Raw genomic sequence first — 57671 nt, forward strand, 5'->3', positions numbered from 1 at the left:
TACTTCAGATGAAGAGCTATCGGTTCTTAATTATTTGGGAGTCAGGTGGCCACGGTATGTCGGTTGTGTCGTACCATGTCGGTTTCCTCTCCGACCTACTCGCTCGCTTCGCTTACTCCTTGAGGTCGGAGGCTCCACCTTGTGTAATGCTGACACGGCAGCCATCGCTGTCGATCAGCAGTCCGCCCCGGACGACCCATCCCCGAGTCCAACGCTTCGTGAGCTTACCGTCGGTGGCACCGACACCCCCGCAACGATCACGGCAGGGGATGACGAGCCAATCACAGCTGTGGTCGAAAACCCTGCCGAGACAGAAGCGACGGTGACTACCGAACTGACGCTTGGCGAGACAACGGCGAGCACGGAGACGACCGTTGGGGCTGAGTCAACAGAGACGGTTCGGTTTGAGAACGTGACGGCTGATCTCGCCGCTGGCAACTACACCGTGGCCGTCCAAACCCAACAGGACACCGCCACACTACGTGGGGATATTACCGTTCGCGACGCAGCCACGGAGCCGTCACAAGAGATCAAACACGCGGACGGGGTTGCGTCTGCGGTCACAGGTGGTGACGGCGACCAGGCGGCCGCCGAACAGCTGGTTGTCGCCGCCGCAACCAATGACTCGCTGACACTCGGTGGATCGACGGGGCGGACGATTGAGATTCGCCATCCCGCAACTGACCGGCGGCTGGAGGTGATTCCGGAAACTGACTCGTCGATCACCGCAGAGTGGTTCGTGCTCGACGTGTACAACGCCGACGGCAGCCTCCGTGACGACCCAACAATCAGTGATGCGGAGAACGGACGAACGATACCCGCACGGGTCAGCGGCGATAAGAACATTTTCACCGACATCGACGGGCCGTTTACGGGCTACTCGCTCGCGCTGCGTGAAGACGGGGAGGACGTCAACACAACTCCCCCACGACAGATCGGGATTGGTTACCCGAACGCCGTCGAACAGAATGCCACGGACGGAACGGCCACCATCACACTCCCCCGAGACGATGCCGTCAGCGAGGAGTGGACCGCCGAGTTCGAGCTCGAACCCACCGCAGACGGGGGACCGATAGTGTCGCGCGACATCGAGCACACAGAGCAGGATGACGTGTTTAGCGTCACAATAAACGGCTCCGACATTGAGCAGGGCAGCTACGATAGCCAGGTCACGCTCAAAAACACCACTGACGAGGCAGTCGGCGCCGACCGTGTTATCTCTATCAGGAGTCCGGATGCGATCGTACTTGGTGATCCGGCCGATATCGAACCGACGGTGGATGTCACTGCGGAGGGGCCAGGCAACGGCGACTCGCCACTCCGGATTAACGCCTCTGTCGAAGATCGCGTCCCGGAAACCGCGACAGTTGCGGTCAGAAATTCGGAGGGAGCGGTCGTCTTCACAGAGAATGTCACAGACGCGTTCCAAGACCCACGGGCCGTGAGCCGGGCGGTCGACTGGGAGCCGGTCAACCAGACCGGCGCACTGCTCTCCGATGGCGAGTACACGGCGGAGGTGACAGCGGAAGATGAATTCGGAAATGAGGTTGCCGCACAAGAAACCATCACGGTCGACTCGACTCCGCCGTCGATCGACGCCGTTGGCGTCGTCTCTGATGCCGTGACAAACACGAACAAGGAGATTGTCCTCGGCGCAAACGTCACGAGCGCGCCCAGTAATCTTTCAACCGTTGAGCTTGGAGTTGATGCGACAGCCGTGGCGTACACACGGACGACGACGCTCAACAGCTCCGAGATTGACAAGAGATTCGATGGTGACCGGATTGAGATGACGGTTGATCCGGCAACACTCGCGGCTGCTGTTGGTGAGGGCAACTTCACTGTCACCGCGCGGGCGACTGACACAGCAGGGAACACCGACGTCGTGACGAACGACACCGTCACGGTTGATACGTCAGTAGATGATGCGCAAGCGCGTGTGACTGACTCTGGCACAGACCGAGCTATCCTGCGGGTCACAGCCGGTGAGAGTGTCACGGTTACCAACATTGATGTCGTCGCAGAGGCTGCCGACGGCACGACGGAAGACCGGACGCCAGCAGCCGAAGATGTACTGAACACAGCGGGCCAGACATTTGAGATTCCGTTTGATGACTCCAGAATAAGCAATCAAGATACCACGTTCACCGCCACCGCAGAACTCGAAGACGCAGCGGGTAATACCGAGACAGTGATGGTGAACATATCGGTCACCGGATATGAACTGACCGACGGTGAAGCAGTGGTCGATCCCAACGGTACTGACGCAGCATTCTCCGTGTCGGCGGCGTCCACGGCTGCCAATGGAAGTCGGCGTGCGACAGTCGGCCAGACAGCGTTGCCACCTGCTGGAACAGGCTTGGCCGCCGACCAGATCGCGCCAACGTTCATCGACGTGACCGATATTGGGCTCACCGAGGAAGAGCTCCAGAACGCAACCGTGCGAATCCCAGTCGAGCGGATCGACATGGCTGGCGTCGCCCCGGAGGAGTTGGTGTACTTCTACTCACCCGATGGCAGCGACGAGTACCAAGTCCTCGAGCCGGAGCTAGAGAATGGTGACCTTGTCGTTGAGGTTGACGGCTTCAGCCAGCTCGCACCCGGGCGTGTTGATGATCAGCCACCGACGGTGTCGATCGCCACAGCCGAGACACCACAGGCCACTGAGACGCTGAAAGTAACCTACGACGACGAGCTCTCAGCGATCGATGTCTCCTCCGTCGACATCAGCGTGAACGGGAACACGGTGACGGCCGCGGACGGACTCCAAGTGACCGCGTCGAACGCGACCTACACGCTGCCAGATGCCACTGAGTACACGGTGAGCGTCGACGTGGCCGACGAGGCTGGGAACACGGCCCAGAAAACGAGAACGCTCCAAGACGGCCAGACGCGGCCAACTGTGACCGAGGTGAGCGGGCTTGACGGCACGACAGTCGCGAATGACACGGACACCGTCGAGCTTCAGTACGAGTCTGCGTCGGACTCGCTGGATAGGGAAGACACAACGCTTCGGATCATAGCTGACGGTTCCATGTCGACCCCCTCGCCCGTCATCGATGAGGACCAGATCAGCTATGAGCTTGAGGTTTCCGAGGGCACGAACTACACCGCCGAGCTCACCGTTGCGAACGAAGCCGGAGAAACCAGCACAACAACCGAATTCAGCGTCGCTCGTGGCGCCGCCGGAGGCAGTGGTGACGAGCAAGCAGGTGGCGGCGGCGCTGGCGGCATGCCCAGCGAGGAGGAGAGTACAACCCAGACGGAACTGTTCGAGTTCGAGGGTGAAACGACGGTTCGGCTGTCTGCGATTCCCCGGTCGGGGTCGGCCGATATCGATACATCGGGAGCCGTGACCGGTGGCCCGTTTGATCTCACGCGTGTCCAGATGCAGTTCCGGTTTGATGTCCCGGACTTCCGGATCGAGATCACGGACCCACGAACTGAGGCAGGCCCGGCGCCGACACTCCCAGACGCAGCCGGCACGCCGGTTGGATTCATTGAGGTGGACGCGATCGGTGCTGACCAGGCAACCGTTGACCGGACGACGGCCACGCTCGAAGTTGACGAGGGCGCCATCCCTGATGGGGTATCGACCGCAGATCTCACCGCGTACCAGTACGTTGACGGGGAATGGCGGGCACTCGCCACGGATACGAGTGGGGAAACGCTCACCGCAACCCTCGCAACTCATGAGGCAGAACACATCGCGCTCGCGGTCGAGTCGGACACCGGTGCTGACCCGGACGCCAGCGATGACGCAGACACGACGAATGAGACTGAGTCGACCGAGGACGCTGAGAGCGATGAGAACGAGTCGACAGGCCCACCGTCCGATCAGCCAGCCGATGACCAATCAACCGACGAGATACCTGGCTTTGGGGCGCTCACAGCCATCACTGCGATGGTGACACTCCTGCTATACAGTCGGGTCCGCCGACAGCTGTAGGGGAGACGCTCTACTCCCTTTTGGGAAACTAGTACACAAACACATGCTAAACGAAGGGGGGTGCTGAGAGCGAATCGTCCGCGGTACGCGATTGAGATGCTGGCTTACGGGGTGGTCCGCAGTCCAAGGAGAATCCGGCCGTAGCAAATCCAACAACACTCAACGAGCCGGCGGTAGTAGCACCCCGACCGCTCAGCAGGATAGTGACGTTTGGTCATATCCTGAATCAAGCCGATTCAGGCATTGTTATTTGCTAGTTATCACAGAGGAACAAGGAGGAATCCCACGGCTTCAGCCGTGGGAGGAATCCGACACTCCCCGCAACATACCACGAGCGATAGCGACCAGACTCCCCACCACTAGCCGTGAATTTTATAAACAAACAGATTAAAATGTGAGATACAGATGGAGGATGTGATTCGCACCGTCAAAATCAAACTCGACGTGCCCGTCGAGCGGTGCGACGACCTCCATCAGACGAAAGACCAGTTTCTCCACTGTGCGAACACGACCGCAGCGTGGGCGTGGAGACAGCCAGACGAGCACTGCGTCACCTCGAAACAACAAGCCGAGAATGCTTTCTATGAGCGACTCCGGGACAAAACAGAACTGACAGCGAACCTCGTTCAGAAGGGGATTCGACGCGCTATTGAGGCCACCAAAAGCGGCGTTGCTCGACTCAAAAAAGGCGAAACCACCAGTCAACCACACTTCGACGCGTGGAGCGTCGTCTACGACAAGCGCAGCGCGACGTTCCACCGCGACCACGTGTCCCTTTCAACCGTAAACGGGCGTGTTGAGTGCCCGTACATAATCCCTGACGATCCCGAAGAAACACCGATCGGTGAGTACCTGCTGAACGAGGACTACGAGTTCCGGATGTCGACACTTCAGTACGACCGCTTGAGCGAGGCGTTCTACCTCCACGCGCGAATGCGCCGTACCGAAGCCGACGAACACGAGCAGTCCACGGCTGTGTCTTCTGACGCCGAGCACAGAACAGTCCTTGGCGTTGACCTGAACGTGGACGGCTCGCTTGCCGTGACTTCGACAGGCGCGTTCATCGGGAACGCCGACGAGATGAACCATCGACGCCGCGAGTTCGAGAAGACCCGTGGATCGATGCAACAGGCGGGCACACGGTCGGCACACCTGTCGATCCAGTCGATGGACGATCGCGAACACCGCTGGATACAGAACGAACTTCACCGCGCTTCCAACCAAATTCTCGACGAAGCTCGCGACCACGGGTGTACGCACGTCGCATTCGAGGATCTAACGGACATTCGCGAGCGAATGGCTGGCGTCAAGCGATTCCACGCATGGGCGTTTCGGCGCTTGTACGAGTACGTCGAGTACAAAGCCGAGATGCTCGATGTCAAGATCGAGCAGGTGAGTCCTGCCTACACCTCCCAGCGGTGTTCGAAGTGTGGCTTCACACACGAGACAAATCGGCGCTCGAAACACCAGTTCGCGTGTCAGAAGTGCGACTACGAGCTGAACGCGGACTACAACGCGAGCAAGAACATCGCTCGGAAACTGTTGAAACGACTCCATTCGGGGCAGAAGTCTTCGGATGGAGGCGCACCCTGTCAGTGTGCGCTGACGTCAGGGACGCTGAACCTGAACGGCGAGTTTATCGCCTCCGTGAATTCGACGGCAGAAGGGGAGTCCACTGACAAGCCCACGACTTCAGTCGTGGGTCACTGACTGCCCGCGCGAACAGCAAGCGAGCTCGGTCGCGTCTGAGTCAGTACGCGCAGCGTTTTCGACTGCCAAACTTCGCGCACTCGTCGAGGCGGTCCCGCCAGAGACACTCATTCGCGCCGACTATGCGGACACATTCCCGCTCCAACTCTCCTGGGATCTCACCGGTAGAGATGAAATTGAACAGGGAACACTCACCCAAGTCACAGCGCGACTCGCCCCCTACGAAGTTCCCGAGACACCGACTGGGGAGTGAGCATCGGTTCAAGGCGACGCCGCTCAAAAATAGCTCAGTTCGCCTCGTGGGAGGGGCGTCCCGCAGTGGAGCCAAGCCGTACTGGCGCCCGCGGACTGAACGCACCACGCACGAGCCCGTACACCGCGCCACAAACGACACCGTGACCGACCACCGCAGCCAGACTCCCGAAATGGAGGAGGGGGACGTCGCTCCCTGTGAGGACGGCAAGCGGCAGAGGGACGGCGATCAGCCAGACACCAACACCAAAGACGAAACCGACACCCGCAGTTGAGACGGGGTCACTCCGTGGTGGTTCAGACAGGCTTAGCTCGAGTCCCGCACAGAGCACACCGAGCGTCCCGCCAGCAAGCAGGGTCAACAGACCGCCCACAAGCACGCTGGAACTCCCGACAAGACTGGCTGCGAGAGGAAATCCATCCTGGACACTGACGGCGATCCAGAGGACAAGTGTCGCAAGGAGGCTGGCAAGCCCGGTTGCGAGCAGGATAACAAATGCGTGTTCAAGCGGTCGGCGAGCAACAGGGCCGACGCGCCGAATACGACCTGCAGCCCAGAACCCGGCAATGGCGATCAAAAAGACGGTGATGGAGCCGAACACGCTCGCCTCGTACTGAGCTCTGACAGCCGGCCGATCAAGGGTGTGGTGAAAGCCAAACAGGTCGACCCACGGGGAGTTATGGAACGCAGACAACGTCTCGACGAAGACAGGTGCGATATTGTGGAAGTCAGGGATGAGTCCCCAGACACCGCCAAGTGGGATCAACCAAATTGCGTGCTCACGGTCGAGATCGTACCGGAGGACAACTGGCACCGCTGCGGTGAGCACGCACGCGGCGCCAAGTAAGAAGTGCGCGATTGCGGGGGCCATAGGAACGATTTGAGAGAGAAGAGAGAAAATCCGCGGGTGACAGCGGTCGCAGACAGGGATTCACAAGTTTACCTGCCTATTGCTGGAGCCCGATTGCTGGGAGTTCACATCAAAGCCCTATCCTCAAAAACGGCGCAGAGCGCCGAGGGAGTAGGGTGGGGTATGGTAGTTCACTCGTTGACCCCCTTGTTCTCCTGTGAGAAACCATTATGTAGACGCTGTACTACTGTGTATACATGCCGTCGATTAGTGCTCGAGTACCCGGTGATGATGAAGACGAACTTGAGGCGGTGAGTGAATTATTAGATGAAGATAAGAGTACAGTCATACGAAAAGCACTCGCAGAGGGACTTTCGTCCATCCGTCGACGGGTCGCGATTGAACGGTACCAAAGTGGTGAGCTCTCGGTCAACGAGGCGGCTCGACTTGCGGATGTAAGTCTCGCAGAGTGGCTTGAGATCGCTCGTGAACACAATCTCACAACCCAACTATCGCCAGAAGATATCGAATCAGACGCCGCTGCTGCGCGTGAACTGTGACACGGGTGTTCCTCGATGCGACGACGCTTATCGCACTCGGAACCATCGGAGAACTCGAACAGCTAACGAGTTTCAGCGGTGAGCTTGTTATACTCCCGATAGTTCAAAATGAGGTCACGATAGAACCAGCGCAGACTAACCTAAGTCGATTTATTGATCAGTACGAGATTGCGACGACCGATCCAGCTCTTCAGGGCCGAGTCCAACAAGCGAAAAACATCCTCGGTGAAAAAGAACAGAACGGCGATGTTGCGCTGATCGCTGCGGTGTTGGCCTACACTGCCGAGGATCGACCAGTCGGTGTCGTCTCAGATGATCAGCGTGTTCGGACCACGGCTCGCGGTCTCGGGGCGATAGTCACTGGGACGGTTGGTGTCATTGTCCGGGCTGTGGAGGAAGGACTCGATCGGGAGACAGCGTACGATCTGATAACACAGATTGACTCACATGGGCTTCACATGACCGGGAGTCTTCGAGAGAAGGCCTACTCACTGATTGACGAGGCCGCTGAGTCGACGTCAGCAGGCAACGGCTAAGCTGGAGTGCCAAGCAAACAGACACGCGGGGGGCGGACCCGCAGTGGCTGTTGATCGCCTCCGCAGGATGGAAACGGAAACGATCACTTGAGGGACATGACTAGACCATCTAGAATCTATTGGACCCGGTCAGGAGAAGCGTTGTGACAGCCGACTGTGTCTAGAGGGATCTGTAGGGCTAAAAGGGAAAGAGGGCTCAAGACGGAGGTTCACGATGGAGCACACGTCATCGTGACGATGCCGCAGACGAGTTCCACACGTCGAAGTGGTTCAGGGCGCACCACTCCACGATGTGAGTGTGAGTTACTGAACGCACACTCATTGTTCGGAGTAAGCCGCACCCTCAATCACGTGTTTTTCCGCGTCTACCGCTCGCACCTCGATGCCACGCCACTCGCCATCAACACCCACCAGCGCCTCCGCGTATCCTAACTCTTCGTTGCCTGGGACCGCCTCCTGAACGAACCGCTTTTGCGCGTCGTTCAGACCGAACTCCGCCGCCCAGTGGTCATCCATCCCATCCAAACGATGGAACTGCTTGATCGCACACTGATCGAGGATCATCTCGGCTTCGGCCCGCTCGAAGAACTCATCGACCGTCTGGGTGACAAGCTGAATCGAGAGATCGTGGTGGCGGTGGTGCCGAAAGATAGTCTCTAAGAACGCGAGATTCGCCGCGTCACGCAACACGTAGCGAGCCTCATCAATCACGAAGACCACCTCCTTGTCCGTCTGTTTGGCCCGCTCGTACACGAGTGAGATGAGCAACTGCATCACGAGCGTCGTCCGGCCGCCGACGCGCCCCTCCTGTTGGGCCAAATCGAGATAGATGAGATCCTCAGCCGCAAAATCAACCTCGCTCTGCCGACCGAGATGCGCGAACTGCCCGTCTGGGGCGAACGGCCGCAACTGATCAATCAGCCACGTGGCGTCCGCCTCAAGCTTTGCGGCTTCCGCGTCAGTCCGCAGTGTGAACGCGTCGGGATCCGCCACCAACTCTTCGAGCACATCGATCACGTCCCGCAGCGTGGGGCTTGCCCGGTCGTGGGTGGTCACGTCCTCGGTGATCCCGGCATTCCGATAGGCCGTCTCGATAGCCAACTCGAGCGTGGTCCGCCGATCACCCAAGGAGACCCCGCGCTGCGCGAAGAAGTTGGCAAGAAAGCTACTGACGCGCTCCTGCTTTTCGGTGAGCGGGCTCGCGTCAGCGCCCACCTGCTCGCGTGCCTGCTCGGTGGGTGGCGTGATCTCAAGCGGGTTAATGCCGAGCGTCCCACCCACGGTGATCCACTGGGCATCGAGTGCTTCAGCCACACCAGCCCAATCGTTGAGTGGCTCTAAGATCACGCCGATCCGGTCCTCGTGATGGGCGACCGACCGAATGAACCGCTGTTTGGCGCTGAAACTCTTCCCCGAGCCCGGATCGCCCACGGTGAAGGTGGCGTAGCCGTTCTCCCGCGCAAACGGGTCGACGACAACCGGCGTGTCCGTATGCCGGTGGACGCCGAGTTCAACACCGTCTGACTCCAACAGTGTCGGCCGATGCGGTGACGCCAACAGCGCACCCACCGCGCCGCTCAACCCGATCGTCTGCCGATCAAGCGGTGCCGTGCCGAACGGCGCTGCGCTCCGGAGCGCACGCTCTTGGGCACAGATCGCGGTCTTCGGCGCGAGCTTGGCTGGCTGTTCGCGCAACACGCGTTTCACCCGGCGGGTGGCCGTCCGCAGCTCTTCACGGTCGTCGGCCCGCACGGTGACGAACACGCCCTGTGAAAACACCCGGGTGCCGGCCTCGACCGCACGATACGTCGCGGCGGCCTCATCTGCCCGATCGTGGAGGTACGTACTCCGCACGCTCGACTCCAGATCGGCGTCCACTTTCAGGTCGTCTGCGGCGGTTTGGAGCTGATCGAGCGCCCGCTCTTGGTCACGCGGGGTGACGTGTGCGGTGAGATGAAATCGGACGTCGGTCAACGTGAAGAGTTCGCTGAGATAGCCGTCACTCGGCTGGTCGGGCCAGTCGGCAATGTACAGGGTCGTCGTCCACTCGTCACCCACGCGCGCACACCGGCTCTCCCATGCGACGGCGGCCGGCGCGACCGCATCTTGGTGTCGCTCCTGTGGCGCCCGCACGTCCGGATCCGGCGCTGGTGGGTCTGTCGGCGGCTCGATGAACGCCGACAGATCCACCTCGGGATCCCGCTGGGGACGCCGTGCCTGAAGCCACACTCCAACGAGGAGCCCGATAACGAGCGTGCCGCCCCCGACGGTCACCCCGATAACGAGTGTCGACGGGGCCACCGACTCGACGCCGGAAAGCACAGCCACGAGCTCACGCATCGTTCTCCTCCCGGCGTTGGTGATCGACGCCAGCTTGCGCGGCAACTGACGGGTCTGCGACGTCGGTACCGTTCCAGAATTGTGTGGCGAGCCCCAGCAGCTCCGCCGTTGAGAGCCGCCGTGCCGTACAGTCGCTCAGCTTTCCCACGAACTCGGTCTCGACGGTTCGCACCCGATCACGCAACTTCTCGAGTTGCGCGCCCCGCAGCTCGGCGTCCGTGAGCCGATCCCGTCGGGTGACGAACGGCATCGCCAACACGCCGACCACCGGAAGTGTCGAGAGCCGCTCCGCGGGCGTCCGCTCGTCCGGGTTGCGTTCATACACCTCGAACGGCGCCACCTCGACACCGAGGAAGTAGCGCACACGGTGGGTGTTAGCCAGATCAGCCGGACGTTGATCACGGTAGGCGGCGATGAGCCCGCGCAGCGACTCGTTTGCGGTCACCTCGGGATCCGCAAGCCGGGCGTCCAGCTGGTCGACGAGTGTCGCGGCGGGATACGGATCGGTCGTCGTGTACAACGTCAGCGTGAACGTGAGCTCCTGATCGGCGAACGCCTCCCCGACTGCTTGGCGGGCCGCCCAGTCGTCGGCCATCGCGAAGTCCATATTGCCGGGCGTGAGCTCGACGTACGCCTCCATCGTCCCGTCCGTCCGCTCGATGGCGCCGTGGCCGGGCCACGCTCGTTTGAGCGCGGTCAGCTCCTGTGTCGCTTCGTCAACGACGAACGGCCGGGACACGCCGTCAGTATCGTTGGGTGTCTCCGCTGCCACTGCTGCGTGGAGTGTTGTCCGCGGCCGGCGCAGGTAGAAGTGGGCGACGTCTGCCAGCCACGTACTCGCGGGGAGTTGGCGCGGTGCGGCGTACACGACAGCGACGCCGGCCGCGAGCCCGGCACAGACGAGCGGGAGGACGAGCGCCTCGACGCCGAGCGCGGCACCACCGACCAATCCGGCAATCGGGAAGCTCACCAACACGTACAGATCCCGCTCGTCGATACCGATGATCGGAAGCTTGCGGTCGGCGCCAAGTGAGTCCATCACACGGCGGTTCGCGGCGGAGTCTGATTCGTTCATGGGCGGGGTTCGTTCTCGGTGCGCCGGTACGAGGGCGCACCCGTCTCGGTGCTGCGAACGACGGGGGTGGACGGCTCCGTCGTGGAATCGTTCTCCTGCCGGTCACGGCCGAACCGTTGGGCCACTGCTTGCCCGGCGGCGGCCTTCGGGCCCCAGCGAGCGGCGGTCGCACCAGCCCACGGACCGGCGACCGTTGCGGCGCCGGCGACCGCGCCCGCCGTGACTGTGAGGCCAGTCACCCGGCCGACCGTCCGGACCAGCCGCGGCGTCGTGTACGCGAACAGCTTCCAGATGATCCACACGCTCACCACCGGCAGCGACACGGCGATGAGATAGCCAAAGAACGGGTTTTCCGGAGCCATCGTTCCTGCGTCTCCGCCAAGGAGGAGGTCATATCCCCGGAACAGCAACGCAACCGGCAGTGGCATCACCGCAAGTGGGATGAACTTGACTGCGACTCGGGCCGCGATCCCGGAGAGGACCGGGATCCCCCCATACGCGACGGCGATCCCAATCGGCATCGCGTACACGAACACGTACAGGAGGAGTTCACGGAGGTACAACAGCGCCTGAAGCGTCCACATGGCCACTGCGCCCACGAACGTGAGTAAGAGCCCGAGCAGTGGGTTCGACAGCGTCAGGTCAAAGAAATCCACCAGCGGACGGATTACCGTATCGATCGAAGGTACCAGCGCGATAGAGAACCCGTCAACGAGGAATAGCGTCGTGACAGCAACCCAGTACCAGGTCACGATCAACAGCCCACCTGTCCAGGCTGAGCGACGCACCTGCCGGTCCCGGATTGAGTCACTGAGGTTGAATATTCGGAGGGTGTGACGACCCTGAACACAGATAATGAGGATCAAAAACGCGATCAGGGTTATTTCACCTGCGACGAGAGCGTCGTACAACTGTGTCCACGGCTGGTTCTGTGGTTCGCCTATCGGAAGCCCGTTCAGCGTCTCTGGGACTGGTGTGCCGAAGAGGGCTTCGGTGATCTCACGGTACCCCTTTCGGATTCCCTCAGTGAACCACTCGACAATCTGGTTAATGATATCGAGAAACCACTGAAATCCGACATCCGTGAGCGAGACTCCCGTCATGATTCTGCCCTCTTAACGCTAATTTGACAGTCAGTGAGGTCCTGACCTTGGTAGGTCACATTATACTCACGTTCAGTCAACTCTCCGGCAACATTTCCTATCAGGATAACTGTGAAGCGACCGTCTGTTCCCTCAGGCGTACAACTAACCACATCGCCACCCGGGGCAAACGGGAACGTTATGGAGTATACGTTAATTATGTCTCCCGGATTGATCACCGGCTCTGTATATGTGACCGGTTGATTAACTGCCGCAATACCACTCTCTTCCAAGTCATCTGGTGTCGGCCTCGGGATCTCCCCGTCAAAATGGAGCCCCGTGAGCTTCTCAGGACCTGTCCCAATGTTTTCGATAGTCACTATCACCTCACTAGTTATCGTGAAATCAGCAGCTCCCTCGTACATTTCCTCAGGGTGGTTCCGAGCGAGTTTCAGGTCCTGAATGACAATCTCCGGCCGCAACGAATGCTCGACCGCGGCCACGACCGACTCCTCCTCAATCAACTGGACGGTGTACGTCCCGGGCGGGTACGCCGTCCCGATCGGGATCGTCTCCTGACTGGCACCGGGCGTGAGCTGGCGGTCAGCAAACGCCTCGCCGGAGGGCGCGATCACTGCGAGGCCGGTCGCGCTCGTCTCCGAATCGTACTCAACGACGAGCTCGGTGCCGTCGACGTCGACACGCGCGATGTCGCCGGCACCGGCTGAGTCGGTTGACCCGCGGTCCGTACAACCGGCGACCGCCAGACTGCCGGCCGCAATCGTTGTCAACACGGTTCGTCGCGTCGTGGAGGGTGTTAGGTGGGTCATGGGCCTGATTCAGCGGAAAGGAGGTGACCGAGCTGCCGGCCGGCGATCCACGCGACGACCAAAGGAATCGCCCCCCAGAGCAGCGTTTCGCCAAGGCGGAGCCAGCCGCCGATAGTACCTAGCGGGTGCCAGCGCACGCTTTCGCTGGCCGCAACGTACGCGGGCGACGTCGTGCGCCACGAGGCGGGTTCAAATTCTACGGTGTACAACCCCGGCTCAGTGACGGTGACCGTCGTCGCGCCGGTGTAGTTGAGCTCGACCGGCTCGCCGTTCAGCCGGAGCGTCCCGGCCGGGCCGTCGTCCTCGATCGGCGACGGGGGCGGCCCATCGAGGGAGATCGGATCGCCCGTCTGGGAGTCACGCAGTGTGATCCGGATCGTGGCTGTCGACGCCGACGTCGACACGGTCTGGACGGTGAGGTTCGGGCGCCGAATCGGGCGCTCGGTGGGCGTGACGGACTGAAGCGGTGCCGACACGCCCCGGACGACCCCGTGGACCCGGACCTGGTCGGGATCGACGCTCGCGTTCCGGAGCGCCACCCCGAATGATCGCGTGTAGGACTCGTTGACCACGCCGACAGAGACGTTCGGATGAAGCCCGGGTGCCGGTGACGCCCGGTCGACGCCCCACACAGCCGGCAGCGAGGGACCGTCCCGCACTGGCACCGCCCGCGGGCCGATTTGCGCCGGAAAGGCCACCACGCCTAGCGGCTGGCCGCGGGGCGCCCGCCGAGTGGTGTCCGCCGCGCGGCTAACAACGAGTCGGTCCCACGCTGTGGCCCGGGCGGTGTAGTAGCGCCAGACGCCACGGACGCGCTGGCTCCCATCTCGGGTGAGCGTCACGCCGTGCCAGGGTGCGCCCTGATACACCGCCAGCCCGGTGTCGCCGTCCGGATAGGTGGCGGTGTAGGCCGTCGGCCGCAGCCGATAGATCCACACCGACCGCGTGTCTGTGACGGTGACTGTCTGGGTGGTCACGGTGGTGGTGTTGTTCCCCCCGACTGTCACCGCAATCTCGGCGGTGACCGTCAGCGGCTGCTGGCGGCCCTGTGTCGTCGCGTACTCGATGGCGGGCGTCTGTGTGCCCGCTGCTGTTCCGACCAGCTCGTCACCGATCGACACGCGAACCTCGCGCACCGCGTGGTCGGTGACCGAGCGATTCCCAGTTGGCGCGCGTATTCGGTAGTCGATCAGCGCTCGGACGGTCCCGTTCGGGGCGATGTACTGCCGGCGCTCGGTGGACGTGAGCTGAATTTGTGTCGCTGGGTGGACCGCGTACAGCGTGGCGTGGGCGTCAGCGATGAGCCCGCGTGTGGTGCGGTTCGCGCCCGGTGGCGCGACAGACGTGGTGGCATTCCCCGGTGTCAGTGCCGCGAACGCGTCGGCGGTCAGTGTGGCCGCATGCGCCGGTGGTGCGGCGTACGTGAGATCGGTACACGTTGCGAGCTGTTGGGTTGGCGTGGGGGTGTGGCCGTACGTGGCGTTGTACTGCGCCGGCGTTAGGCACGGATCCGGATCCCGAGCATCGACGGTTCGCGTTTCGTTCGCTGGTGGTGGTGACTGGGCAGTCGCCAGGCCGCTCGCCAGCAGCGTCACGCCGACGAGCAGGCTCACACACAGCGCCGTGGTCTCGAAGCCGATTCCCCGCATGTGGCGTCACCACGGCACGAGATCGACACACTCGGCCAGCGGGAGGTTCATCACGCTGCCCGCGACGGTGTACAGCGGTCCCAACACGAGCAGGATGACCGTCGACCGCAGGGCCGTCCGCTTGTGCCGCTTCAGCCCTTCCCGCTGTTCGCGCCGCATGGTAAACAACTCGATGAGCGAATCCGCCTGCCACACCACGACCAACCCCATGAGGCCGACCGCGGTGGTGAGCTGGAAAAAGCCCGAAATCATCTCCGGGAGCCGTTCGGCCGCACAGACGGTGCTCTCTTGGGCGGCAACTGGGTCGACAGCGACGACGGTGAGGACCAAACAGGGCAGGACAACGCGGCGACACACCGCGCGAACCGACGCTCGGACGGGTGGTGAAGAGGGCTCGGTCGGGGACATCGTTCTTGACGGAGCGGTTGTGTATTATGTTAGCACGAACCACGATAACAATCCACGGGAATCCGTATAAATTTTCTGCTGCGCACGCCGGGTTAATCCCGCCGAGCGCGCCGCACTGTGCGAGCAGCTGATTGTCGCCACCGAGTCGCTTCTGGGATCACAGAGCGCGCTTTCAGGCGTTTGCCGTCCGCAGTAATACGGTAGCAAGACGAGTGGCACTCTCATCGTGTCGACTTCCCCCGGCCGCAGCTCGGGCCGACACCGCGTGTGTGCTGCCGCCGACAACTGGTCGCGTAGGTGGCTGACGCGCACAGATCGCTGTGACGCCCGACGCAGCCCGCGAGTGGGAGCCCCCATGTGATCTGTATCAGCGCCCGTATGTGTAATTGCCAACTCGCCGGACCACCCCCGAAACACCAGGGGTGGTACGGCTGATCTATCTGTTCCGATTCGTGAAAGGTTGGCTACTGGCGCTGCGACGGCTCACCCGCCGCGACGTCAGCGTCGGCTAGTGACCCGGGCGCTGGCTGGCGATTCGTCTCGCTCACCTGCCTGTCGACGGCCGCCGATCGGTGGGGGTCTCCCCGCAGAAGCGACACCGCTGGGCAGCTGCCAGCCTGTCACCCGTTCGTGACAGTATTACTGCGGCCGGGTGCGTGGGTGAAAATCCCGAATATTCTCCCGTGAGCGTGCCACTCGCGGGCGAAATACTTTGTCAAGCAGTGACGCTGCCTCGGTGAACCCATTTGCTTCCGGACGACCCGAGCACGACCCGTTGCGTCGCCCCGATCGTGGCCGAGTCACCATTTGGGCGCCCCCGTCGCGGCGACAGCTATTTACTGTGGCGCATGTGATCAATACGCACGAACAGATGTCGACGCCGCCGACAGCTGCTGCCCTCCCAACAGCACTCGTCGACCGTGACCAGTGGGTGTGCTGGCGCACCCAACAGCGCGATGGCAAATCGACGAAGGTCCCGATCATCCCCGGCGCAACACAGTTCGCGTCAACAACCGACCCAGACACCTGGCGGTCGTTTCCAACCGCTCGCGAGGCGGCTATCGAGCACCCCGTTGACGGGCTGGGCTTTGTATTTACCAGCGACGACCCGCTTGTCGGGGTTGATCTCGATGACTGCCGGGATCCAGACACTGCCACGCCAACGACGTGGGCGGCCGATGTGATTGAGACACTCGATTCCTACACCGAGGTGAGCCCATCCGGGACCGGGTTCCATGTGCTTGTGACTGGGGACCTCCCGGACGAGCGGAACCGCGCCGGCGATCTCGAGGTGTACGACCGTTCACGATTTTTTACCGTGACCGGCGACCACGTCGCGACCACACCCGACACGGTCGCCGCACGAGGCGACGCGCTGGCGACGCTCGTCGAGACGGAACTCGCTGAGCCAGCGACCGTGACGACAGCGGGCGACGCCCCAGAGACGGACGCAGCCGAGACGGTTGCTGAAGCTCCAACCCAGCATAGCGCTGTCCCGATTCCTGATGATGAACTGCTTGAGCGCGCCCGCGACGCGGCCAACGGCGACAAGTTCTCGCGGTTATGGACCGGTTCGGCGACCGGTTACGAGAGCCACTCGGAAGCGGATCTCGCCTTGTGCCGGATGCTCGCGTTTTGGACCGGCGGCGACGCGACACGGGTCGACCGGCTGTTTCGCCGCTCTGGGCTGTACCGCGACAAATGGGACGCCGTCCACTACGCCGACGGTAGCACGTACGGTGAAAAGACGGTCGAACGGGCGGTGCGCGCGACCGACGACGTCTACACGCCACCCGAAGCCCACACCGCCTCGCGCGCAAACACTCCGACACTACCGGGAGACTCATCGCCGGACGCCAACATGACCCACGCTGAGACGGTACCGAGTGGCTCGTCTGATACAGCCGCGACCGATGACGCGCCAGCTGCCGAGGTGGACGCCACGCCACCGACCGAGGATGGAACCGAGCTGCCGCCAACCCACCCACAGCGAGCCCAAGCCCGCCATGATCGCATTGTCGAACTCTCAGAGCGGATCGAAGCCCTGCTCGAAGAGAACGACCGGCTGCGCGCTGAGCTGGAGACTGAACGGCAACGGCGCCAGCAGCTCGAAGCGACGGTGGACGACGCATCAGACGGCTGGTGGCCGTTCACCACGAAGTGAGCGGTCCGCCCGATTACTCAGCGGTCGTCACGTACTCGTCGCGGACGGACTGGAACGTCTGGACGTCCGTGAGCCCGGGCTGGTCAATTGTAAATAGTCCCGGCCGTGTCTGCTCGCCGTACGTCTTCTCAACCCGTGGGTCGCCGTCCGGGGGCGTGTTCAGCGCCGTGAGAATCGCGTGGGCAGCCTCGCGGTTTTTCACGATCCAGATGGCCGCCTCCGGATCTTGGGCCGCGAGCTTATCATAGTCGTCAGGCACCGCCTGTGCGAGGTCGTTGTTCATCCGCTCGGCCTCCAGGCCGGCGATGACGTCGCCCGTCTCGTCAACGGCGGCCGCGTCGAGCCGGCCCTCGGGCACCTCGTAGTACTGCTCGACGCGGGCGGCCGGCGAGTCGGGATCGGCGACGTACTCGGCCTCAAGCAGTGCCGTCCCGGTCTCCACCATTGCCACGTGAAGACTCGACTCACCGAGATCGCCCGCGCCGGCGCCGTGGGCGACGCCCTCGCGGTGCCGCACACCGATCGCGTCGCGGCCCTCCGCGGTGACCGTGAACAGGATGTGTGGGTACCGACAGTCCCGCCTGACCAGCCCAGCCTCCCGGAGCTCGTCGAGCTCCGCGTCATCGAGCCCGACGTACTCCTGGAGCCGGCGCATGCTGTCGCGGGGGATATCGTACTCTAACTCCGGGTCGTACTGGCCTTGATACGCCGAGTACACCGCCTGAAGAAAGCGCAGCCCGGCGTCGCTGATCGGGCTCTCTTGGCGCTCCGTGTACGTGAGTTTGAGCGGCAGCTCACAGACGGGGCAGGCGTCGCGGTCGACATTTTCGAGATCATGACAACAGCCGATTGCCGCCCGGAGGCCGTCCGGCGACGGATCGTAGGGACTCTCACAGCTGAGACAGACGACCGCGTGGCGTTCATCGTCGTACGCGACCGGCTCGGGGAGCCGCTCGGTGTACGGCAGCGCCGAATCAACCCGTGCGGCCGCCGCTTCTGGTGGTCCGTCCCCAGTCTCGTCGCCGGCCTCGCCGGTCGTCGGCTGGGGTGTCCGGACGTCCAAGCCGGCGGTGAGCCGCGTCCGGTCACGGCACGTGTCGATCCGGGCGGCGACCGCGGTTTCTCTGGCGGGGCGGAACCCCTCCCGGTCTGGATGTCCCGGTGGGAGTGGCGCGCTTTCGACCAGAAACGGTGGTGGTGGTGGTGTGTTGAACGGCGCAGGTAACCGGACGAGCCACTCGCCGCGGCTCAGCGCCCGCAGCCGGTTCGCGACCGCCGCCGGCTCCTGATCGGCCGTCGCCAGGCGTTTCGTGAGCGCCTCGTCGACCGGGACGCTCCCCGTGACGATCGTGGAGACGTTGTTGAGTAGCTCGACGTAGGCGGCCTCATCGCGCACCCGCAGCTGGCCAGGGAACTGCGTGGCGAGCGTGACACTACAGCCGAACGAGCGCGACTGTGCGAGCAGATCGTCGATAATGCCGGAGGTGACCAGCTGGGCAGTCTCCTCGAGATACAGATTGACGAGCGGGCGATCCTCCGGATCGGTGGTCCGCGCGCGCCGTTTGAGTGCCGTCCATAGTTTTGAGAGGACGGTCCGCGTGAGTGCCTGCTGGCTGGCCGGCCGCAACGCACCTGTATCGATGATAACGACTGCGTCCTCATCGATCACCGCACGGAAATCGAGGTGCGGGTCGCCCGCTTCAGGAACGTGATCGAACAGCTGGCCGAGCCGGTCATCCAGGGGAATTTTCTCGATGCGGTTGTGAACCCCTTGGAGCAGCTCGTCGAACGTCTGCTGACTGTTAGCGGCGACGCTGTACAACATCGACTGGAGTTCGTCGTCGGTGACCGCCGGCGGCTCGCCCGTCTCATGAAAGCGGGCGACCGCTCGCTGAAGGTCGCGGTGTGGAAAGGCGTCGCTGCCATGTACCGGATCAAAGAGCGCCTTCACCAGCTGGCGGATGATATCGGGCGAGCGCACCGCTTGGTGGAATCGGTCGGGGCCCATGACGCCTTCGAGGATTTCGATGTAGTGGTCGGTGACGTCCGCAACGGCGGTTGAGCGGTCGATCCCGGCCGCCAGTTGGTCGCGAATGTCGAAAAACGACAGCGCGGGCAGCGTCTCCGCACAATCGAAGTAGTAGACGTCATCAAGCGACCCGTACTCGGCGTAGTGGGTCCGCAGATACGCCTCGGCGGTGGCGTCGCCTTTCGGCGTGATGAGGATGTCTGCGCCGTCGGTCGCCGCGTGGTTCGCGAGCAGGCCGGTGAGGAGGCTCGTCGATTTTCCTGACCCCGTCTTCCCGAACCACGCCACATGAAGCGGCTGGAGTGTGGGCGGAACGGCCACCGGCTCGGGTGCGGACTCACCGTCCTGATCGAGCGGGTGTCCCAGCGTGAGTCCGTCCTGTCGATACCGTTCGAGCTGGTTGGCAGGCGGCCGCGCCAGCGCCGTACGGTCCGGCTCGGTGGGCGCGACTGCCCGGCTCCCGGCGGCGGTGAGCGCCGTGCCGTCGACCAGTGCGAAGCCGGGCGCGCTGGCGGCATCCGCAACGATCCCCCGGCTCCGATTGCGCGTCCACGGCAGCTTGGCGGTGAGCGTGTCGTAGGCAGGCGGGTGGACGGTTCGCGTGCGGATCGCGTCTGCGACCCGCGTCGGCGCCGCGGTTTCGATCTCGGCGTCGATCCTGTAGTAGGGGCCAGACAGTTCGGTGAGCGCCCCGGCTAGCCGCTCGGCAACCCGCTTGGCGTCAGTACCCCGCACGATACCGCGGGCGTTGACGACGAACGCGTGCTGGGGGGCTGGTGCGTCGAGGGCCGCTTTCCGATCGGTGACGACGTCGGACGGGGAATCGTCTTTCGCTGCCCCCAGCCCGAGTACATCGGCGACGACCCGACTCGCCGGCGTATCACGGCCGGCGTCGAGCTGCTGTTTCCGATACCGCACGTCACCGCGGTAGTCGCGGTACGGCTGACACACCACCTGATAGGTGACGTCGGCGTCCGTTGCTGCCAGCGTCTCGACAACCGCTGCTAGTGGCAGGCGGCCGTCGTCGTCGTCAGTGAACGATGCGACCGGCGTGAGCCGGGTTTGCCAGTCGTCACGCCGGTCGGCGTCACCGACCCACTCGACGGCGACGACCGACTCAGCCTCGCGCGGCTCATCCGTCGTTGGCTCGGTGGCTCCGCCGGCAGTGGGCTCTGCCGTGGGAAGTGGCGGCGGTGTCGCCGGCGTGAGTTCGTACTCGTTGGGACACGCCGTCCGAAGGGCATCACGGAGCGTGTCGGTTGCGGCGCCGGTCACGCCGACGTAGATGCCAAGCTCGTCGTCGCCCCCTGAGTGGTGGAGCCGCCACTCGATCGTTGGTGTCGACGCGCCGCCCCCCAGCCGGTCACGCCAGCTGGTGGCCGTCTCGAGCGTCTGAAGCCGGCGAAACCCCTGCTCGACGGCGTCGGCGGTGAGCGGTGTATCAGTCGGCCGGATGCGGAGGTGCGTCGGTGATTCGTCAGGCGGGGTGGGGTCGTCGGACTGCCCCATGTCATGGTTGTTGTTACCACGATCTTGTAAGTATCTTGTGCTGGTGTGACGCGTGTATCAAACGCAATCCTACTCTGTGTGCGCACGACTCGCCACCGCCTGTGTGCGTCCGGCGGAGGCTCCCCTTTCGGTGTCGAGAAAGGGGCGTAGTGTGCTTCCGGTTGTGTTTATCGCGCTCGTGAAGTGTGGGAGCGTCCCATGGAATCTCTCAACCCCACGAACGGGCACGTCGCGTTCGACGACGCCGACGCCCGTGCCGACCAGATGCACCAGGCGATCGACCAGTGGCTCGCCGAGCTCGTTGACGCCGTCGACGAGGCGCGTGCGAGCGCGCAGTTCCAGCGGTGGCTCGACGTCCAGAGCCGGTTTCATGATTACTCGCACCGCAACACGCTGCTTATCACCCTCCAGTGTCCGGATGCGACGAAGGTGGCAGGCTACCGGACGTGGCAGCGCGAGTTCGACCGCCACGTGAAAGAAGGCGAATCCGCCATCTGGATCTGGGCGCCGCTCATCTCGCCGCAGTGTCCCGAGTGTGGGAACAGCCCCTCGTACCACGCCGACAGCGACTGTGGGTACGACGAGACGCCCTCGGAAGAGTGGGACGAGGGCGTGGTGGGGTTCAAACCCGTCCCCGTCTTCGACGTCTCCCAGACCGAGGGTGACCCCCTGCCCGAATTGGACACCGCCGCGACCGGTACGGCCAATGCCCTGTTCCCGGCAGTCGTCGATGCCGCATCCGATCTTGGCGTGACCGTTGAGGTCATCGCCGCGGCCGCGTGGCCGCATGGCGACGCCGCCGGCGTGTGTCGTCACGGCGACGATGCGATGCCCCACATCGAGGTGCGATACGACGACGACGCGGCAATGGCTGGAACGCTCGTCCATGAGTACGCCCACGCACTACTCCATGAACCAGCCGACACGGCCGACAGAACGGCCCGCGAACTGGAGGCTGAGGCGGTCGCGTACGTTGTCGGGCGGCACTTCGGACTCGAGATGAACGGGTCGGCACGGTACCTCGCGGCGTGGAGCGATGACGATCCTGATCGACTCCTCGATCGGTGTGCGCGGATACGGGAGACGAGTCGAACCGTCATTGATGTGATTGCCGAACAGACCGACCATCGCGCGAATCCATAGAATATCGAACCAACTGCTCGCCACCAGACAACTTATCTATCAGCCACCGAACCCGAACACATGAGTGGTATCGTGTTAGAAGATGGGGTCCTCTCTGTGGATCGCGAGCCAAACCAACTCGATGAGCTTGCGATTGGGTTCTCGCAAATCCTCGATCAGCTGGGGATCGAGCACGTGTACGTTGCTGGATACGTCTCGATTCTCGCAGGTCGAGCTCGGTCCACGGAAGACGTTGATGTCCTCATCGAGCCACTCGACGAAACAACAGCTGCGGAGGTGGCGACAACACTGACCACTGAGGGGTATTGGGGGCCCGCAATGCCACTTGACTCCCTTCATGAGATGCTTACGAACGGGGATCCGATCTGGGTGGCGCCAGCGGATCAGGTAACCCCGCATCTTGAGGTCAAACACGTCCGTGATAAGTTCGACCGCGCGTCGCTCTCGGATGCCATCACCGCAGAAATCGGTGACGACTCGATCCCAATCGGCCCGCTTGAACTTCAGATCGCGTACAAATTGTCTCTCGGCTCGCAGAAGGATCTTGAAGATGCGGTTCACCTGTACACCCTCTTTGTGGAAACGCTTAGCATGTCTCGGCTCGAAGCGTGGGTACAGCGACTTGACGTTGAACCCGAGTATGAGCGACTCAGACAGGCCTGATCACCTCGACGCGAAACATGACCGCAACCGTGAGCAGCGCATCGCGGCGATCAAACGCTGGGTAGCGTATATTCAGTCTGAGCCGCCGGAGGTGTGGGGGCCTCAGCAGAATGCCGTTGTGGATGGCCAACTTAGTGCTGCCCAGCACGTTGCGACGTCGGCAGCCCATCAGCAACACGTCGCGGCTGTCGCAGCCGAGATTCGTGCCGCGCGTGATGAAGACGCTGCTGGTGAATCGGCGTCACCAAATGACTCGTAGCTGACCAGCGGATTTAGGGGTTCTACGGCCACTGATTCGTCTCTGAGAGCGAGGTAGATATCACCCAGCATGTCCATCTCTTCTACTAATTCATCCACGTAGCATTCGTGAGTCTCTCGTCTGGTTTCTCTGGTGCCCTGAGGGGGTGGCCACTATGTTTGATCAGGCCACATCCCCGGGATCCAGCTGGGATCGACGACAGTTGTACCGACGCCGTTGAGATGCTCCGTGGCGAGTGGATACGTACCCATTCACGGCTGGGTTGGTGTCAATTTCAGAAATCGGTGCTAGACCAATTAGGCTCGGCTTTTTGTCATCGGCACACATATGAAAGGCTATGGCAGTAACGAAGTACCGAATCGTCTCCGCAGACGAGTCGACCATCCACGACGAGGCCCACATTGAGGAGAGTCGAATAACGGTTCGACAACTTCATGATCTCGTCGAAGAGGCTGGAAACCGGCCTGATCATATCGCCGATCGATATGGACTTGATGTTGGCGAGGTGTACGAAGCGCTCGCGTACTACCATCGAAATCCCGAAGAGATGGAACAGATTGAGGCTCGTCATAGCCGTGCTGCGACGGAGGCGGCACAGCAGTCTTCGGTAACCCCACGCGAATGAGCTACCGGCTCTTGGTTGGTGAGAACGTTGAATACCGGATTATTCATAAACTCCGGAACTACGATCATGATGTTGAACACGTCAACGATCTCACTGCGTTTGGGAAAGGCTCATCTGACCAAGAATTGGGCCAGTATTCAAAATCGGACGATCGGCTCATTCTCACATATGATGACGATTTTGTGCTTGAACTCGATCCGACAGCCTATCGCGCAGCTCTGTACGTGAGCGATGTGACGATTCCGGCAGGAAAGATTGCCGCTGCGGTACATCGAATGTCGAAGCAGTACCCGCAGAATGAAGTTTCAGGTGTCGTCTACGTGGATGACTGGGTCTGAGTAAACTACCCTACCCTACTTCGCTCACCCCAGACGGGGTTCGCTCGTTGAGGGGAGGGCTTTGATGTGGACTCCCGGTAATCAGTCGCCAGCAATAGGCTGGTGACTCTCACCGTTCAACATCCCACCAGTTATACGCACGTCTACTTGTGCGTCTCCGCTCCCCGACTTGGGCGAGGAACGGAGTCTATGCTGTCGCTTTCGAGCGTACCGGAGCCCGATATTCTTCGCGGCGTTGTAGTCTGCGTTCACCTCATACCCACACTTCTGGCACTCAAAGTGTTCTCTGTGGCGGTTGTTCGGGTGCGTAAACCCGCAGTCTGTCCGAGAACAGCGTTGGGACGTGTGGTTTGGCTCGACCTGTTCCACGGAGACACCCTGCTCTGGTGCCTTGTACTCAACGTACTTGAACAGGCGTCGGAACGCCCAGACGTGGTGCCACTCTGCCTGTGGAAGTCGCTCTCGAATGTCGCTCAAGTCCTCGAACGCGATCACGTCGCACTCGTGTTCCACGGCTTCCGAAACGATCTCGTTGGCGATCGTGTGGATGTACTGTTTGCGCCAGGCTTCTTCACGCTTCCCGAGGCGAAGCAGGGCCTTGTGTGCGGCCTGCGTGCCNGATGTACTGTTTGCGCCAGGCTTCTTCACGCTTCCCGAGGCGAAGCAGGGCCTTGTGTGCGGCCTGCGTGCCGCGCCGTTGCATCTCGCTACGTCGCTTCTCGAACTCACGACACCAGTGGTCGTAGTCGTCTCCCTGCCAAAACGTGCCGGTTGAGGACACAGCGAGGCTATTGACGCCGAGGTCGATACCGAGGACCGTTTGGTCGGGGTGTCCGGTATCTTCCGAACCCTCATCGTCACCGTCTGTCCGCCGCGTCGAAATGTTGAGATAGAACTCGTCAGTGGCCACGTCGTACCGAAGCGTACTCTCGCGGAACTCGTAGCTCTCGGAGAGTACGTACCGCTCGTAGGGCGTCGGACTGTCTGCCGGGAGAATGAACGACGGTTCGACTCGGCCCTCAACAGTTGCCAGTGATACCTTGTTCCGGTAGAAGGTCCCGCTGCGCGTGTCGTAGTCCATCGTTTCGGCGGTGAACGTCGGTTGAGAGACGCGCTGTCCCTTTTTCCATCGTTCGACACACGCTTTGACGGCTTCGACAGCGCGTTTGATAGCAGCTTGAACAAGTTGGGCCTGGAGGTCTGTCTCCTCTCGAAGTTCGGAGTAGAGCGCATCACGAACCCCTCGCTTGTTGGTCTTACACTCGGTGTAGGAGGTGTCGGACCAACAGTAGTCGGCGGTTCGGTTCGCGCAGTACAGGTATTGCTCGGCGGTTCGGTGGAGGGCGTCGCGTTGCTCGTCGGAAACGGCGAGTTTCACGACGGCGGTTCGACGCACATCCATGTTTTCAGAGAATAACCGACTGTACTTATAAACTTGGGAGTCGGTCGGTCGCAGTGTGGCGGTTGTGTCGTACCTGTCGGTTTCCTCCCCGACCTACTCACTCACTCCGTTCGCTCTCTTCTCACGGGCGCGGGAGCGCCCGTTCGAATGGTCAGCGGGACCTCCGGTCCCGCACGACTTGAGGTCGGGGGCTCCACCTCGAAAATGCTGACCAGTGCCCTTCGTCCGGTAGATCACTCCCTACAGTTTCTCTGGTGCCCCAAGGGGTGGCCACCATGTCCGAGCAGGCCACATCCCCGGATCCAGCCGGGACCGACGACAGTTGTACCGACACCGTCGAGATGACCACGACCGATCAGGTTGCCCAGTATCTGATCGAAGACCAGATGGCAGACCTCCCGGACGCGATCCGCGAAGCCGTCCAAAATGGGGTTGACAGCCCAGACGCGTCCCGTGTACTCGTCAGTGTCACGCCGGATCAGACGGTCGTCTGTGATGACGGCGCGGGCGTGGATCTCGGCAGCGAGACGGGAATGCGTGATCTCTCCGTGTTGGGTGCCGGGACGAAATCCCGCGAGGACGACGCCACCCTCGGCGAGTGGGGGATCGGCACCGGTGCGATCATCGCGAAAGGCGCCGTCCGCATCTGGAGCGGCACCCACGCACTGTGTTTCGATTACCAGAACGAACGCGACACCGGCCCCTTCGCCCGTGCGAGCGGCCGAGAGGGAGTCGTCGTCGAGGCGCCCCACGCATTCGACGGTGTCTGCGTGACCATCGACCACTACGCGAGTGAGGTGCCCGATCCGGACAGCTACCGCTGGCCGCGGATCGTCGAGCGCCTGCGGAAGCGGTTCGCGTATCTCACCTTCCGGACGGGCGTGTCCGTGATCGTCAACGGCGACCCCGTCGACCGCGGCCACCCGTTTGATGCGGTCGAGGATGGGCGGATGACGGTCACTCGCGAGACGCCGGACGCATACCTCGCGCTCGAGCAGACGCCCGCCCAGGGGCTCGCCACCTACAGCAACGGGTTGTACGTCACCACCGATCATGATGCCGGCCTCGGTGGCGTCGTCGTCTCGAAGGGGAACCTCACGCTGAACTTTGCGCGGACGGCCGTTCAGTCAGGATGTGACCGCTGGGACCGCATCCAGGATGCGATCGCCGAGGCCCGCGTGACGCTGTACGACCAGCTGTGTGACGACGCACTCACCGACCAAACGCGGGCAGTCATGACCGAACTGCTCACCAGCGACGACGAGCTCCGTGAACGGTGGCGCGACCGAGATCTCTTCCAGCTTGTCACCGACACACCGGTGAGTCTCGCCCGGATTCAGGCGGCACCCCAGATCGCGTGGCAGGATGGTGCTGGCCACGGGGCGGACGCACTCGTCGAGCGCGGGGCGATCATCCTCGATACGAGCGATACGGCGACCGACCAGCTCGTGACGACGGCACGCGGCGACGATACCGCCGTGACGCTTCCGAACACCTTCGACGTCGCCACCCGTGCCGAGGAGGCGGGCGTCTGGCAGGGGTACACCCGCCTCGCTGATGCCGAGCTGTCGACGCGACAGGAGCGGTACCTCTGCTTTGCCCGGGCGCTCGCAGACGCCATCGGTGTCGAGCGCGATATCTATTGGGGCGACGCCACGCCGGACGCGTGGACGGACGGCCACAGCCGGATTGTGCTTACTGATTCGGCGGTGACGAGCTCCCATCGGCTGGCGTGGACCCACGATCTCTTTCTCGTGCTGTGTCACGAGGCGGCCCACGACCGGTCGGACAAGCGCCGGACGGCCCACGGGCGGCGCTTCGAGAGTCGGTTCCGCGAGCTTGTCGAAGATTCCGCTGTGCGGGCAGAATACACTGGGTTAGTGACAGCGATCGCCGACCGTGGGTTCGAACCGGTGTTTCGGGAACGCGGTGTGTCGCTCGGGTAAGTTGTGTGGCTCCCGAGGGGGGAGAGCCATGGACACCACACCTACCTCGCTGATTGGGTGTCATCTCGCCACCCCACTCATCCGTCGGAATCGCACGTGTGCCCACGCGAGTCATGGTAGAGGAGGGAGTCGGTGATGGCGACCTACGAGCGCTGTCCGCGGTGTGGGACGCCCGTCGCTGTCGTGGTTATCCGCGGTCCCGATACCGTGATCTGTCAACCCTGTGGGCACCGTGTCGCGCTGCCCCCAACGGGTGACCGGTGACCGCCAATCGTGGTGTTGTTCGCGCCGGGATGGGTGCCGGCGCCACAGTCGCCGGCGTGATTCGATGTCGACACGGTGTCAACTCCGGTTCGTCCGGACCCTCGAGCAGGGCCGGACGGCCGATCCGAGCGAACCAGTCGCACAGGTGTACACTCACTCCGATGGGTATCCTGAAGGAGTTCTGGGGCGCCTCCGCCAGCTCAAACAACTGCTAGAGGCGACCTGTAGCGTCCGCGGCCCTACGTACGCGGCCGCCCAGTACGTCTTCCTCGAGAAGCTGGCATCATTGTCGCTGTATCTCGATCCGAGCCGGCGTCCGGATCGGCGGCTCGACGCGTCCTCGCCGGCGGACGTGTGTGACCCAGCCCGGATGCAACACCTTTCGCAGCCGCTGTTTCTGCTCGGCCACGGTGTCGAGGATCCGCGTGCGGGCATCCATGGCGACGAGGAGTACCTCTACGTCGTTGCCATCCCCGAGTACAAGCTGGACCATACTGAGCCGCCGACGTGGGAAGTGGGCGTGAGTGAGGCGTGTGGGTTCCCGCGGTGGGACGCGCAGACGGACACGGCGTTCTGTGAGGCGACGTGGCAGTTCGAGGGGTCGCTTATCGAGGGGTGCCGCGAGTTCGCGGCGACTCGCTAGCGAACCCGACCGGGCTGGCACGAGACTACCGTCCCTCGACGAACTGTCCGCGTCGAGCCTCATTAACCAACAGATCTCTGAGACTGGGGTATTGTTGGTTAATGTAGTGGCTTCCTCGACGCCAACCAGCAGGTACCTTGGGTGCTACCGTAATCAGAGCCGACTAGGAACAGGTTCAAGCTAGTACATCTAATAGTAATACTACAATGGGTACAACTAGTGGGGGCCGCATCGTGAACCTGAGTCAGAAAGGCCAGGCGACGATTCCCAAAGAACTCCGGGAGAAGCATGGAATCGAACCGGGAAGCAGGGTCCGCATCCGCGAAAACGAGCAAGGAGAGATTGTCGTTGAACCGCTCCCCAGCCTCGAAGACTTCCGCGGAGCCGCAACCACGGAACAGCGCGGAACGGCCATCCTCCGTGCGGAGCGGAAGGCCGACAAGGAGCGAAGTCACCGCCTCGAGCGAGACAATTAATGGATCACGTCGTATTCGACGCGGAACCGCTGATACAGATACGAGCGCATACCCCCGTCTTTAGGCGGGGGTCAAGCGGACAATAGCGTACACATCCACCGACGACGCTACGGCTGGATTTTCCACCGATTCACCGTCAGTATTACACCGGTGGCGAGGCGAAAGCCCACCCCTTCAGGGGTGGGATGAAGCCAACAACTGGGAACCAATCCACGTTCATAGCCATAGTTGGGGTTGGATGTTTGCGTAATATCTTTAGATGAGTAGTTTCTATATATTGACGATGCCTCGTGGGTTCGACAGGGAACGTACCAACATCCACAAACTTCAGTACCACTTCATCTGGTGTCCGAAGTACCGTAAATCGGTGCTAACGGGAGAGGTACGCAACCGTCTCGAAGAACTCATCGAGGAGAAATCCGACGAACTTGGCTTGGAGATACTGGAGTTGGCGATTCGTCCCGACCACGTACTCCTGTTCGTCACGGGCGACCCGACGCTCGCCCCGAACAAAATAATGCAACAGGTCAAGGGCTACTCCTCGCGCCGACTCCGGGATGAGTTCGATTTCGGCTTGCCATCGCTGTGGACGCGCTCGTACTTCGTCTCAAGCGCAGGCGACGTGTCTAGTGAAGTCATCGAGGAGTACATCAACGCCCAAGCAGGTGAGTAGCATGCAACGGAGCGTCTCGACCACGGTGCGGGTCAAGCTCCACTCGCTGACCAACAAGAAAGCCGATCTGCTCGCCCGTGAGTATGAGGCGTTCCAGACGGCGGTTCACGGTGGAGACGCTGACCTCTACTCTGCGACCGATCAGCAGGCGTCGAAGGTCAAGCGACAGAAAGACCCGAACCCAGATACCGAGCAACCCGTTGTCCTTCGAAACGACGTGTTCGATGTGTCCCACGACGAAGAGACAGTTCTCTCGTCGTGGTGGGTCAAAGTCCCCGTCTACGACTCCGAACGGGGACGCGGAAACTCCATCTGGTGTCCTGCTCACGTCNTGGGTCAAAGTCCCCGTCTACGACTCCGAACGGGGACGCGGAAACTCCATCTGGTGTCCTGCTCACGTCCCTCGAAAGGACGAACAACTTGTCCGTGAGAGCGATGTTCGGGACAGCGAGTTAGTGCGCCGTGACGGTGACTGGTACGTCCATCTCGTCGTCAAGCAGTCTGTGACCGTGGCCGACGAGTACGACGACGTGCTGGCTATCGACATGGGCGCACGGTGGGTTGCCACCTGTGCGTTCCTCTCCGACCGCAAGACCACGTTCTACGGTGAGGAGGTTCGCCATATCCGTGAACACTACAAGCAGTTGCGGAAGTCCATTGGGAAGGCGAAACCTCGACAGGGACAGCAGGTCGTTGAGCGTATCGGTGATGTGGAAGCGCGGAAAGTGGATGACCGCCTCCACAAGATTGCTCGCCAAATCGTGGCGGACGCCGAGGAGCGGAGAGCGGTCATTGTCGTGGGCGACCTTGGCGGGATTCGCGAAGACAACGACAAAGGACGGTACGTGAACGATAAGACCCACAAGATGCCGTTCGCNGTCATTGTCGTGGGCGACCTTGGCGGGATTCGCGAAGACAACGACAAAGGACGGTACGTGAACGATAAGACCCACAAGATGCCGTTCGCACGCCTGCTCAACTACATCGAGTACAAGGCGCACGAGGTGGGGATCGACGTGAAGTTGGTCGAAGAATACGACACGTCGAAGACGTGTAACCGCTGTGCGTGCGAGGGCGTCCGTGAGACGCAGGGACGCTTCGAGTGTCCAGAGTGTGGACTGGACGACAACGCGGACAAAAATGGTGCGCTGAACATCGGCAAACGAGCCTTGGGCAAGTTCTCGAAACCGCTGTCCGAGGCGGGGGCTGTACTGGCACAGCCCGAAACGCAGGTCATCGTCCAACGTGACGACGAACCTGCGAACCTCCCGCTACTCGTGGATTCAACCCCCAGTGGGGGAACCCCACGGCTTTAGCCGTGGGAGGATGTCAGCATCCCATGATCCCATAGTGTGCGACACGGATGAAGGCCACACGGCACGCGACCTACAACCTCAACTACCACATAGTGTGGGTGCCGAAGTACCGCAACTCGGTACTCGTCAACGAGGTCGCAGACCGTGTGCGAACCATCCTCCACGAAATAGCCGAGGATAAGGGGCTCGAAATACTCGACCTCACTGTCCAGCCCGATCACGTTCACCTGTTCGTGAGTAGCCCACCCAAAAACGAGCCAGCACTCCTCGCCAACTGGTTCAAAGGAATCTCCTCGCGGAAGTACAACCACCGCTACGCCGACCACGACAGCGAGAAAATTGGCTGGGCGCGAGGCTACTACGCAGGAACAGCAGGGCACGTTTCAACTGAGACGGTCGAGAACTACATCCAACAGCACAAGCAGGACGAGTCGTGACCGAACTCACGAAGACGTTGGAACTGAAACTGGTGGAGCCGACCGCCCACAAGCGGCGGAAACTCCGCGAGACGCGAGAGGCGTACCAGCAGGCGCTTCACGATGCCTTCGACGCTGACTGTACCACGCAGACCGAAGCGAACGACATCGTGGTCGAGTACGATCTGAGCGGGTACGCGAAGAACGCGCTCAAACAGTACGTCCCGCAGCTCACGACGACCTACAACGCGGATGAACTTCACGACGACCACCCCGTCCGCTTCACGAACGAGGGGCTACGGCTCGACCACAAGCCCGAAAACGCGATCGAGTGGTACATCAAAATCCCGCACCACGAAGACTACCACCTCTGGATGCCAGCACAGCCGAACCCCGAACAGCGGGACTGGCTGGAAGCGTTACACGCGGGAGACGCGGAGATAGGCGAGAGTCGGCTGTTCGAGCGAGAGGGGACGTGGTATCTCCACGTCACCGCGACCCGCGATGTCAAAGATGGTTCAGAGGTGTCTGCCGACGAACGGACGCCCATCGGTGTCGATATTGGGGAAGCGTCGCTCGTCACGGTGTGTCACCGCGACGACCACGGTTCTCCGACTGCGCCCGAACTGTGGGCCGACGAGGGGAAGACCGTTCGTCGGCTCCGTAAGACCTACTTCACCGCCACGAGGCGACTCCAGACGCGCGGAAGCGAGCGTATCGCTGACTCGATCGGTGACGACCTGTGGAACCAGATAGACGACGTGTTCCATCGCGTCACCCGCGAAGTCGCAGAGTACGCTGAGTCCGTCGGGAATCCCGTTCTCGTGCTGGAAGATCTGACGCACATCCGGGAGTCGATGGACTACGGCGAGTACATGAACCGTCGTCTCCACGGATGGGGGTTCGCCAAGCTCCACGCGCAGATACGCTACAAAGCCGTCGAAAGTGGAATTCCCGTCAAGACGGTGAATCCACGCAACACGTCGAAAGAGTGCCACGCGTGTGGTGAGGTAGGGTATCGTCCGAAACAGGCGACGTTCACATGTACGAACGACGCGTGCTGGGTAAGCGAGTACCAAGCGGACGTGAACGGCGCGATAAACATCGCAGACCGCTACCTCAGCGGAGAGAGTCGTTCCAGAGAACACGAGAACGACGATGACTCGGCTGAGGATGGGGCGCGTTTGACCGCGCCACAAGACAGCCACGCCGATGCTGACACCCAGCAAGAGACGCGTGGAGCGTATGCGTCTTAAGACCGTAGGGTCGAGCAGACGCTCGGCCTGAAATCCCGTGGTGGGATTCCCGCGTCTTCAGGCGCGGGAGGAGGTCAATCGATGGCCGCGTACGGAAGGATGTCGAAGCCGACGAGAGCGGGGAGAGACTGGTCTGTGTAGCCGTAGTCCAGTGTCGAGTACACCAGATTTTCTGCGTACACGATGAGGGGGCCGCCATGTTCGTCGTGGACTTGGCGGAGAGCCTCCACATCAATCCCGTCACGGAGACACCGGACGGCTCTGTGGAGTGCGCCGTCGATCTCCTCGAGATCGTCACGGTGCGATCCCATGATCGAGCGACGGGTCCCGAAGACGAGACTGCCGTCACCAGCAGCGGCGGTCGCAACCGGATCGGGATACGATGACGCGTACCGCTCGTCAAAGAGTGTGAAGCGGAACGAGCTCCCGTCGAACTTCTCGAGGACCACCAAGTCCTCGGCGTCGAAGAACGACTCCGGGACGACGGGGTGATCGTATCGTGGAATTTTGGGGTAGACTTTCATCGGCCTGAGGTGGATTGGAGTGAATAGTCAGGCATCGCCATTTGTACACTCACCGCCATCCCACGTTCGAACAGCATCACCGACGACCGTCCGAAACTCTTCAACAGGGGCGGTACGAACACTGGTGGGCATCGGTCCATACTCGTCCCAGTCTACAGTATAGCGGACGACTCTCGATCGGAGATCGCCGTCTCCCGCATCCGGATCGTACGTTTCGAAGATGTGGTGGACGCCAAGCACGAGTACTTCTTCGAGTTCGTCGTGGCTGTAGATCGTGTTTTCTGTGAGGTTCATGTGGCTTTGGCGCGCTCATTTGAACTCCGAATCTGGGCGGTCGAGGCCGTCTTCGAGGTCGGCGAGGTCACGTTCGAGTCTTTCGATGTGTGTTTCGAGATCATCGACAGTCATCAGGGCGAGACGAAGGAACGCCTCGTCCCGCTCCGGCATCAGCGGTAGGCGACTCTCCGAAGCTGGTACGCCATTCGACTGTCGTGTGCGTTTGCGGACGAGTTCTTCGCGAGCGCAGCGCAGTTCTCGACGGAGGAGTTTGTCGTCGTTCATGGATGGACACACACCGGCGTACAGCCCGCTACGGCTCTGGAAGGGCGGTCGCACGGACCGTCTCACCGAGTGTGTGGCTTTCCGACCAGCGCTCGGTCAACCATGTCAACTTGTCTCGGCGGCCATCGTAAATGCTTTCTGTGGATCATACCATATGTCTTATTCATCTCGATTGTGTGGAGAGTCACGCCACGATGTCCGAAAGCGAGTTGCCGCCCCCGAGCACGCATACGTCGACACGGTCTGTGACCGGGCTGCTGCTCCGCGAACGGACCACCCGGATGTACATCTCGATGCGACGATGGCCACAGTCGTTGATCGATACGGGGATACAATTGTTCGGTCAGTCATCCACCACATCCTCGTTGACCGCGCCCCGTTCCGAACTGCTACTACCGACCACGACGTGGTAGCACACTCGATAGCGGCCAGTTGGGACTGTCACAACACACGTTCTCAGCGAGTTCCAGACGGAACCCCCAGAAGTAGCGCTTTGAACGCCTCCGGCCGCTTGACGCCCGCGACCCACGCTGTGCGCCTCGTTCGTGTGGTACTTGCGGGGGCAAGGGCAGTCGAGACGGCCTCGCCCTTTTTGCGTCAGTCAGGGCGGTAGATGGCTCACCGAGCGGCGTAGCCGGCTGAACAGGTGCGTACGCCACGGCTCGCCCCGCTCGCCGCTGCCGCCCTCCGCGTCGCTCGCGACAGACCATTCGTAGAGGGTTCGATGTAATCGCCAAGTTGCCAACAGTTTTTCACAGTCGTGTGCTCTGTTGAATCCGATGACGGCACGGGGTTCGCGATCTCTGAAGTGACGATAATCTCACTTTTTGTCGTCAAGGAGGTGGATCGATCCACCCAGCTATCTCGATCGTCTCCCCCTCTACCAAGAGTACATCTCTGAATTCTCTCGGCAGCGCACCTGTCCCGAGTACAGAGTGACCCGATACCGACGCCTTCTGCGGATTCAACAGAGCACAGTCGTGCTGAATACAGAGCGCGAATGTGGTACGAACCGAAGCCGATCTACGGGGGAGAGTGATCGGTCAGTACAGGTGACTCAAATACCGGGATTGGTTATCACCTGTTCTCGTCGATCCACTCGCAGAACGCTTCGAAGTTCTCCGCACCGGCGTCGTCAGCAATAGCGTGGAGCGTCCCAATGCTGACTGAGTCGTGGGCCGGAACGCTCACTGTACGCGTCTCCGTGTTCTCATGGCTTTCTGGTGGATCCCATCGAAGAATCAGGTGATCCCCCGTGGTACGAACGTGCCGAAACCCACCAACGTTCACCAGCACTTTGTACACGTCCTCACCGGAAAAATCCCGTGTCACCATCGCTACTATAAGACATCGGGAAGCTCGTCGCTCTGTGACCGAGCGACTTCAGGATCAACACCGAGGTCACGTATCTCTTTGTCGGTCGGAGAGCGCCCGCCATTGCCTTCTACCGCCTCAATGACGGCGTCAAGATTGTCAAGTGCTATCTCCCGGCTTTTACCTTGAGCGGTCACTCCGACACGGAGATCACGAGCCGTCCACTGACCATCTGGGTTCTTCACTAAGCGGATCTCCCGTTCAGGAGAGTCCGAATCACCAGAATCGGCTCGTGCCATACCTGTTGGTACCTCACCGAGACTCAAAGCACTTTGGGAGACCTACATCTCACATTGACCACTGATGATCGATACGCAGTCAGCTTCTATCGGTTGGTTCAGGATCTAGGTAGAGAAAATAACGCAGTTCTCATGCTGACTGCAGCCTCTATATTCAGCACGAGGTTCCTCTCATAATTTGAGGATTACCTACAGAATTCCGTACTCCAATCTCGCCAATAGAGCGTCGAGGACCTTAGCTACGTGCCGCGGATGTGGGGCAACAGCAAGCAGTGAGGTGAATCCCATTCGACTTTCCGTTGTTTTTTGCGCCCGCGATGGGTGGGGGCGCGCGAAAATGCAGACGTGCCTTGACAACCATGCCAGACGAACGAATCCGAACGGTCGTTGCGTCACTCGTCGAACCGACGGCACATAAAGAACAGAAGCTTCAGAACCTGCAGTCGACCTATCGGGAAGCCCTTTGTGAAGCGTTCGACGCCACTGCAACGACGATGACGGCAGTCAACGATATTGTAACGCCCTACGACCTCCCGTACCAGGCGAAAGATGCACTGAAAGGCCATGTTCCAGGCCTCCTCAAGAGCGGGTCAACAGAACTCAGCGAGACCCAACCCGTTCGGTTTACCAACCGAGCAGCGGTGTTCGATCATTCCACCGACCGGACGCACGCATTCTGCTGGGAAGTCCCCCAACCCGGCCGTGGCACCAACTTCTGGATTCCGCTCGCAATCAATCCAGACCAACGCAAGTGGTGGCTCCAGTTGCTCGATGACGAGGCTACTGCCGGGCAGTTACAGTTGATCACCCGGCCGCGACAGGCCCGCTGGGAACTGCACGTTCCACTCAAACTCCCAACAACGAAACCCGAGGTCGATTGCGAGACCTGCACGCCGGTCGGCTTCGACGTCGGCGAGGCGATTCTCTTGACCGGCTGTGCCCTCCTGGACGGGCGACCAGTCGATCCGTTGCTCGTGGATGGTGGCAGAGCCCGGCACCTCAACCAGACGCTACAGACGACACTCCAGCGGCTGCAAGAACGCGAGGCCGCAGCGTGGCGAATTGACGAGCAGGCGGCGTACTTCCGGAACGCGCTTCGGGACGAGATCGAGACGGCGACGCGAAACGCTGTGGAGTATGCCGCCGGCTTCGATCAGCCGGTAATTGTCCTCGAGCAGCTGACATCGCTCCAAGACGACCTCAACTTCGGCCCACACCTGAATCGGCGACTCCATGCGTGGGCCTTCAACCAGCTGCAAACACGGCTCGCGGACAAGGCCGCCGACGCGGAGATTCCTGTTCGGTACGTCGACCCCGCGTACACGTCCCAGATCTGCCATGCGTGCGGAGAGATTGGAACTCGTCCCAAGCAATCGGAGTTCCGCTGTACCAATGACAACTGCTGGGTGTCAGTTTATCAGGCCGATATCAACGCAGCGGCCAACATCGCTGGTCGCCTTGATCCGTGGGGTGAGAACTGTCCCTGAACCCTGGGCAGCGATGATACGCTACGGAATGGGCGCACCCGTGACAGTACCACAGGACCTCGTGAACAGAGCCCGTCACCGTGATGAGGCCCGTGGGTACAGTCCTGAAACCTCAGCAACGCCTCCTGTGTGGGGCACCGAATCGGTGAGGATGTCACTCCGGGTGGTCTGCCTACGACTGTAGGTGGGCATTCAATGTAGGGCTAATCAATGATCAAGAGTACGTTGACCCGTGATGAGAGAGCCTATCTTGGAAACTGACAGGCAATGACTCGTCACGGGGTAGGCGCACTCGTGATAGTGCCACGATCCACCGGAAGCCTAGCGAGCAATCCTCGCGGCTGACGCTTCCGAGTCGTCGGATCGAAACCCGTTCACGTCCTCCTGTGGAGGATATCGTTCCGTCGCGGAACACGGGATATCACTCCGGGCATGCGGGCACTCCTCGATCAGATGGAGTTCGGACGGCACGCACCGCTCGCCGCATTCCGCCCTCCGCGTCGCTCGCGACCGACCATTCCGGGCTGTCGCGGTCTCGTTCCTCCGTCACTCGACCGCGTTCCGGGCTAAAATGAATGTGCCCTCGACGCCAGCGCTTCACCCGTTCGGGTCCTGTGGACCTCGGCGAAGCCGACCGCGACGGACGTGGTTGCGTCGCGGCGAACGGGGAATGCGCTGGCCACTCGCTCCGGGCGGGTCGGCGCGCGGTGCTGGTTGGGGTCGCCGCACTCGGGCGCGCTCTCGCTCGCGCCCGTTGGGCGCTCGCGAAGGCGCGAGCGAGAGCGCGCAGCTGGTGCTGTCGGTCGGTGTCGTCGGAAACCCGCGATGGGAGCTCATCGCGGTGGCGGCGCGTGAGCGCCTTCGGATCAGTGAGATCCAATGTCTCGTACCAACACTAACGGCAAGGTCGTTACGGTCGATGAACAGGCATTCGAGAACACGGGCGAGCAGACGATCGATGAAGACGGCTTCCCGGTCGTCGACGAGACGTCAGCGTTCGAGGCGGCGGTCGAGCAGGAGACACAGGCGAAGGTGGATGCGAACCACCCGGATGGGATTCCGGACACGAGCACCGAGCGGATTCACGGTGTCACCCTTGAACAGGAAGAGCGCATTCGGGCGCGGGAGGCCGAACTGGAGCGCATCAGTGCCCAAGCCGAGCTGGGAACACAGGATGGTCGCGAGCAGCGCACGCGTGCGGTCGCCGCGCACGGAAGCACGGAACGCCGGCAGACGTTTCAGAAGCGAGCCGCAAGCGTGGACCCGAGAGTCGACCCCGACCGGGATGATCCTCGAACGGAGCTCTCCCAAGATGAGCTGGCGACAGTGAACACGGAAGCAACCCGACTCGCAACGCGGTTGGACGGCTGGTCGCGTGCGGCGATCAGCTGCCGCCTGGCCGAGGCGGTCGTCGACGACAAGGATCTGACGAGTGCGGTCGTGCGGGTGTTTGGGGAGCTTCAGATGGCGCCCGGACAGGTGGTTCCCATCGGGAAACTCGAAGACGTCGATCGCAAGGAGGTGAGCATCGACGGTCGCGTCAAGACCCTCTGGGATCCATCGCATCCAAGCATCGCGCAAGTCGGACTCATCGCGGACGACAGCGGGCAAACTCGGGTCACCATCTGGAAGGCCTCAGAGGCACCATGGATCGCCGAGGGTGAACGCGTCCGCATTCACGGCGCAGCCCGGAATTGGTACGAAGGGCGTGTTTCCCTCGCTGTCACTGGCTGGAGCACGATCCACTTCCCGGAACGCGGTCGGTGGTGGGAAGCATAGCCACATGACCCATGCTCTTTTTTTTTATGACTGCCGGACCGGCCCAAGCCCCACCGCCCCACCCTCCGCTCCGTGCTCGCTCCCGCCGGTCGCTGCGCGCGCAGCCACAACCTCAGAGAGGGACTTAGCATCGATACAACGGTCGCGTAGAGTTAGAGGATGAGGCGTTCGACTTCAGAGTGCTTATGACTGTTCTGTTGAATAGCGCCGTCTGAGCGAGGGAAGAGCGGTCCCGAGTCAGGGACAACGCAGCTCATCCCCCAATGAGGAGATTGGGGTTCGGCTCGCACGGCCAACTACCGCTATTCAGAGCCGATCTACTCCTCTCCAATTTTTGTTAGGAACGCACTGCGGGCTACAGAGTATGTAATCAGCACAGCAATCACGGTATTCCTCCAAATGACCGCTGAACCAACTTTGAGGCGTGTCCGTACGTCGTTATTTTCTCTTCCGTCTTGTTATCAACGCGAACAGGACGAGCGCGAGCAGCGAGACGACGCTTCCGAAGCCGGGCGCCGAATCGTCGGTGCCGCCACCCGAATCGGCTTCGACGGTCAGCGTGCCGGTCTGGCTCGCGTTCTCGGTGAAGGCGCCGTGTTCGTAGTCGCCGGCCACGAGATTCGTCGTCTCGATATCGGCGAACTCGACGGTGGTGTTCTCGCCGGGCGAGAGCGTCACCTCCTTGCTGGCAGACGTGGTCCCACCGATGCGGTATTCGACGGGCTGCGTCCCGGTAGCGTTACCGACGTTCTCGATCGTTGCGTTGATCGTGAGCGTGTCGCCGGCCGTGATCGAGGGAGTTTGTGGATCCAACCCAGAGACGGCGAACGATGGCGAACCGGTGTCACCGTCGCTGCCACCGCCGCCACCGCTGCCGTCACCGCCACCGCCGTCACCGCTGCCGTCACCGCCACCGCCGCCACCGCCGCCGCCACCGCCGCTACCGCCACCGGCGGTTTCGTTCAACGGCACTTCCACGGTGCGACCAGTGGTGACGGTCACCGTTCTCGTGTACGTCTCGTCCACGAACCGGTCGTCGCCCGACGGTCGTTCGACGCGGATCGTGTAGTTCCCCGACGCTTCGATACCCGTTTGGCCGCCCACCCCGAAGTATCCCTGCGCGTCGGTCGTACTCGTGAGCCCTGCGGCACTAGGAGCGGACGTGCCGGCCTGCGTGGGGACGACGACGACGGGCGCGTTCTCCACGGGCTCGCCGGACTCGTTCGTCACGCGAACGTCCAACACGCCTTCGGCAGGCGGCACGGTCTGTTCGCCGACGTCCTCGTCACCGTCGTTCACCGCGACCGTGGTAACCTGATAGAAGTCGGTCAGTCCGTCGCGCGGCGCGAGCGTCTCCGTGGACTGACCCACAGTGACGCTGTAGCTGCGGTTCGCGCCGACCGGAACCGCGAATCTTCCCCTCTCGTTCACCGCGTCAAAGGAGAAGGTCCTCTCCTGTTGGCCGACCAAGACGTTGTAGCCGCTCAGATCCGCCCCGCTCTCGTTGACGAGCCGTCCGGTCACGTCGACGCGATCGCCGACGACCACGGTGACATCGCGATCGCCGTCGACCTCGAACTCGGTCACGTTCTGCGCGTAGTCGTCGGTTGCCTCCACGCCGACGCGCAGGGTGCCGTTCACTTCGACGCCGGGCGCACTGCTCCCGTTGAGGACGACCTCACCGTCCCCTCGAGTCGTCGCCGGGTGGTGTGCACCGTATAGCCCTTCGAGCGCGTTGACGTCGACGTTCGCGCCGGACACCGCGTTTCCGTCCGTGTCCTCGACGGTGACGTTCACGAGATGCGCCGGTGGAAGCGTCCGGTCTCCCACGGTCCGGTCGGCGTTGTCCACATCGATCCCACCGAACGCGTGGAGATCAGGGCGTCCGTCCTTGGGGAAGTCTTCTGCTGACCCATCGAAGTCGGTCTGTTTGAACCCCAGCGAGTAGGTCCGATCCGGTTCGGGGTTCAACTCGAAGACGCCGGACTCGTTGGTGACGACGTAGTCACCGCTGTCTCCCGGCCCGAACAGCTCCATCGTGTAGCCGGCCGCTGGATCACTGTTCGCGTACTCGACGCGACCGGAGACGCTCACGTTCCGGGCGAGCGTGATGTTGACCGGTTCGTCTTCCGTGACCCGAACCTGGGTCTCGTTGGTGAACCTGTCGTAGCCCGCGAATACGGTGACGTTCCCGACGAGCTCTAAGGGATTCTCGCCGTTACCGGTCAGATAGCCGCTCGCGTTCGTCGCGTTTCGCGCGCCGTCCTCGATGGTAGCGTTTCCGTTCTTGTGGCCGACGGCGACGTCGGCGCCCTCGATCGCGCCATCGTCGCCGTCGGTGACTCGGACGGTGACGTTGTATGCTTCGGGGACGGTGACTTTGCCGACGTCCGCCGACGGCGTGACTTCCTCGATCGCGTAGAGATCGGGGACGCCGTTCGCCGACGCCGAGTCGTTCGTGTCCCCGAACGCCAGCGTGTACGTCGCGTCCGTGGAATTGACGGCGACGCTGAAGTTTCCGTCCGCATCGACCGTGTTGTTGTACCGTTCGACACCGCCCGCGGTCTCGCGGTAGACAAAGACGGTGTCGTTCTCCAGTGATGCTTCGCTCGCGGCGGTAAGGCTTCCGGTGACGTTCGCGGTCGACGCCTCCTCCTCGCCGACGACGAACGTCGAGAAGTTCGTCGTGGTGGCCTCGAAGGAGATCGTCCCGTCGGAGAGATTGGTGACGTTCGTCGGCAGGCGCTCCGCCGAGGACTGATCGTCCGGAACGCGGACGACGGTCAGCGCCGAGGGATCCTCGACGTCGGACGCATTGACCGACCCGCTGATGGTCGCCGTCTCGCCATCGCCGAGCGACGGCGCGTCACGGACCCCGATGGATGCTGCCGGGGTAAAGCCTGCCACGTCGTCGTTGGCACCGACGAACTTCTCTTGGACTACGTCCGAGATCGACGCGTTCGGCACGCTCCGCTCCGTGACGTTGACCGGCTGTCCTCCGACGCCTTGAGCGTCGAACGAGATCCGCTCGACGAAGTCGGTTCCGGTGAAGTTCGCTTCGTTGTCGTTGTCGATGGGTTCGCTGACCACCGGAGGCGCTCCGCCTCCGGGCGTCCCAGTCTCCGCGATGTTGATCGTGGCGCTATCAGCGACGTTACCAGCGACGAATCCGTTGTCCACGTCCGCGTTCGGGATCGCTCGACCGGGACTCCCGTTCGCGGCGAAGTGGAGCATGGCGGTGACCTCCTGGGTCGTGTTAATCTCTACTTCCTCGTCTAACGTGACCGAGAAATTAGTTCGGGTGCCGTTGAGGACCTGGCTTGTTCCGATCGGAGCTCCGACCGGCGCGCTCGACTGGTCGTGGAGAACGACCACGTATCCGGATGGCGCATCCGGCTGGAGAGCACTCTGGTTGATCGTGATTTCAGCGGTCGATCCGGTGAACTGTTGATCGGCGATGTCGACATCGCCCTCGTAGACGGCCTGATAGAACGAACCGGATTCGAGCGACGGCCGTGTGGCGAGGGCTTCCTCCTCAGCCTGTACCGAAAGGATATCTCCGGGCGATGGGTTCGTGCTGTTGACCGTCGACTCGTTGAGGAACACGGCGTAGTGTGGACCGGGCAGTCCGGTTGTGTTTTCGAGCGGGACCGTGACCGGGTCGCCGTTCGTCTCAGTCGCGGTCGTTTCCTTGACACCGGCGATCCGATCGGCACCGCGATACACCTCGTAGACGACGACGATCGACCCATCGACGTTACTCGTGACGTCTGTGGCGACGACCGCTGGGTCCGTCTCGTCACCAAGGCTCGTATTCAACGTTGACGAATCAGTCGCCTGGGCCGGGAGCGTGAACACTGCTTCCTGCGTCTCTGGTTGATCCGGCGAGTCCCCCTCGCCGTCGCCGATCTGGAGGTTCTCGTTGGCCAGTGTGAGGAACTGCTCATCGGATCCTTCGCTCGGCCGAATGATGAACCCGTGAAGATAGCTGCCGTTCTGGAGCCCGCCGCTGTCGAACGTCGCGGTGAAGTTATTCGCCGCGTTATCGTTGTCGACCGAGCGGTTCAGGATCACGGAGTCCGGCGAGGAGGCGACGACGTACTCGACGTGCCACGACGAGTTCACGTCGCTTTCGCGGTCGATCGAAACCTCGATCGTGCCATCGGTCGAGTTCTGTCGCAGCCCTCGCTCGGTCCCCGGCCCACCGTCGTAGCCGATACCGCGAATACGGGAGCCGGTCTCGGTGAGCACCGACGAGTCGGACGGCTGTGTCGTGTTCTCCGAAAGCAGTTGGACGGCGTACGGGTCGAACACGCTCGACCCGGTGCGGGACGGGTCGAACAGGTCCCGGTTCCCGGAGACCGTGACCGGGATCTCGGTGGTGCTCCCATCCGCGAGCCTGATCCTGAGCGTCGGGCCGCGGTCCGCGAGCGGGTCGCTGTACCCGATCGTCCCGTTCGGGCGGTAGATCTCGAACGCCGCGCCGGTGATGTTATACGTGCCAACTCCCGGCTCCGGTTCGACGACCACCGACTCGTTCGTGTCCGTGTCGGTCTGGACAACGCGGAACGCACGCGAGCTCGCGTCCCCGATCGTGACCCCGCCCGAGGACGGCGTGGCGACCACGATCTTCTCGGAGTACACGCGGGACCCGTTCTGTCCGAAGTTCGAACTGCCGCCGGCCGGAAGGAAGGAGATCCCTTCAGTTTCCGGGGGCGCGTCGGGTACGTTTATCACCTCGATCGTGTCGATGGTGACGTTCGCGTCTTCGAGCAGGGATCCCGTCTCTTCGTCGCTGGCCTCGCGACGGATGTCAGTGACGGTGACGTCGTGTAGGCCGGTCGACACTGGCGTGGCGGGGACAGTCTCGGAGACGGTGACAGTGCCGTCAGTCACGTCGGCGGCGCTGTAACCGATCGTGAGATCTTCTTCGCCGGTATCGAATTCGAAGTCCTCGAACCGGACCTCGATGTTGCGGGCCTCGGAGTCGTTCAGCGATGTGTTCTCGACTGTCACCGTCACCGTGTACGTCTGTGAGTAGCCGACAGCGGCCCTCGTTGGAGAGACTGACGACGCACTCGCGTTCACCGTGAGAGCAGTGCCAGCGTCCGGCGGACCTTCGCCGGGAGCCGTCTCAGAGAACGCACGGAGTGCGGGGTAGCCGTCGGTCACCCGCCACGTGGTCTCGAAGTCGAGGCCGGTCATGTTCGTCCGAGCGTCTTCTCCCTGCATCTGATCAGTCGTGAGACTCGTCACATTCTCAGATGGAGGCTGATTGGTCGTCCGTGAATCGAAGTAGGATTCGAAAATGCTCCCCNCCCCGTGGTTTCATCGTACGCGATGTTGCTTCCCGCGAGGCCGCCGACACCGTTCTCTCCCGACACAAGCCCGACAGCGAACGACTCTCGGATCGTTCCGCCATCTCTGTTGCCGCCGCCGTCGTTCTTACCCACGAGTCCCCCCACGTTACTACTCCCACTCACGCGTCCAGATGCTGCCGTATTCGTGATCGTGCCAGTGTTTCCGCCGACGAGTCCACCGACGCTATTACCCGAGTCGCCGATCCCAGTCACGTTGCCGGACGCCGTCGCAGCCGTAATCGTTCCTGCGTTCCTACCAACGAGTCCACCGATGTCGCCGAACTCGCTTCCAGTGACGCTGCCGGATGCGTTTGCGTCCGAAATCACACCTTGGTTTGACCCGGTAAGGCCACCCACGACGCCGGTCCCGTTAACGCTCCCGGACGCCGTCGCAGCCGTGATTGTGCCGTCGCTTCCGCCGACGAGTCCGCCCACGTCTTGCCCGCCACTGACAGTCACGGACGCCGTCGCATTCGTGATCGAACCGGGATTGTCTCCGACGACCCCACCAGCGTATCTATCGCCAGTGACGTTCCCGGAGACGTTCGTGTCCGAGATATCCCCTGGGTTGGCTGCTGCGACAACACCGGTTCTGGAGTTGCCAGTTACTGTAACGTTCGTCAGCGATACGTTCGATACTGTTCCGGCACTGGTCCTGAATATCCCGACGAAGTCTTCACTTGGACGATCGATCGTGAGTCCGGTAATCGTGTGACCGTTCCCGTCCAGCGTTCCGCGGAACCATGGAAGGTCGTTGTTGAATAGCGTTCCTCCAACCGGATCGAACCCGCTCCCGTTGTTCCACTGCGCAGTGTCGGAGGCGTCAATGTCGGCGACCAACACGTAATTCCCGTTCAGGTCGTCTTCCATCGCCTGGAGTTCGGATGCGTTAGCGATCCGGTACGGATCGTCTTCGGTGCCATTTTCGGGTAATCCAGCACCGTCGTCGGATCCGTCGGTCACCTCGATTGTATCGATAGTGACGAGTTCGTCTTCGATTAGGAACTCGTCGGTGTCACTCGTGGTCGCTACTTCCACGTCTGTGACATTAACGGGATACGGTCCCGCTATCGACGGGGTGGTCGCTGAAACGGTTTCCGTGACGCTGATCGCTCCGTTCGAGACGTTCGCATCGGTGTAGTCGATCCGAAGCTCTTCTTCCGGTCCGGCGAGCTCGTCGTCGTCGATACTGAGATTGAACCCCTCGAACGCCACGGTAACGTCACCCGACGCCGTGTCGCCCAGCGACGTGTTGTCGATCCCGACCGCGACCTCGAACGTCTCTTGTGTGCCGCTGGTGACGCTAGTCGGCGAAACGGACGAGGCCGTCACGTTCACTTCTGGGGGCGCGGGCGCGTCGGTTTCGTCGGTAGTAGCTGCGGACCATGCCTGTAGATCGCCACTCCCGTCGGTAACGTACAGTGTTCCATCGGCGATGGACACTTTCGTTGGTCCATTCCACCCGGTGTATTCCGTGAACACCTGACTACCTGATCCCGCGTCGAACGCGTGGATATCTCCCGTCGAGTCGCCGACATAGACGGTTTCATTGGCGACGACCGGCGTTCCTCGGTTCCCTTCAGAAGCTCCTACGTCGAATTCCGACGTGTTCCACGGGACACTTTGCGTTCCAGTGTCCAGGGCAAACATTCGGTCATCGGCGTTCGTGTTCGCATAAACGGTACCGTCGGCAACCGCGATCTTCGGCGTCCATCTCGCTGGCGACGTGTAGTTCGCCGTCCACGTCAGCCCACCCGTCGTATCGTATACGTAGACGTAACCGTACGCATCCGACGAAAGTCCCCTTTCAACTGTTTTTTCAACGGGGAGGTGAACGCTTCCGTTCGAAACGACCGGCGGCTCTTCTGAGTCATACTTAACATCCGGATCTGCCGACGATATTTCGTCACTCCAGAGGACGGTCCCGTTGTCGATAGCAACCCCGGCTATCCACGTCGCGACACCGTTCGAATCATCGGCATTGTCCCCAGACACGAACGCAGTACCGTTCTTCACCGCGATCCCTGACGTTCGGGTAGGGGAAGTGTAGCTCCATGATTGAGTCCCGGTATCAGCATCGAGCGCGTACGCGACGCCGGGATCCTCCAGCCCGAACAGCACCGTCTCATTGGCGACGGTTAGGTCTCTCACCTTGCCCCCGGCGAGGTCGTCGTATCGCCAGTCCACCGATCCGTCGCTGGGATCGAATGCGGTCACGTGGCTACGGTTGGCGGCGTATCCGGTGCCGTTGTGAACGGCGAGATAGGCTTCGTTCCCGCCGTCGGTAAGGACCGGTTCCGTCCATAGAACAGACCCGGTGGCGGCGTCGACGGCAGTTACGTTCCCGCTAAACCCGACAACATAGACGGTGTCGTTTACTATCACCGGCTGAGATACCACATAGGGTCGGACGACTGCCGTGTCGTTCACTTCCCAATCTCGGGTTATGTTCCGTGGGTCATCCGACTCGGGATTGTAACTCGTTTTGGCGGCATCACCGTTCGGCATCGACCAGTCGCCGGGCTCAACGACGAACTCGCCGGTCGGAGCCGCATTCCCTGTTCCGACCGTGATCGTCTCGGTTTCGGTGTCGGTATTGCCCGCGAAGTCGCTCGCCGTGAGTTCGACGGTGTACGTTCCCGACGATTCGAATTGGTTCGTGACGGTCTCGTCGATGTCGAACCCCCCCTCTCCAATTTGTGACCCGTTGGCCGTGATGTTGTATCGATTCAGTCCAGAGGACGAGTCCCCGGGATCGCTCGATCCGCTGACGTTGAACTCGACGGATCCACCCGGCTGGACCGTCGTTCGGTTGGCATCGATGTCCGCTTCCGGCGGCGTCGTGTCTAGGAGAACTCCTATCGTTGGTCGGGTGGTGTCTTGATTCCCCGCTTCGTCGGTCGCAGTGATGTCCGGGAACACTCGGCCGTCGGACACCTCGCTCGCGTTCACGGTGAAACTGCCGTTGTAGACGCCCTTGATGTTCGTTTCGCTCAGGCTTACCGTGCCCGCCCCGAGGTCACTGGCGTCGGCCGTCACGGACGAGATGTCGCTACCCTCTACGTCGCTCGCGTTCACACTCACCACGACGGTCTCGCCGTCACGGACGGTCTGGTCCCCGTTGCTGCTCTGCGCGGTCGCGTCGGTTAACACCGGTACGGTGTCGTCCGTAACGTCGATCGTGACAGTTGCCGTGTCGTTCAGCTCTCCGTCGGTGGCGTTGTACGTGAACGAGTCCGTGCCGATGAAATCCGGACCAGGCGTGTAGTCGAAGCTCCCGTTGGCGTCGAGCGTCAACGTCCCGTTCGTCGGACCGCTCACGCGCGCCGCGTTCAGCGTGTCGCCGTCCGGGTCCGGATCGTTCTCCAATATGCCCGGCGCCGAAACGTTCAGCACTGTACCATCCTCCGTGCTGTAACTGTCGTTGACTGCCGTCGGGGGATCGTTCACTTCGCTGACGGTGATCGTCACCGTCCCGGTATCGCTGAGATCACCGTCGGTGGCGTTGTACCTGAAAGAGTCCGTCCCCGCGAAGTCAGCGTCTGGCGTGTACCCGAAGCTTCCGTTGGGATTGAGCGTCACGTTCCCGTTCGCCGGATCGCTCACGATTGTCGCGTTGAGCACGTCGTTCGGGTCCGGGTCCGTATCGTTGTCGAGGACGCCGGGAGACGAGACGGTAAGTGTCGTGTCCTCGGCCGCGTCGTAACTGTCATTGACCGCCGTCGGGGGTTCGTTCACCGCGATGACGGTGATCGTCACCGTCGCCGTGTCGTTCAGTTCTCCGTCGGTGGCGTTGTAGGTGAACGAGTCTGTGCCGATGAAACTCTGGTTCGGCGCGTACTCGAAGCTCCCGTCCTCATTGAGCGTCAACGTTCCGTTCGTCGGACCGCTCAGGCGCGTCGCGTTGAGCACGTCGTCCGGGTCCGAATCGTTCTCCAGCACGCCCCGCGGCGAGACGTCCAGCGTCGTGCCATCGGGTGTGCTGTAGTTTTCATTGACCGCCGTCGGGGGATCATTCACTCCGGTGACATTGATCGTTACCGTCCCGGTACCGCTGAGCGTACCGTCGCTGGCGTTGTAGGTGAACGAGTCCGTCCCCGCAAAGTTAGCGTCCGGCGTGTACTCGAAGTTCCCGTTGGCGTTGAGAGTCACGTCCCCGTTCGATGGACCGCTTACCAGTACGGCAGTTAGCGTATCATTGTCCGGGTCGGTATCGTTGCTGAGGACGCCCGGCGACGAGATGTTGAGCGTCTCATCTTCGGAGATAGTGTATTCGTCGTCGTTCGCGGTCGGCCCTTCGGGGTTCTCGATCAGCGCGGGATAGTCGTTCTGGCGGATCTCCCAGATCTCGCCGTAGGTCAGCCCGGACATGTTGCTGCGGGCTGCCTCGCCGGTCATCTGCGACGTGGTCAGGCCGGTCGCGTTCCCGTCGGAAGTCGATTGCCCAGTTGTTTCGTTGTTCCAGTACGAGTCCTCAACCGTCCCGGGATCGGAGTTTATAGTATCGTTTTCTCCTACCAGTCCGCCGACTGGATCGTTCCCGGATACTGACCCAACTGCGAACGCTTCCTGAACTGCCCCGTTGACGTTGCTTCCGATGAGGCCGCCCACAGTATCACCGTTCTTGACGGTTACACTCCCAAACGCGGCGGCGTTCGTGACTTGTCCGTCGTCATTGAGTCCGATCAATCCACCAACAAGTCCCTCTGAACCGGCAACATCGCCAGAGGCGGTCGCGTCGGTGATGATCCCGTTCCTGTTGTTTCCAACCAGTCCGCCGACCTCGCTGCCGTCACTGGTGACTTTGCCGGATGCTGTCGCATCGGTTACTGTGCCGCCGTTTCGTCCCACAAGTCCACCTACAATACCAGCACCGGTCGCGTTGACGCTGCTCGTGGCCGTCGCGTTGTTAATCGTGCCGAGATTCTCCCCAACGAGCCCACCGAGTCGTATGTCACCGGTTACAGTACCAGTGGCGTTGGCGTCCTGAATCTCTCCGAGGTTTTGACCAACGAGTCCGCCCCCTTTGTCAGCAGATTCGATCGTGATCGAAGAAGCTGTGACGTTCGTTATACTCCCCGGATCAGCGTTCTCACCGACGAGTCCACCTGTATCCGAATTCGTGCCTTGGCTGGTACTGTTGACGCTCCCAGAGACTGTCGCGTTCAGAATAGTTCCTTCAGTATCGCCGGTCAGTCCGCCGACGTTCCCGGAACCGACAATCGTGAACTCCGTAAGAGAGACGTCGCTAATGTCTGCCTCACTGGATATACTCGCAAAGAGCCCGATGTATCTCGTGTCCGGGCGGTCAATATACAGCCCTGTGATCGTATGCCCGTTGCCGTCAAGTGATCCGGCGAATCTCTGTTCAAAACTCTTCCCGATCGGATCGAATCCACTTCCACCGTTCCACGATGAGGTATTAGCGGTGATGTCGGTGACTAACTCGTAATTCGCGTCCAGGTCGTCCTCCATCGCCTGTAACTCAGAGGCGTTGGAGATCTCGTATGGTTCGTCTTCGCCGTTACCTTCTAGGTCACTCGGATCGACGTCGACCTGCTGCGTACCGACCGCATCACTGGTGATCGTAGTGGTCTCGGTCACGGTGCCGTCGCTCGTCTCGTTCTCACTCACGACGATGGTTCCGATAGTGACGTTCGCGTCCTCGATCAGGAACCCGGTCCCATCGCCACTGGTATCACGGCGGAGGTCGGTGACGTCGACGTCACGCGTGCCGTTCGTCGCTGGCGCGGTCGCGTTCACGCTCTCGGACACGGTGAGCGTGCTGTCGGTCACATCGTCCGCAGTGTACTCGATCGTCAGGTCAGTCCCGTTGCCGGCGGCGTCAAGAGCGAAGTCCTCGAATCGGACATCGACCTCGCCGGTATCGTTAGCCAGCGACGTGTCGTCGACCCGGACCGTCACGGAGTACGTCCGTGATTCGTTGGTTTCCGCCGCCGTCGGCGTGACCGACGACGCGCTCTGGTTCACGTCGGTCGTAGTGCCCGAACCGTCGCCACTAGAGTCGCCGTCATCGCCACCGTCGCCGGATTCGGTCGACTGAACGGTCAGACTCCCACCGGCGGAGTCGTTCGTGGACACGATCGTGTACGTGTGATCGCCGGACCCGTAGACGGCGGTGTCGACGCCTTGGAACGAGACGGTGTCGTTCCCGCCGGCCGAGAGCGTCAGACTCGTTTGGTTGGTTTCGGAGTCGTCGATCAAGAGGCTCACTGTTTGCGTCCCGGACCCGTTTCCGACGTTGTCGACATCAGCCGAGAGGTCGATCCGGGTCCCGTTGTCGACGGTCCGATCGGCGGCGTTGCTTACCTGGAACTCAGCCGTAGTATCCGAATCGTCGCCACCGGAGCCACCCCCGTCACCTCCGCCGCTTTCATCGCCGGACTCAGTCGACTGAACTGTCAAGCTTCCGCTGGCGGAATCGCCCGGAGACGCGATCGTGTACGTGTAGTCACCGGGCCCGCGAGTGCCGGTTTCAACGCCTTGGAACGTGACCGTCTCACTCTCGCCGGCCGAGAGGTTCAGGTCTGTTTGTCTGATCTCTGCTCCGTCGATCGAGAGGCTCACCGGCTGTGTCCTGGATTCGTTGCCACCATTTTCGACGTCAGCCGAGAGAGCGATTTCGGTTCCGTTATCGACGGTCAGATCGCCAGCATTGCTCACCTCGAAGCTAGCTCCCGTCTGTGCAGTCGCGTTCTCCCCGGACGCGGTCTCCGTGTCGAACAGCTGCCCGGGACCCGCGTTATCGCCGGGCGCGACGTCCGAACCGTCGGCCGCTGCGAGCCCGCCGAACGCGACGCTCCCGGCGACCATCGAGACGACCATGAGGACGGAAAAGAAGACCGCGCTCGCCTGTTCACGCCGCGTCGTCACGAGCGGACCACCCCGATTCGGACGAGAGGACGAGAATACTCGTGAGTGGGCCCAGTAACGCTCCCGACGAGCGCGTCGACAGATCCTCGGCCGAGGGATTCCAAGCGCGTGTTAGATACGCCGTCGTCCGCCCGAATCCAGCCGATACCGAAGGCGGTCCCCGACGCGTCGTTCGTCGGTGGCTCCCCCCGTCGTATCGACGCCGTTTCATCGATCCGAATCAACCCGCGTCGGCCAGCGAAACGCGTGTGTGGTACCCTCACTCGCAAGCCCCCGTAATTCTGTCAAAGTATTAATTGAAGAATTATAAAACTACAGGAGAACTTCAGACGGATTACGATAGTAAATATCGGCCGCGCTCACTCCGACCGGGACCGCAGTCGCCGACCGGCGCGCAGCGTCGTCTCGATCCCCGGCGTCCCGTCGTATACCCACAGCGCGAGCGCGGCGATCGTGATCCCGAGTTCGGGCGACACCAGCGCTGCCGGCTCCAACTCGAGGAAGAATCCGATAATGGTGTAATCCAGTTCCTCCGGGTACTGGTACACGGGCGTGATCGGCCAGAGCAGCATCCCGAGCTTCGCCCACTCGCCGGCCAGTGCCGCGGGGAACGCGTCGGCGAGGACGTGCGACAGGGAGGCGCCGACGAGGGCGGTCCCCTCCGGTCGGCGGTCGTACCGCGCCGCGACCGCCCACGCGATCGTCGCGAGGACGGCGAGGAACAAAAGCGAGTGCGCGAGACTCCGACCGGAGGGGATGACGCCGAACCGCCAGGCGAGCGGCTTGTCGATGAGGTCCGGGAGCTGCGTGCCGATCGCGACCGCGACCGCCGCCGGCCCCCGCGGCGGGACCCGATCGCGGGCCCGCACCGCGAGCGACAGGCAGAGGTACCCGACCGCGACGTGGCCCCACGGAAGCACGTCTCCGGATGACCGTGCGGTCGGCTTGAAGACACCGGTTTCCTGTCTGGTCGTGATCGCCGGTGGAAAGACCGCCTCACTGCTCGCGCTGTTCTATTCCCGAATTTACACCGGTGGCGAGGCGAAAGCCCACCCCTTTAATGAGTATGAAAACTTTTGTTAGTTAAGCTTGATAGAAGAGTAATGGAGCGCTCACGTCGAAAAGAGATTGAGCATCACTTGACTGAGGAAGAAATCGATGAACTGCTACGTGAGGCCGAAGACGATCACCACCTCCGCCGTCTTGGATTTTTGAAGAATCTCTACCGGGGTGACTCAATTCCGGAGGCCGCCGACCGCGAAGGTCGGTCGGCCGCCACCGGTGGTCGCTGGGCAGATGCTTGGAACGAGGATGGTCTAGAAGGACTGATGCCGAGTTTCGGGGGCGGCCGGCCCCCGAAACTCGACGAGGATGAGCAAGACGAGCTGGTGGAGATGCTTCGTGACGGCCAACCGTGGAAATCACAGGAGATTCAGCATCTCCTTCAGGAGGAATTTAGCGTTTCCTACAGCCCAAATTACCTCGGTACTTTCCTTCGGAAACTCGGTCTCTCGTACGCGAAACCACGACCAAAGCGTCCACATCGGCCAGAGAATCCTGATGAAATCCTCGAAGAGCGCGTCGATGACGCGCTCGACGAGGACGACCAGCCACACAACAAACGTGAGGGAGAAGACGAAGAAGGGTGGATTGTTGAGGATGATATTTGTACTGATGGGGGTACCGTCCTCGGGTTTTTTTGATGCATCGAAGCCACAGCCGTACGATAATTCGCGGCGTGTTTGGTACGTTGACGACCCTCACATCGAACGGGAGTTAGTCAAGACACACGATTCTGCGGTCGGATTCTACGCGCTCAACGGTGAGAGTCTGGTAACGTTTACTGAAAACGAAGAGAAAGAGCAGATTTGCGGGGTATTAGAGAAGATCCGTGAGCAGAATCCCGGCAAGCGGATTCTGCTCGTCTTGGACAAGCACGGTTCGCATAGATGTGAATACACGCGCAGACGCGCGCATCAGCTCGGAATTGACCTGATTTTTATTCCATCAGGCTCACCGGACCTGAATCCAATCGAGCAAGTCTGGAAGTATCTCAAATGGACGATGGCACCAATTGTCGTTGAGAACGAAGCGGAATTCAAACACCTCGTTCAGGAAACTTTTGAGAAAATAACGAAACGCGTCAGTTTCGCAAAGAAGTGGTGTGAACAGTTCCTTGACTTTCGAATGTTATCTTAATCATTAGACGACGTTCTCGGGAGAAAATCGCCGAGCTGTCGATATGACGTTTCGATCCCCCAGCGGCGGCGGAACGCCGCCGCGTACGCCTTCGCTGTCGACGAATTGACGTCCAAACTCGTCACGAACCAGACGTGCTCGTCTTCGCTTGTACGGTGCGGAACCGCGAAGACTGTGACATCTATCGACGCCGTTGGTTTGCGCTTTCGCTGCATCGTATACTCGTCTGCGACCGTCTCAGCGCCGGCGCTGAGACGGTCTTTCATTCCACTGGTCGGGCGCGCACGCACGATATAATCAACATCCTGCTGTTCTAACTCTGTAACGACGTGGACTTGGTAGAATCCACGGTCGAGGTTAATCAACATCCTGCTGTTCTAACTCTGTAACGACGTGGACTTGGTAGAATCCACGGTCGAGGTAGACGTGTCGAATGGAGACGTACTGTTTGGCTGTTTCGAGCAAGGAGCGAACGGCTTCGCGCTTGGCGCGAAAGCCGTTCGCGTCCATCGGGACCACCGCAAGCGTAAATCGCGTGCGAGGAGCGACGATACACAGTGTTGCGAAGCAAAACGCTTTGTTTGTTCCGAGGTCTGGATACGTGGTTAAGACGTGGTCAGTGTCGGCAGACCCGTAGAAGCGCCACTCGTGGAGATCGATGGCAACATCGACGAACGCAGGAAGTCGGCGCTGAGACCGGAGGACTTCGAACAGTCGATCTCGGACGCCATCGAACTGGTCGGTGATAGCCTCTGATGAGAGATTTCGCAAGTGATACAGCAGCGATTTAGCGAGCGAATTTCGAGCCGTAGCGGTGATATCGACGTGCTCGTCACGATCAAGCTGGAGCGTTTTCCCACCCGTATTTGCGAACTCCTGATCAAAAGCGATCCGAGAGAGGATTTCTAGAAATCCTCTCTCGTGTACTTCCCACACGGTTTCACGCCGAATTCGAGTTCCGGAAACAGCGTTGTCGACGCAGCACGGCAAACCTGTTTCGCCTCAGCTGTCTGGACCATCTGGTGACCAACACAGCCCAGCGTGAAGAACCTCAGTCAGGTTCGGCAACTACTGTGAAGCGCGGGGCTTTCTCCTCGATTCTCCGTAATTTCAACAGCATCTAATTCTCGTTGTATGAACAATTCAGTCAGCTCAAGAAAAGTGGGATCATCATCAACATGTAGGATCTCGATCGGTGCGGTTTCAGCTTCGTTTGGATCATCAATCGACATTCCAATCATCTAGTGTACGGGCTAAAACGGAAAAATCCAAGGATGAACTGAATACAGTAGATCTCGAATTTGAAAGATCCAGCCACCACCATCTATATTATTGACATTTCCACGCCCTCAAAAATTTGATCTATAACATAACAAAACGGCGCGAATACGAGCGCTATCGGCTTCGCTTATGACCCCGCTCATCTCCGGCGGATAGTCCACCAGTTATCGACTCCAGTATGATTGAAATCATACCAATTGTGCCGAGCCGACGTACTGCCACCGCCTCAGCTGCCCTTGTGGCGGTTATCGTCTATACCCCTACGAAGCTCAATATTGGGCGTCACACATCAAACTCCCCCCCCGAGAACACAAACTTGGCTCCGCCGTCGACACTTTCCGTTATCTTAACCTCCCAGTCATGACCAGTTGTAATCTGCTGGACGATACTGAGCCCAAATCCGGTTCCTTTCCCTTCAGTTGTGTAGCCGGTGTCAAATACCTGATCTCGTTCATCCAGTGGGATCCCCGGTCCATTGTCAGCCACACAAAATCCATCCGTAGTCGTGTCGACGGTTACGTGAACATCTGGTCCAGCGTGTTCGATCGCGTTCCGAAAAAGGTTCTCTAATAGCTGCCGAAGACGAGACTCATCAGCGATTATGCGTTTATTCGCTTTCGAGACATCGAATTCAGCCTCGGTCGTACTTACAGTCTGCCACCCGTCTTCGGCGATGTCGCTTAGTTGAACCGCCTCCGTTTCACCGATCTCACGCCCGCTCTGTGCGAGTTCAAGTAGTTCCGTAATTAGTAGACCCATCCTATCGAGTGCGTTGTCTACCAACTGGAGCTCGTCCCGGCTAATGTCTGCTTGGAGCATGTCAATGTACCCCTGAGCAACGTTTAGCGGATTCCGCAGATCATGAGAGACAATGCTTGCGAAGTTCTCAAGTCGTTCGTTTTGACGCTTAATTTCTTCCTCGCGAGCTTTCCGTACGGTGATATCTTTTATCGTCTCAAAGTGATACGCGGTTCCATTGATTGACCGCTGTGTCGTGACTGTCGCAACGAGAACTTCACGGCCATTGTAGCTGTGTGTCGTCTCCGCTTCCCGGGTGTCTCCATCCTCAAACGACTCCCAGTATTGATCGAAATCGCTTGCCTCAAGCGTCGTAACCACCTCCCAAATTGGTTTTCCAGTCAGTTCTTCCGGTGTGGCATTGAACAGATCCGCGTACGCTTGGTTCACGTAGACATATTGTCCGTCTGATCCGTAGATACCGACGCCAACGCCAACTGATTTGACCATTTCAGCAAAGAATTCAGACTCAAGATCCCCCGGCGAGTCAGCCGTCATACACTATTCGCAATACACCTATGTATTAAAAATTCACATCTAATGGTCATCGGCTTTGTCTCGGTTACTGCTCGCGGTCGGCACGACGGTCGGTGTCACAGCGCTGTGGGGGCTCTAAGTCACCGACCCGCGACTTCAGTCGTGAGTCACTGACGAGCTTGTTATCGATTGCGGGCACTCATCGACCAATGACAGCTAACAGTCGATTCCGGATCGCTTTCCCATCGGGGGGCCGTGGGAGCATCGCCGAGAGAACGCCGACGAGTCCGCCCCACAAGAGATGACCGACGAGCGAAGCCAAGTTGAGGTTCGGGAGGGGAGTCATAACCCCCACGGCGTTCAACCAGAGACTCATAACTACTCCTGCCATGACGAGCCACAAGAGGAGTCCGTACGCAACGCCTGCGGAGACGGTGGCACCGACTGACCCGCCGGAAGGTTTGGCATACCTCGACCAGACGACGGTAAACAGCGTCGCGAACACCCCGCTGTGGAACAGGTGTGCGATCCACCCCACAGACGAGACTGACGCTCCATATAGGGCACCGATCACCGGGAGCGCTCCGGCCGTTCCCTGAAAGAACACCCCCATGACGATACCGGCAGCCAGCCCGATACCGAGCGTCTGCCAGAGCGTTCCACTGGCGATTCCCGGCGCGTCGTACTCGGTGGTGCTGTCAGTCCGCGGAAGCCGCACGCGGACGGTCGTCGCGTCATCAGTTGCGTCGACCTCAACATCCCCGTTGTATCTGGTCGCGAGAAGCCGCAGGACTGGGACGCCGTGATCCACGTCGTTACGCTCCTGTTCAGGAATGCCTTCGACGAGTACCTCGCGTTCGCGGGAACTGAGCCACCGACCAGGCGCAGTCACAGACAGGTCCACAAAACGGTCCCGAGCAGCGACTGTGAGCGAACCGTCCTCGACGGTCGCCGATTCAGGGAGTGCCGCGAGTTCGTCGAGGAGCCGGTCTACATATTGGTCCGCCGTAACCGTCACCGACGGGACCGATTCCACCAATTCGGTGCGGTTGGTGCGCCCCGCGTGCCGCTGGAGTGCTTCATCAAGTCGGACCGGCCCGAGCGCGCTACCTCCGTCGACGGTTCCGACGGTAAGGAACTTGGTTTCGTCTACAGCCCTCTCGATTCGAGTGATCGCATCAGTGATTGCCGTCCGACTCCGATCGCCGGCGTTCTCGTCGTCCTCGAAGAGAAGCGCTGAGTGCCCTCGCAGGATCGTGACTGAGTTCCGGACCTCGTGTCTGAGGATCCGGTTGAGAAGCCGCGCTTGCTCGATTTGCCGGTCGACGATCGCCTGCTTGCGGTCCGCCTCCGCTCCACGAATTCCGACAAGCAACCCCGCGCCACCGCCAACGATCCCGACGGACGCGATTGCCCCAGTAGTATCCACCGGCGACGATGCCATAATCAACGGTCTGAGAATGAGTCCGATCGCCGCAGCACCTGCGAGGAACCACAGAAGGACAGTGCGTGTGTACGTCCGATCCCGGGTACTGACCGCGAGGTTAATCCCGTATAAGACGATGCCGAATCCGATGGTCATGATAAACACCGCTCCTGCTTTCATCGCAAACCCCATTTCGGTCACCAGTAAGTCAGCGACGGTCCCGCGTGTCAACACGAACGCGACGGCTGCTATCACGATACCCTCCGGCTTGAACATAAGACGGTCTTCTGGGGCCACGCGATCCATGAATTTAATTATTGTCTATTTTTATAGGATTTCACTGGTCGTGTGAACTGTTCGCACTACCACTTGGGAGCCGACGTCGGTAGGAAGTGTGCGGCTACAGGTTATCTCATGCCCCATCAGCCGCAGCAACGGGTCAGTTGAAGCGACACGACCTCTGTCAGAGTAACGCAAAAACCCTAAAACCGCCGGTATTCTTCTCGAATCTCTATAGTTTAATACAGGTGAAATAATATCGCTCACTGGAGGGAGACCGTCACACGCTCCCTCTCCCCCGGAACCGAGGGCGAGGGGCCGGCGCTACGTGCGCGCTGTTCTGCGGAGTTGTCGCCGGATGTCCCACGTCACCACGGCCAGCGTCACCGCGAGTACGACCGCGGAGAAGGCGGTCCAGAGTCGCACGTTGATCCCGTCGACGCCCGCCCAGAACGGCACGGTGGGGCGCGGCTGCGCCGCGACGAACGGCCACAGCAGGTCCGGCGGAACCTGCCCCGCGAGCAGGCTCCGGTACGTGTCGCCGACCAGATGCGACAGGTACGCGGCGGCGAACGCGCCGGCGACCCGCGGCCGCCCGGTGGACCGCCCGTACGCGAGCACGCCGGCGA

Annotated in this window: 38 protein-coding genes and 4 pseudogenes (1 of these 42 running past the window's edge); 20 read left to right on the top strand and 22 right to left on the bottom strand. The window is 61.2% G+C overall.

Annotated elements, in window-relative coordinates; all coding sequences use genetic code 11:
- Positions 1-139: 139 nt before the first annotated feature.
- Entirely contained in the window at positions 140-3949 is a 3810-nt protein-coding gene (locus C463_RS11660; RefSeq protein WP_152422402.1) for an Ig-like domain repeat protein, read from the top strand.
- Between the two features lie 405 nt (positions 3950-4354).
- The gene (locus C463_RS11665; protein ID WP_008443982.1) at positions 4355-5659 is read left to right on the top strand and encodes an RNA-guided endonuclease InsQ/TnpB family protein; all 1305 of its coding nucleotides are present in this window, start codon (positions 4355-4357) and stop codon (positions 5657-5659) included.
- A gap of 287 nt (positions 5660-5946) precedes the next feature.
- On the opposite strand, the gene C463_RS19395 is transcribed toward C463_RS11665, so the two are convergent.
- Positions 5947-6783 (bottom strand): hypothetical protein, encoded by an 837-nt coding sequence (locus tag C463_RS19395; RefSeq protein WP_049905867.1) that lies wholly within the window; start codon positions 6781-6783, stop codon positions 5947-5949.
- A gap of 236 nt (positions 6784-7019) precedes the next feature.
- Between C463_RS19395 and C463_RS17900 the strand changes: the two genes are divergently transcribed.
- Positions 7020-7322: a UPF0175 family protein gene (locus C463_RS17900; RefSeq protein ID WP_008443983.1), complete on the top strand. Its 303-nt coding sequence runs from the start codon at positions 7020-7022 to the stop codon at positions 7320-7322.
- The gene (locus tag C463_RS11675) at positions 7319-7858 is read left to right on the top strand and encodes a hypothetical protein (RefSeq protein WP_008443984.1); all 540 of its coding nucleotides are present in this window, start codon (positions 7319-7321) and stop codon (positions 7856-7858) included. Before C463_RS17900 ends, C463_RS11675 begins: the two co-directional genes overlap by 4 nt.
- A gap of 318 nt (positions 7859-8176) precedes the next feature.
- Here C463_RS11675 and C463_RS11680 read toward each other — a convergent pair whose 3' ends face one another.
- The 6 genes from C463_RS11680 to C463_RS11705 are packed head-to-tail and all read right to left on the bottom strand — an operon-like array spanning position 8177 to position 15164.
- On the bottom strand, positions 8177-10198 hold the full coding sequence (locus C463_RS11680; protein WP_008443985.1) for a VirB4 family type IV secretion system protein: 2022 nt from the start codon (positions 10196-10198) through the stop codon (positions 8177-8179).
- Complete coding sequence (locus tag C463_RS11685) at positions 10191-11273, bottom strand: hypothetical protein (RefSeq protein WP_008443986.1); 1083 nt, start codon at positions 11271-11273, stop codon at positions 10191-10193. The genes C463_RS11680 and C463_RS11685 overlap by 8 nt, the downstream gene beginning before the upstream one ends.
- The gene (locus tag C463_RS11690) at positions 11270-12376 is read right to left on the bottom strand and encodes a hypothetical protein (protein WP_008443987.1); all 1107 of its coding nucleotides are present in this window, start codon (positions 12374-12376) and stop codon (positions 11270-11272) included. Before C463_RS11690 ends, C463_RS11685 begins: the two co-directional genes overlap by 4 nt.
- Positions 12373-13149: a hypothetical protein gene (locus tag C463_RS11695; protein ID WP_008443988.1), complete on the bottom strand. Its 777-nt coding sequence runs from the start codon at positions 13147-13149 to the stop codon at positions 12373-12375. Before C463_RS11695 ends, C463_RS11690 begins: the two co-directional genes overlap by 4 nt.
- A 32-nt stretch (positions 13150-13181) precedes the next feature.
- Positions 13182-14834: a hypothetical protein gene (locus C463_RS11700; protein WP_008443989.1), complete on the bottom strand. Its 1653-nt coding sequence runs from the start codon at positions 14832-14834 to the stop codon at positions 13182-13184.
- A gap of 6 nt (positions 14835-14840) precedes the next feature.
- On the bottom strand, positions 14841-15164 hold the full coding sequence (locus C463_RS11705; RefSeq protein ID WP_008443990.1) for a hypothetical protein: 324 nt from the start codon (positions 15162-15164) through the stop codon (positions 14841-14843).
- Between the two features lie 949 nt (positions 15165-16113).
- Between C463_RS11705 and C463_RS11710 the strand changes: the two genes are divergently transcribed.
- Positions 16114-17406, top strand: a complete 1293-nt coding sequence (locus C463_RS11710; protein WP_008443992.1) for a phage NrS-1 polymerase family protein — start codon at positions 16114-16116, stop codon at positions 17404-17406.
- Between the two features lie 13 nt (positions 17407-17419).
- On the opposite strand, the gene C463_RS11715 is transcribed toward C463_RS11710, so the two are convergent.
- The gene (locus tag C463_RS11715; RefSeq protein WP_008443994.1) at positions 17420-20944 is read right to left on the bottom strand and encodes a type IV secretory system conjugative DNA transfer family protein; all 3525 of its coding nucleotides are present in this window, start codon (positions 20942-20944) and stop codon (positions 17420-17422) included.
- Positions 20945-21142: 198 nt separating this feature from the next.
- On the opposite strand from C463_RS11715, the gene C463_RS11720 reads away from it, so the two are divergent.
- The 5 genes from C463_RS11720 (at position 21143) to C463_RS11735 (ending at position 23972) form a co-directional block, all read left to right on the top strand.
- On the top strand, positions 21143-22087 hold the full coding sequence (locus C463_RS11720) for an ArdC-like ssDNA-binding domain-containing protein (protein ID WP_008443996.1): 945 nt from the start codon (positions 21143-21145) through the stop codon (positions 22085-22087).
- A 60-nt stretch (positions 22088-22147) separates the two neighbouring features.
- Positions 22148-22750: a hypothetical protein gene (locus tag C463_RS11725; RefSeq protein ID WP_008443998.1), complete on the top strand. Its 603-nt coding sequence runs from the start codon at positions 22148-22150 to the stop codon at positions 22748-22750.
- Complete coding sequence (locus tag C463_RS17905) at positions 22728-23009, top strand: hypothetical protein (protein ID WP_080510829.1); 282 nt, start codon at positions 22728-22730, stop codon at positions 23007-23009. Before C463_RS11725 ends, C463_RS17905 begins: the two co-directional genes overlap by 23 nt.
- 337 nt (positions 23010-23346) lie before the next feature.
- Positions 23347-23634 (top strand): DUF433 domain-containing protein, encoded by a 288-nt coding sequence (locus tag C463_RS11730; RefSeq protein ID WP_008444001.1) that lies wholly within the window; start codon positions 23347-23349, stop codon positions 23632-23634.
- Positions 23631-23972 carry a DUF5615 family PIN-like protein gene (locus C463_RS11735; protein WP_008444003.1) on the top strand — a complete coding sequence of 114 codons (342 nt, stop codon included), beginning with the start codon at positions 23631-23633 and terminating at the stop codon, positions 23970-23972. Before C463_RS11730 ends, C463_RS11735 begins: the two co-directional genes overlap by 4 nt.
- Positions 23973-24053: 81 nt before the next feature.
- Here C463_RS11735 and C463_RS11740 read toward each other — a convergent pair.
- Positions 24054-25374 (bottom strand): annotated as a pseudogene (locus C463_RS11740) (RNA-guided endonuclease InsQ/TnpB family protein).
- A 341-nt stretch (positions 25375-25715) separates the two neighbouring features.
- On the opposite strand from C463_RS11740, the gene C463_RS11745 reads away from it, so the two are divergent.
- From C463_RS11745 to C463_RS11775, 7 genes are all read left to right on the top strand, one after another.
- Positions 25716-27320 carry a sensor histidine kinase gene (locus C463_RS11745; protein WP_008444005.1) on the top strand — a complete coding sequence of 535 codons (1605 nt, stop codon included), beginning with the start codon at positions 25716-25718 and terminating at the stop codon, positions 27318-27320.
- A gap of 328 nt (positions 27321-27648) precedes the next feature.
- Entirely contained in the window at positions 27649-28227 is a 579-nt protein-coding gene (locus C463_RS11750) for a hypothetical protein (protein ID WP_008444007.1), read from the top strand.
- 233 nt (positions 28228-28460) lie between these two features.
- Positions 28461-28703 (top strand): AbrB/MazE/SpoVT family DNA-binding domain-containing protein, encoded by a 243-nt coding sequence (locus C463_RS11755; protein WP_239638901.1) that lies wholly within the window; start codon positions 28461-28463, stop codon positions 28701-28703.
- A 283-nt stretch (positions 28704-28986) separates the two neighbouring features.
- Positions 28987-29376 carry an IS200/IS605 family transposase gene (tnpA, locus tag C463_RS11760; protein WP_049905873.1) on the top strand — a complete coding sequence of 130 codons (390 nt, stop codon included), beginning with the start codon at positions 28987-28989 and terminating at the stop codon, positions 29374-29376.
- A gap of 224 nt (positions 29377-29600) precedes the next feature.
- Positions 29601-30692 carry a transposase gene (locus C463_RS18685; RefSeq protein ID WP_239638902.1) on the top strand — a complete coding sequence of 364 codons (1092 nt, stop codon included), beginning with the start codon at positions 29601-29603 and terminating at the stop codon, positions 30690-30692.
- A gap of 47 nt (positions 30693-30739) precedes the next feature.
- Positions 30740-31129, top strand: coding sequence for an IS200/IS605 family transposase (gene tnpA, locus C463_RS11770; RefSeq protein WP_008444015.1), 390 nt, complete (start codon positions 30740-30742; stop codon positions 31127-31129).
- Entirely contained in the window at positions 31126-32364 is a 1239-nt protein-coding gene (locus C463_RS11775; protein ID WP_008444017.1) for an RNA-guided endonuclease InsQ/TnpB family protein, read from the top strand. The genes tnpA (C463_RS11770) and C463_RS11775 overlap by 4 nt, the downstream gene beginning before the upstream one ends.
- 77 nt (positions 32365-32441) lie before the next feature.
- On the opposite strand, the pseudogene C463_RS11780 reads toward C463_RS11775, so the two are convergent.
- From C463_RS11780 to C463_RS17925, 5 genes and pseudogenes are all read right to left on the bottom strand, one after another.
- A pseudogene (locus C463_RS11780) lies at positions 32442-32888 on the bottom strand (hypothetical protein); the annotation flags it as partial.
- Positions 32889-32915: 27 nt separating this feature from the next.
- Positions 32916-33182 carry a hypothetical protein gene (locus tag C463_RS18690; protein WP_137695499.1) on the bottom strand — a complete coding sequence of 89 codons (267 nt, stop codon included), beginning with the start codon at positions 33180-33182 and terminating at the stop codon, positions 32916-32918.
- A 15-nt stretch (positions 33183-33197) separates the two neighbouring features.
- On the bottom strand, positions 33198-33335 hold the full coding sequence (locus C463_RS19745) for a hypothetical protein (RefSeq protein ID WP_239638903.1): 138 nt from the start codon (positions 33333-33335) through the stop codon (positions 33198-33200).
- A gap of 1191 nt (positions 33336-34526) precedes the next feature.
- Positions 34527-34784 carry a type II toxin-antitoxin system HicA family toxin gene (locus C463_RS11790; RefSeq protein WP_008444022.1) on the bottom strand — a complete coding sequence of 86 codons (258 nt, stop codon included), beginning with the start codon at positions 34782-34784 and terminating at the stop codon, positions 34527-34529.
- Between the two features lie 5 nt (positions 34785-34789).
- Positions 34790-35062 (bottom strand): type II toxin-antitoxin system HicB family antitoxin, encoded by a 273-nt coding sequence (locus C463_RS17925; protein ID WP_080510831.1) that lies wholly within the window; start codon positions 35060-35062, stop codon positions 34790-34792.
- A 359-nt stretch (positions 35063-35421) separates the two neighbouring features.
- Here C463_RS17925 and C463_RS11795 point away from each other — a divergent pair.
- Both C463_RS11795 and C463_RS11800 read left to right on the top strand, forming a co-directional pair.
- Positions 35422-36633, top strand: a pseudogene (locus tag C463_RS11795) (RNA-guided endonuclease TnpB family protein).
- Positions 36634-37428: 795 nt separating this feature from the next.
- Positions 37429-38328 (top strand): hypothetical protein, encoded by a 900-nt coding sequence (locus tag C463_RS11800; protein WP_008444026.1) that lies wholly within the window; start codon positions 37429-37431, stop codon positions 38326-38328.
- A 438-nt stretch (positions 38329-38766) separates the two neighbouring features.
- Here C463_RS11800 and C463_RS19400 read toward each other — a convergent pair whose 3' ends face one another.
- From C463_RS19400 to C463_RS11815, 3 genes are all read right to left on the bottom strand, one after another.
- Entirely contained in the window at positions 38767-43560 is a 4794-nt protein-coding gene (locus C463_RS19400; protein WP_008444028.1) for a carboxypeptidase regulatory-like domain-containing protein, read from the bottom strand.
- Positions 43561-43580: 20 nt separating this feature from the next.
- Positions 43581-50582: an Ig-like domain-containing protein gene (locus C463_RS11810; protein WP_008444029.1), complete on the bottom strand. Its 7002-nt coding sequence runs from the start codon at positions 50580-50582 to the stop codon at positions 43581-43583.
- 359 nt (positions 50583-50941) lie between these two features.
- Positions 50942-51502: a metal-dependent hydrolase gene (locus C463_RS11815; RefSeq protein WP_008444030.1), complete on the bottom strand. Its 561-nt coding sequence runs from the start codon at positions 51500-51502 to the stop codon at positions 50942-50944.
- 183 nt (positions 51503-51685) lie between these two features.
- On the opposite strand from C463_RS11815, the pseudogene C463_RS11820 reads away from it, so the two are divergent.
- A pseudogene (locus C463_RS11820) lies at positions 51686-52781 on the top strand (IS630 family transposase).
- Here the strand turns inward: C463_RS11820 and C463_RS19750 are convergent.
- From C463_RS19750 to C463_RS11840, 5 genes are all read right to left on the bottom strand, one after another.
- Positions 52778-53149 carry a transposase gene (locus C463_RS19750; RefSeq protein ID WP_239638904.1) on the bottom strand — a complete coding sequence of 124 codons (372 nt, stop codon included), beginning with the start codon at positions 53147-53149 and terminating at the stop codon, positions 52778-52780. The pseudogene C463_RS11820 and the gene C463_RS19750 sit on opposite strands and share 4 nt — an antisense overlap.
- On the bottom strand, positions 53139-53717 hold the full coding sequence (locus C463_RS19755; RefSeq protein ID WP_239638905.1) for a hypothetical protein: 579 nt from the start codon (positions 53715-53717) through the stop codon (positions 53139-53141). The genes C463_RS19750 and C463_RS19755 overlap by 11 nt, the downstream gene beginning before the upstream one ends.
- Before the next feature lie 627 nt (positions 53718-54344).
- A complete protein-coding gene (locus C463_RS11830) occupies positions 54345-55358 on the bottom strand; it encodes a sensor histidine kinase (RefSeq protein ID WP_008444031.1) in 1014 nt (337 codons plus the stop codon).
- A 178-nt stretch (positions 55359-55536) separates the two neighbouring features.
- Entirely contained in the window at positions 55537-57069 is a 1533-nt protein-coding gene (locus C463_RS11835; RefSeq protein WP_008444032.1) for a histidine kinase, read from the bottom strand.
- A gap of 297 nt (positions 57070-57366) precedes the next feature.
- A protein-coding gene (locus tag C463_RS11840) for a metal-dependent hydrolase (protein ID WP_008444033.1) crosses the window boundary here: on the bottom strand, positions 57367-57671 show its 3' portion. The gene runs 214 nt beyond the window's last position; only the last 305 of its 519 coding nucleotides appear in the window; its start codon lies off the right edge, out of view; it ends in the stop codon at positions 57367-57369.

It is taken from the genome of Halorubrum californiense DSM 19288, from assembly GCF_000336875.1.
In the GTDB taxonomy this organism is placed as follows: Archaea; Halobacteriota; Halobacteria; order Halobacteriales; family Haloferacaceae; genus Halorubrum; species Halorubrum californiense.

What these genes read in the sequence shown, in the direction of transcription:
- C463_RS11730 (WP_008444001.1), top strand. Translation starts at nt 23,347, where the DNA reads ATGGCAGTAACGAAGTACCGAATCGTCTCCGCAGACGAGTCGACCATC.
- C463_RS19395 (WP_049905867.1), bottom strand. Translation starts at nt 6,783, where the DNA reads ATGGCCCCCGCAATCGCGCACTTCTTACTTGGCGCCGCGTGCGTGCTC.
- C463_RS11680 (WP_008443985.1), bottom strand. Translation starts at nt 10,198, where the DNA reads ATGCGTGAGCTCGTGGCTGTGCTTTCCGGCGTCGAGTCGGTGGCCCCG.
- C463_RS17925 (WP_080510831.1), bottom strand. Translation starts at nt 35,062, where the DNA reads ATGGCACGAGCCGATTCTGGTGATTCGGACTCTCCTGAACGGGAGATC.
- tnpA (WP_049905873.1), top strand. Translation starts at nt 28,987, where the DNA reads ATGCCTCGTGGGTTCGACAGGGAACGTACCAACATCCACAAACTTCAG.
- C463_RS17905 (WP_080510829.1), top strand. Translation starts at nt 22,728, where the DNA reads ATGAGCGACTCAGACAGGCCTGATCACCTCGACGCGAAACATGACCGC.
- C463_RS11745 (WP_008444005.1), top strand. Translation starts at nt 25,716, where the DNA reads ATGACCACGACCGATCAGGTTGCCCAGTATCTGATCGAAGACCAGATG.
- C463_RS11720 (WP_008443996.1), top strand. Translation starts at nt 21,143, where the DNA reads ATGGAATCTCTCAACCCCACGAACGGGCACGTCGCGTTCGACGACGCC.
- C463_RS18690 (WP_137695499.1), bottom strand. Translation starts at nt 33,182, where the DNA reads ATGAACCTCACAGAAAACACGATCTACAGCCACGACGAACTCGAAGAA.
- C463_RS11700 (WP_008443989.1), bottom strand. Translation starts at nt 14,834, where the DNA reads ATGCGGGGAATCGGCTTCGAGACCACGGCGCTGTGTGTGAGCCTGCTC.
- C463_RS11750 (WP_008444007.1), top strand. Translation starts at nt 27,649, where the DNA reads ATGTCGACACGGTGTCAACTCCGGTTCGTCCGGACCCTCGAGCAGGGC.
- C463_RS11690 (WP_008443987.1), bottom strand. Translation starts at nt 12,376, where the DNA reads ATGACGGGAGTCTCGCTCACGGATGTCGGATTTCAGTGGTTTCTCGAT.
- C463_RS19750 (WP_239638904.1), bottom strand. Translation starts at nt 53,149, where the DNA reads ATGTTGATTAACCTCGACCGTGGATTCTACCAAGTCCACGTCGTTACA.
- C463_RS11725 (WP_008443998.1), top strand. Translation starts at nt 22,148, where the DNA reads ATGAGTGGTATCGTGTTAGAAGATGGGGTCCTCTCTGTGGATCGCGAG.
- C463_RS11685 (WP_008443986.1), bottom strand. Translation starts at nt 11,273, where the DNA reads ATGAACGAATCAGACTCCGCCGCGAACCGCCGTGTGATGGACTCACTT.
- C463_RS11735 (WP_008444003.1), top strand. Translation starts at nt 23,631, where the DNA reads ATGAGCTACCGGCTCTTGGTTGGTGAGAACGTTGAATACCGGATTATT.
- C463_RS11800 (WP_008444026.1), top strand. Translation starts at nt 37,429, where the DNA reads ATGTCTCGTACCAACACTAACGGCAAGGTCGTTACGGTCGATGAACAG.
- C463_RS11790 (WP_008444022.1), bottom strand. Translation starts at nt 34,784, where the DNA reads ATGGTGACACGGGATTTTTCCGGTGAGGACGTGTACAAAGTGCTGGTG.
- C463_RS11835 (WP_008444032.1), bottom strand. Translation starts at nt 57,069, where the DNA reads ATGGATCGCGTGGCCCCAGAAGACCGTCTTATGTTCAAGCCGGAGGGT.
- C463_RS11665 (WP_008443982.1), top strand. Translation starts at nt 4,355, where the DNA reads ATGGAGGATGTGATTCGCACCGTCAAAATCAAACTCGACGTGCCCGTC.
- tnpA (WP_008444015.1), top strand. Translation starts at nt 30,740, where the DNA reads ATGAAGGCCACACGGCACGCGACCTACAACCTCAACTACCACATAGTG.
- C463_RS11710 (WP_008443992.1), top strand. Translation starts at nt 16,114, where the DNA reads ATGTCGACGCCGCCGACAGCTGCTGCCCTCCCAACAGCACTCGTCGAC.
- C463_RS11830 (WP_008444031.1), bottom strand. Translation starts at nt 55,358, where the DNA reads ATGACGGCTGACTCGCCGGGGGATCTTGAGTCTGAATTCTTTGCTGAA.
- C463_RS17900 (WP_008443983.1), top strand. Translation starts at nt 7,020, where the DNA reads ATGCCGTCGATTAGTGCTCGAGTACCCGGTGATGATGAAGACGAACTT.
- C463_RS11715 (WP_008443994.1), bottom strand. Translation starts at nt 20,944, where the DNA reads ATGGGGCAGTCCGACGACCCCACCCCGCCTGACGAATCACCGACGCAC.
- C463_RS19400 (WP_008444028.1), bottom strand. Translation starts at nt 43,560, where the DNA reads ATGCAGGGAGAAGACGCTCGGACGAACATGACCGGCCTCGACTTCGAG.
- C463_RS19745 (WP_239638903.1), bottom strand. Translation starts at nt 33,335, where the DNA reads ATGCCGGAGCGGGACGAGGCGTTCCTTCGTCTCGCCCTGATGACTGTC.